Origin of the sequence: Streptomyces sp. NPDC005774, from assembly GCF_042871645.1 — a bacterium.
GTDB classification, from domain to species: Bacteria; Actinomycetota; Actinomycetes; order Streptomycetales; family Streptomycetaceae; genus Streptomyces; species Streptomyces pratens.
The window spans coordinates 1-55883 of record NZ_JBIAIV010000038.1 but is presented as its reverse complement, the minus strand read 5'-3'; the positions used below and the strand labels follow the sequence as shown (position 1 = coordinate 55883).

The 55883-nt window shown below is 70.4% G+C and carries 48 protein-coding genes and 5 pseudogenes (1 of these 53 running past the window's edge); 31 read left to right on the top strand and 22 right to left on the bottom strand.

Features of this window, described 5'->3' with window-relative positions:
• Both ACFYQA_RS28100 and ACFYQA_RS28095 read left to right on the top strand, forming a co-directional pair.
• A protein-coding gene (locus ACFYQA_RS28100; RefSeq protein ID WP_388923453.1) for a TIGR01777 family oxidoreductase crosses the window boundary here: on the top strand, nucleotides 1-454 show its 3' portion. The gene continues 449 nt to the left of window position 1, outside the view; only the last 454 of its 903 coding nucleotides appear in the window; the start codon falls outside the window, past its left edge; it ends in the stop codon at nucleotides 452-454.
• 310 nt (nucleotides 455-764) lie between these two features.
• Entirely contained in the window at nucleotides 765-2159 is a 1395-nt protein-coding gene (locus ACFYQA_RS28095) for an NAD(P)/FAD-dependent oxidoreductase (protein WP_388923450.1), read from the top strand.
• Nucleotides 2160-2422: 263 nt separating this feature from the next.
• Here the strand turns inward: ACFYQA_RS28095 and ACFYQA_RS28090 are convergent, their stop codons facing one another.
• Nucleotides 2423-3889, bottom strand: coding sequence for a regulator (locus ACFYQA_RS28090; protein ID WP_388923447.1), 1467 nt, complete (start codon nucleotides 3887-3889; stop codon nucleotides 2423-2425).
• Nucleotides 3890-4294: 405 nt separating this feature from the next.
• Between ACFYQA_RS28090 and lipB the strand changes: the two genes are divergently transcribed.
• From lipB to ACFYQA_RS28070, 4 genes are all read left to right on the top strand, one after another.
• Nucleotides 4295-5143, top strand: coding sequence for a lipoyl(octanoyl) transferase LipB (lipB, locus tag ACFYQA_RS28085; RefSeq protein WP_388923444.1), 849 nt, complete (start codon nucleotides 4295-4297; stop codon nucleotides 5141-5143).
• 149 nt (nucleotides 5144-5292) lie between these two features.
• Nucleotides 5293-6258 carry a lipoyl synthase gene (gene lipA, locus ACFYQA_RS28080; RefSeq protein ID WP_388923441.1) on the top strand — a complete coding sequence of 322 codons (966 nt, stop codon included), beginning with the start codon at nucleotides 5293-5295 and terminating at the stop codon, nucleotides 6256-6258.
• A gap of 274 nt (nucleotides 6259-6532) precedes the next feature.
• Entirely contained in the window at nucleotides 6533-6736 is a 204-nt protein-coding gene (locus ACFYQA_RS28075; RefSeq protein ID WP_381215988.1) for a hypothetical protein, read from the top strand.
• A 170-nt stretch (nucleotides 6737-6906) separates the two neighbouring features.
• Nucleotides 6907-7608, top strand: coding sequence for a DUF4191 domain-containing protein (locus ACFYQA_RS28070; protein ID WP_386400914.1), 702 nt, complete (start codon nucleotides 6907-6909; stop codon nucleotides 7606-7608).
• 99 nt (nucleotides 7609-7707) lie between these two features.
• Here the strand turns inward: ACFYQA_RS28070 and ACFYQA_RS28065 are convergent, their stop codons facing one another.
• On the bottom strand, nucleotides 7708-8175 hold the full coding sequence (locus ACFYQA_RS28065; RefSeq protein ID WP_388923438.1) for an RDD family protein: 468 nt from the start codon (nucleotides 8173-8175) through the stop codon (nucleotides 7708-7710).
• Between the two features lie 265 nt (nucleotides 8176-8440).
• On the opposite strand from ACFYQA_RS28065, the gene glnA reads away from it, so the two are divergent.
• A complete protein-coding gene (glnA, locus tag ACFYQA_RS28060; protein ID WP_388923435.1) occupies nucleotides 8441-9850 on the top strand; it encodes a type I glutamate--ammonia ligase in 1410 nt (469 codons plus the stop codon).
• Nucleotides 9851-9922: 72 nt separating this feature from the next.
• On the opposite strand, the gene ACFYQA_RS28055 is transcribed toward glnA, so the two are convergent.
• Nucleotides 9923-10378, bottom strand: a complete 456-nt coding sequence (locus ACFYQA_RS28055; RefSeq protein WP_388923432.1) for an ankyrin repeat domain-containing protein — start codon at nucleotides 10376-10378, stop codon at nucleotides 9923-9925.
• 267 nt (nucleotides 10379-10645) lie between these two features.
• Here ACFYQA_RS28055 and ACFYQA_RS28050 point away from each other — a divergent pair, with 267 nt between their 5' ends.
• The gene (locus ACFYQA_RS28050; protein ID WP_388923429.1) at nucleotides 10646-10906 is read left to right on the top strand and encodes a hypothetical protein; all 261 of its coding nucleotides are present in this window, start codon (nucleotides 10646-10648) and stop codon (nucleotides 10904-10906) included.
• Between the two features lie 111 nt (nucleotides 10907-11017).
• Here ACFYQA_RS28050 and ACFYQA_RS28045 read toward each other — a convergent pair whose 3' ends face one another.
• Nucleotides 11018-11326, bottom strand: a complete 309-nt coding sequence (locus tag ACFYQA_RS28045) for a hypothetical protein (protein WP_386400927.1) — start codon at nucleotides 11324-11326, stop codon at nucleotides 11018-11020.
• A gap of 232 nt (nucleotides 11327-11558) precedes the next feature.
• Here ACFYQA_RS28045 and ACFYQA_RS28040 point away from each other — a divergent pair, with 232 nt between their 5' ends.
• The 7 genes from ACFYQA_RS28040 (at nucleotide 11559) to ACFYQA_RS28010 (ending at nucleotide 19354) form a co-directional block, all read left to right on the top strand.
• A complete protein-coding gene (locus ACFYQA_RS28040; protein ID WP_388923425.1) occupies nucleotides 11559-11918 on the top strand; it encodes an arsenate reductase family protein in 360 nt (119 codons plus the stop codon).
• Nucleotides 11919-12034: 116 nt separating this feature from the next.
• A complete protein-coding gene (locus tag ACFYQA_RS28035) occupies nucleotides 12035-12718 on the top strand; it encodes a hypothetical protein (protein ID WP_388923422.1) in 684 nt (227 codons plus the stop codon).
• An 806-nt stretch (nucleotides 12719-13524) separates the two neighbouring features.
• Nucleotides 13525-14253 carry a winged helix-turn-helix domain-containing protein gene (locus ACFYQA_RS28030; protein ID WP_388923419.1) on the top strand — a complete coding sequence of 243 codons (729 nt, stop codon included), beginning with the start codon at nucleotides 13525-13527 and terminating at the stop codon, nucleotides 14251-14253.
• Nucleotides 14254-14321: 68 nt separating this feature from the next.
• Nucleotides 14322-15353 (top strand): SDR family oxidoreductase, encoded by a 1032-nt coding sequence (locus tag ACFYQA_RS28025; protein WP_388923416.1) that lies wholly within the window; start codon nucleotides 14322-14324, stop codon nucleotides 15351-15353.
• A gap of 159 nt (nucleotides 15354-15512) precedes the next feature.
• Nucleotides 15513-16796, top strand: a complete 1284-nt coding sequence (locus ACFYQA_RS28020; protein ID WP_388923499.1) for a sensor histidine kinase — start codon at nucleotides 15513-15515, stop codon at nucleotides 16794-16796.
• Nucleotides 16781-17434 (top strand): response regulator, encoded by a 654-nt coding sequence (locus ACFYQA_RS28015; RefSeq protein WP_388923413.1) that lies wholly within the window; start codon nucleotides 16781-16783, stop codon nucleotides 17432-17434. The genes ACFYQA_RS28020 and ACFYQA_RS28015 overlap by 16 nt, the downstream gene beginning before the upstream one ends.
• 348 nt (nucleotides 17435-17782) lie before the next feature.
• A complete protein-coding gene (locus ACFYQA_RS28010; RefSeq protein WP_388923411.1) occupies nucleotides 17783-19354 on the top strand; it encodes a DUF1996 domain-containing protein in 1572 nt (523 codons plus the stop codon).
• A gap of 145 nt (nucleotides 19355-19499) precedes the next feature.
• Here ACFYQA_RS28010 and ACFYQA_RS28005 read toward each other — a convergent pair whose 3' ends face one another.
• Nucleotides 19500-19997 (bottom strand): hypothetical protein, encoded by a 498-nt coding sequence (locus tag ACFYQA_RS28005; protein ID WP_388923408.1) that lies wholly within the window; start codon nucleotides 19995-19997, stop codon nucleotides 19500-19502.
• 129 nt (nucleotides 19998-20126) lie between these two features.
• Here ACFYQA_RS28005 and ACFYQA_RS28000 point away from each other — a divergent pair, with 129 nt between their 5' ends.
• The 3 genes from ACFYQA_RS28000 to ACFYQA_RS27990 all read left to right on the top strand — a co-directional run bounded on the left by ACFYQA_RS28000 (nucleotide 20127) and on the right by ACFYQA_RS27990 (nucleotide 23455).
• Complete coding sequence (locus ACFYQA_RS28000; protein WP_388923405.1) at nucleotides 20127-22211, top strand: hypothetical protein; 2085 nt, start codon at nucleotides 20127-20129, stop codon at nucleotides 22209-22211.
• 87 nt (nucleotides 22212-22298) lie between these two features.
• Nucleotides 22299-22991 (top strand): TetR/AcrR family transcriptional regulator, encoded by a 693-nt coding sequence (locus ACFYQA_RS27995; protein ID WP_388923402.1) that lies wholly within the window; start codon nucleotides 22299-22301, stop codon nucleotides 22989-22991.
• Nucleotides 22988-23455 (top strand): hypothetical protein, encoded by a 468-nt coding sequence (locus tag ACFYQA_RS27990; RefSeq protein WP_388923399.1) that lies wholly within the window; start codon nucleotides 22988-22990, stop codon nucleotides 23453-23455. The genes ACFYQA_RS27995 and ACFYQA_RS27990 overlap by 4 nt, the downstream gene beginning before the upstream one ends.
• Nucleotides 23456-23479: 24 nt before the next feature.
• Here the strand turns inward: ACFYQA_RS27990 and ACFYQA_RS27985 are convergent, their stop codons facing one another.
• The 3 genes from ACFYQA_RS27985 to ACFYQA_RS27975 form a co-directional block, all read right to left on the bottom strand.
• Nucleotides 23480-23848, bottom strand: a complete 369-nt coding sequence (locus ACFYQA_RS27985; protein WP_388923396.1) for a 5-carboxymethyl-2-hydroxymuconate Delta-isomerase — start codon at nucleotides 23846-23848, stop codon at nucleotides 23480-23482.
• 65 nt (nucleotides 23849-23913) lie between these two features.
• Nucleotides 23914-29340 carry a pullulanase-type alpha-1,6-glucosidase gene (gene pulA, locus ACFYQA_RS27980; RefSeq protein WP_388923393.1) on the bottom strand — a complete coding sequence of 1809 codons (5427 nt, stop codon included), beginning with the start codon at nucleotides 29338-29340 and terminating at the stop codon, nucleotides 23914-23916.
• Nucleotides 29341-29545: 205 nt separating this feature from the next.
• Nucleotides 29546-30919 carry an alpha-amylase family protein gene (locus ACFYQA_RS27975; RefSeq protein ID WP_388923390.1) on the bottom strand — a complete coding sequence of 458 codons (1374 nt, stop codon included), beginning with the start codon at nucleotides 30917-30919 and terminating at the stop codon, nucleotides 29546-29548.
• Nucleotides 30920-31384: 465 nt separating this feature from the next.
• Between ACFYQA_RS27975 and ACFYQA_RS27970 the strand changes: the two are divergent.
• Nucleotides 31385-31753: pseudogene (locus ACFYQA_RS27970) on the top strand (VOC family protein); the annotation flags it as partial.
• 1035 nt (nucleotides 31754-32788) lie between these two features.
• Here the strand turns inward: ACFYQA_RS27970 and ACFYQA_RS27965 are convergent.
• The 3 genes from ACFYQA_RS27965 to ACFYQA_RS27955 form a co-directional block, all read right to left on the bottom strand.
• Nucleotides 32789-33229, bottom strand: coding sequence for a DUF6228 family protein (locus ACFYQA_RS27965; RefSeq protein WP_388923387.1), 441 nt, complete (start codon nucleotides 33227-33229; stop codon nucleotides 32789-32791).
• Between the two features lie 205 nt (nucleotides 33230-33434).
• The gene (locus ACFYQA_RS27960; protein ID WP_388923384.1) at nucleotides 33435-33644 is read right to left on the bottom strand and encodes a DUF397 domain-containing protein; all 210 of its coding nucleotides are present in this window, start codon (nucleotides 33642-33644) and stop codon (nucleotides 33435-33437) included.
• Entirely contained in the window at nucleotides 33620-34468 is an 849-nt protein-coding gene (locus ACFYQA_RS27955; RefSeq protein ID WP_388923381.1) for a Scr1 family TA system antitoxin-like transcriptional regulator, read from the bottom strand. Before ACFYQA_RS27955 ends, ACFYQA_RS27960 begins: the two co-directional genes overlap by 25 nt.
• A gap of 119 nt (nucleotides 34469-34587) precedes the next feature.
• Here ACFYQA_RS27955 and ACFYQA_RS27950 point away from each other — a divergent pair, with 119 nt between their 5' ends.
• Nucleotides 34588-34872, top strand: coding sequence for a hypothetical protein (locus ACFYQA_RS27950; RefSeq protein WP_388923378.1), 285 nt, complete (start codon nucleotides 34588-34590; stop codon nucleotides 34870-34872).
• A gap of 73 nt (nucleotides 34873-34945) precedes the next feature.
• Here ACFYQA_RS27950 and ACFYQA_RS27945 read toward each other — a convergent pair whose 3' ends face one another.
• From ACFYQA_RS27945 to ACFYQA_RS27930, 4 genes are all read right to left on the bottom strand, one after another.
• Entirely contained in the window at nucleotides 34946-36640 is a 1695-nt protein-coding gene (locus ACFYQA_RS27945; protein ID WP_388923375.1) for a glycoside hydrolase family 13 protein, read from the bottom strand.
• Between the two features lie 159 nt (nucleotides 36641-36799).
• Entirely contained in the window at nucleotides 36800-37717 is a 918-nt protein-coding gene (locus tag ACFYQA_RS27940) for a sugar ABC transporter permease (protein WP_388923372.1), read from the bottom strand.
• A gap of 13 nt (nucleotides 37718-37730) precedes the next feature.
• A complete protein-coding gene (locus tag ACFYQA_RS27935; RefSeq protein WP_388923369.1) occupies nucleotides 37731-38735 on the bottom strand; it encodes a carbohydrate ABC transporter permease in 1005 nt (334 codons plus the stop codon).
• A gap of 96 nt (nucleotides 38736-38831) precedes the next feature.
• The gene (locus tag ACFYQA_RS27930; RefSeq protein WP_388923366.1) at nucleotides 38832-40103 is read right to left on the bottom strand and encodes an extracellular solute-binding protein; all 1272 of its coding nucleotides are present in this window, start codon (nucleotides 40101-40103) and stop codon (nucleotides 38832-38834) included.
• Between the two features lie 462 nt (nucleotides 40104-40565).
• Here ACFYQA_RS27930 and ACFYQA_RS27925 point away from each other — a divergent pair, with 462 nt between their 5' ends.
• Nucleotides 40566-41603 (top strand): LacI family DNA-binding transcriptional regulator, encoded by a 1038-nt coding sequence (locus tag ACFYQA_RS27925; protein ID WP_386400962.1) that lies wholly within the window; start codon nucleotides 40566-40568, stop codon nucleotides 41601-41603.
• A gap of 89 nt (nucleotides 41604-41692) precedes the next feature.
• Here the strand turns inward: ACFYQA_RS27925 and ACFYQA_RS27920 are convergent, their stop codons facing one another.
• Nucleotides 41693-42892 (bottom strand): PP2C family protein-serine/threonine phosphatase, encoded by a 1200-nt coding sequence (locus tag ACFYQA_RS27920; RefSeq protein ID WP_388923361.1) that lies wholly within the window; start codon nucleotides 42890-42892, stop codon nucleotides 41693-41695.
• The gene (locus ACFYQA_RS27915; RefSeq protein WP_388923358.1) at nucleotides 42889-44496 is read right to left on the bottom strand and encodes an ATP-binding protein; all 1608 of its coding nucleotides are present in this window, start codon (nucleotides 44494-44496) and stop codon (nucleotides 42889-42891) included. Before ACFYQA_RS27915 ends, ACFYQA_RS27920 begins: the two co-directional genes overlap by 4 nt.
• Nucleotides 44497-44604: 108 nt before the next feature.
• Here ACFYQA_RS27915 and ACFYQA_RS27910 point away from each other — a divergent pair, with 108 nt between their 5' ends.
• Nucleotides 44605-45375: a response regulator gene (locus ACFYQA_RS27910; RefSeq protein ID WP_388923355.1), complete on the top strand. Its 771-nt coding sequence runs from the start codon at nucleotides 44605-44607 to the stop codon at nucleotides 45373-45375.
• Nucleotides 45376-45551: 176 nt separating this feature from the next.
• Nucleotides 45552-46622: a phosphatase PAP2 family protein gene (locus tag ACFYQA_RS27905; protein ID WP_388923352.1), complete on the top strand. Its 1071-nt coding sequence runs from the start codon at nucleotides 45552-45554 to the stop codon at nucleotides 46620-46622.
• A gap of 156 nt (nucleotides 46623-46778) precedes the next feature.
• Here ACFYQA_RS27905 and ACFYQA_RS27900 read toward each other — a convergent pair whose 3' ends face one another.
• The gene (locus ACFYQA_RS27900; protein WP_388923348.1) at nucleotides 46779-49781 is read right to left on the bottom strand and encodes a bifunctional [glutamine synthetase] adenylyltransferase/[glutamine synthetase]-adenylyl-L-tyrosine phosphorylase; all 3003 of its coding nucleotides are present in this window, start codon (nucleotides 49779-49781) and stop codon (nucleotides 46779-46781) included.
• A 166-nt stretch (nucleotides 49782-49947) separates the two neighbouring features.
• On the opposite strand from ACFYQA_RS27900, the pseudogene ACFYQA_RS27895 reads away from it, so the two are divergent.
• Nucleotides 49948-50040 (top strand): annotated as a pseudogene (locus tag ACFYQA_RS27895) (pyridoxamine 5'-phosphate oxidase family protein); the annotation flags it as partial.
• Nucleotides 50041-50111: 71 nt separating this feature from the next.
• Complete coding sequence (locus ACFYQA_RS27890) at nucleotides 50112-50573, top strand: VOC family protein (protein WP_388923496.1); 462 nt, start codon at nucleotides 50112-50114, stop codon at nucleotides 50571-50573.
• Between the two features lie 147 nt (nucleotides 50574-50720).
• On the opposite strand, the gene ACFYQA_RS27885 is transcribed toward ACFYQA_RS27890, so the two are convergent.
• Nucleotides 50721-51089, bottom strand: a complete 369-nt coding sequence (locus ACFYQA_RS27885; RefSeq protein WP_388923345.1) for a helix-turn-helix domain-containing protein — start codon at nucleotides 51087-51089, stop codon at nucleotides 50721-50723.
• Nucleotides 51086-51268: pseudogene (locus ACFYQA_RS27880) on the bottom strand (type II toxin-antitoxin system RelE/ParE family toxin); the annotation flags it as partial. The pseudogene ACFYQA_RS27880 and the gene ACFYQA_RS27885, both read right to left, overlap by 4 nt.
• A gap of 193 nt (nucleotides 51269-51461) precedes the next feature.
• Here ACFYQA_RS27880 and ACFYQA_RS27875 point away from each other — a divergent pair.
• Both ACFYQA_RS27875 and ACFYQA_RS27870 read left to right on the top strand, forming a co-directional pair.
• Nucleotides 51462-52337: a helix-turn-helix domain-containing protein gene (locus ACFYQA_RS27875; RefSeq protein WP_388923342.1), complete on the top strand. Its 876-nt coding sequence runs from the start codon at nucleotides 51462-51464 to the stop codon at nucleotides 52335-52337.
• Nucleotides 52334-52558: a DUF397 domain-containing protein gene (locus tag ACFYQA_RS27870; RefSeq protein WP_388923339.1), complete on the top strand. Its 225-nt coding sequence runs from the start codon at nucleotides 52334-52336 to the stop codon at nucleotides 52556-52558. Before ACFYQA_RS27875 ends, ACFYQA_RS27870 begins: the two co-directional genes overlap by 4 nt.
• A gap of 257 nt (nucleotides 52559-52815) precedes the next feature.
• Here the strand turns inward: ACFYQA_RS27870 and ACFYQA_RS27865 are convergent, their stop codons facing one another.
• Entirely contained in the window at nucleotides 52816-53979 is a 1164-nt protein-coding gene (locus tag ACFYQA_RS27865; protein ID WP_388923336.1) for an ISAs1 family transposase, read from the bottom strand.
• A gap of 161 nt (nucleotides 53980-54140) precedes the next feature.
• Between ACFYQA_RS27865 and ACFYQA_RS27860 the strand changes: the two genes are divergently transcribed.
• Nucleotides 54141-54431, top strand: coding sequence for a tyrosine-type recombinase/integrase (locus tag ACFYQA_RS27860; protein WP_388923333.1), 291 nt, complete (start codon nucleotides 54141-54143; stop codon nucleotides 54429-54431).
• Nucleotides 54432-54552: 121 nt separating this feature from the next.
• Here ACFYQA_RS27860 and ACFYQA_RS27855 read toward each other — a convergent pair whose 3' ends face one another.
• Complete coding sequence (locus tag ACFYQA_RS27855; RefSeq protein WP_388923331.1) at nucleotides 54553-55089, bottom strand: hypothetical protein; 537 nt, start codon at nucleotides 55087-55089, stop codon at nucleotides 54553-54555.
• On the opposite strand from ACFYQA_RS27855, the gene ACFYQA_RS27850 reads away from it, so the two are divergent.
• The 3 genes and pseudogenes from ACFYQA_RS27850 to ACFYQA_RS27840 form a co-directional block, all read left to right on the top strand.
• Complete coding sequence (locus tag ACFYQA_RS27850) at nucleotides 55083-55334, top strand: transposase (protein WP_388923328.1); 252 nt, start codon at nucleotides 55083-55085, stop codon at nucleotides 55332-55334. The genes ACFYQA_RS27855 and ACFYQA_RS27850 overlap by 7 nt on opposite strands.
• A 135-nt stretch (nucleotides 55335-55469) precedes the next feature.
• Nucleotides 55470-55595, top strand: a pseudogene (locus ACFYQA_RS27845) (transposase); the annotation flags it as partial.
• A 55-nt stretch (nucleotides 55596-55650) separates the two neighbouring features.
• A pseudogene (locus tag ACFYQA_RS27840) lies at nucleotides 55651-55883 on the top strand (hypothetical protein); the annotation flags it as partial.

Genomic DNA, 55883 nt, shown 5'->3' with positions numbered 1-55883 from the left:
CGCGGCACCGGCCCGGGAGGCGGGCGTGCGGACGGCGTTCGCCCGGACCGGGCTCGTGGTGGCCCGCGGGGGCGGGGCGTGGGGCAGGCTCTTCCCGCTGTTCCGGGCCGGGCTGGGCGGGCGGCTGGGCGACGGGCGCCAGTACTGGTCGTACGTCGCCCTGCACGACGAGGTGGCCGCCCTGCGTCATCTGCTCGACACCGACGGGCTGTCCGGGCCGTTCAACCTGACCGCGCCGCACCCGGCGACCAACCGTGAGATCACCGCGGCGATGGCGCGTGTGCTGCGCCGGCCGACGGTGTTCGCGGTACCGGCGCCGGTGCTGCGGACGGTGCTCGGCGAGATGGCCCAGGACGTGCTGGGCAGCGCCCGGGTGCTGCCGACGCGGCTGCTGGAGTCGGGGTTCCGGTTCGCGTTCCCGGACATCGAGGGGGCGATCCGCGCGGCGCTGTGACGGGGCGAACGGGGGGGCGGAGAGCACCTCGGGCCGGGGGCGGTGGGGGCCAAGGGTACGAGGACGACCGGGGCGCGGGACCACCGGGGCGCGGGACGACCGGGGCGCGGGACCGCCGGGGCGGGTGCGCCCTCGGTGACCGCGGTGTTCCGTCCGGCGGACGTATGCGACCGCCGTGCGCCCGTGCCCCTGTCGATGCGCGACTCCCCGGGTGCCTTCCCGGACCTAACCTCGAGCGGAACTCGGGTATTCCTGGGGCCTGTTGGAGGCATGACGTCTCCAGCGTCCGCGCAACCTCGAGGAGGGGCACGTGCTTGAGCCCACGTACCAGGCGGACGTCGTCGTCGTGGGGGCCGGGATCGCCGGACTCTCCGCGGCACGACGCCTGACCGGCGCAGGAGTCACCACCGTGGTCCTGGAGGCCGCCCACGCGGTGGGTGGCCGGATGGCCACGGAGAAGGTCGACGGCTTCCGGCTCGACAGAGTCGGGCAGTTGCTGTCCACGGCGTATCCCGAGCTGCGGCCGACCGCGGGCGTGGACGGGCTCGTACTGCGCCCGTTCGCGCCCGGGATCCTGCTGCACAGCGACGGACGGCACCACCGCGCGGGCGTGCCCACCGGCGCGAGGGGCGCAAGGGGCGCACTTCATGCGGTGCGCGCCCTCGCGAGCGCCCCCCGGGCGGGGTCGGTGCCCAGGAGGCCGGTGGCCGTCCCCGGACGGCAGGTGTCCACGCCCCGGAGCCGGACCGGTACCCCGCTGGGCACCGCCGTCGACCAGGCCCGGCTGGGCGCCGCGTTCACCCGGCTCGCGGGCACACCGGTGGAACGGCTGCTGGCCCGGCCGGAGTCGACCGCCGCGGAGGCGCTGACGGCCCGGGGCCTGCCGGCCCGTACCGTCGACGGCTTCCTCCGTCCGCTGCTCGCCGCGCTGTTGTACGACCCGGACCTCACCACGTCGAGTCGGTGCGCGGATCTCGCGCTGCGGGCCTTCGCGGCCGGGCGGTTGTGTCTGCCGGAGGGCGGCGCGGAGGCGTTGCCGGAGCTGCTGGCACGGGGGCTGCCCCCGGGCACGGTGCGCACCGGCGTCCGGGCCACCTCCGTCTCGACGACGTCGGTGACCACCGCCGAGCACGGCGAGTTCCGCTGCCGCGCGGTGCTGATCGCGACGGACGCGCGCGCCGCCGCGCAGTTGCTGCCGGGCCTGCGGGTGCCGGACTTCCACCCGGTGACGGTGGTGCACCACGCGACCGACGAGCCCCCTCAGACCGGCACCTCGCTGCTCCTGGACGCCGACCGGGGCGGCCCGGTGACGCACACGGCGGTGGTCAGCCGGGTCGACCCGTCCCGGGCCCCGGCCGGCCGCGCGCTGGTGTCGTCCACGGTGCTGGGTCCGCCCGGGGCGCAGGTCGACACGGACGTACGCATGCACCTGTCCAGGCTGTACGGCATGCCGACGGCGCGCTGGGAGACACTGGCGGTCCACCACACCGCCGACGCCGTGCCGGCGATGCCTCCACCGCACGATCTGCGCCGCCCGGTACGGCTGCTGGCGGGCCTGTACGTGTGCGGCGACCACCGCGACACCAGCACGGTGCAGGGCGCCCTGCACTCGGGCCGCCGCGCCTCGGCCGCGATCCTGGCGGACCTGGGCGCGGACCGCCCCCTGCACACGGCCGACCCCCTTCCGACGGCCCGGGCGGCCTGACCACCCCGGTGGGCGGCGCCCCGCGCCGCCCACCGTCTCCTTGCCGAGGACCCCGCTCTCCACCGGCGCACGGGGCTTGTCCGGACCCGGGCAGCCGGGAACCGGGAGCCCGGGCAGCCCGGGAGCCGTCAGTCGCTCCACGAGGCGTCAGGCGGCTCCCCGGCGGCCCTCTCACCGGATCCGCGGCCCCGGTGGTGGCTGCGGCCGCCGCGGGGCGCGTAGCCACCGTGGCCCCTCGGCCCCGCGCCCCTCGGCGTCGCCGCTCAGCCGTACGCCGCGATCCTGTCCCGGTAGACGCGGACCGGCGCCGCGTCGCGATAGGGCTCCAGGCGGCGTTCGAAGTCGCGGACGTACTCCACGGCCCGTACCGAGCGCATCTCGGCGGCCTGGCCCGCCGCCTCGGCGGCGATGAGGCAGGCCTGGTCGAGTTCGCCGAGACCGAGGCGCGCGGTGGCGAGGACGACCCGGCAGAACAGGCGGCTGCGGGCGTAGCCGGGGGCGCGCAGTTGCAGTGAGCGCTCCGCGTGCTGGGCGGCGGCCCGGAACTGCTGGAGGTCGCGGTGGCAGTGGCCGAACTCGTCGGCGAGCTGGGCCTCGTCGAAGAAGCGCACCCAGTGCGGGACCTCGTCGCCGGGCCTGGCGCTTTCCAGAGCGCGTTCGGCGCGTACCAGCGCCGCGGTGCAGGCACGGACCTCACCGAGCGCCCCGTGCCCGCGCGCCTCCACGGCGTGCAGCAGGGCCTGCACCAGGGGCGGGGTGGAGCCGCCCGCACCCTGCTGGGCCACCCGCGCCAACTGCACGGCCTCCCGGCCGTGGCCGAGGTAGACGGCCTGCCGGCTCATGGTGACCAGGACGTACGCGCCGTAGGCCCGGTCCGCGGCCGCCTGGGAGAGGCGGAGCGCCTGGACGAAGTAGCGCTGGGCGAGCCCGTGCGCGCCGATGTCGTACGACGTCCAGCCGGCCAGCCGGGTCAGGTCGGCGACGGCGGCGAACAGGCGGCGTCCGGTCTGTTCGCCGTAGCTGCCGCGCAGCATCGGCTCGCACTCGTGCTCCAGGTAGCGCACCAGGGCCTGGCGGGCGTGGCCGCCGCCGTAGGCGTCGTCGAGGGTGCGGAACAGCTCGCCCACCGAGCGCAGGGCCGCGATGTCGCCGCCGGTGACCCGCTGGCCGGGACCGCGTTCGGCGGCGTGCCGGCGGCGGGTGGCGAACCCGGGCGGCCGTCCCGCCGGTCCGCCCGCCGACCGGACCTGGGCGGGGACGCGGAGCGGTGGCTCGGCGCGGGCCACCTTCTCGTCGGCGCGGCCGATGAGCCAGTCCCGGCTGGGCACCACGAGCCCCGCCGAGGTGAAGGCGATCTTGCGCAGCTCGGCGTGGCTGCCCGAGTCCTTGCGCCACAGCCCGCTGACGATGTCGATGGCCTCGTCGGGGGCGGCGGCGAACTCCAGGCCCGCGTAGACGGGGGCACAGGCGTCCAGGCCGAGGTCCTGGGCCGTGAGCCTGCGGCCGAGGCGCCGGGTGAAGACCTCGGCGATGAGCGCGGGTGTGGTGCCCCTGGGCTGCTGCCCACGCAGCCAGCGGGTGACGGAGGTCTTGTCGTATCTCAGGTCGAGCCCGTGTTCGAGACCGAGCTGGTCCACGCGACGGGCGAGTCCCGCGTTGGAGAACCCCGCTTCTGCGATGAGCGCGGCGAGCTGGCGGTTGGGGGTGCGCTGCGCGGGTCGTTCCGACATCTGCGGTGCGGTCTCCTGCCTTCCGGCGAACGTGGTGGTGCCCGGATACCCATGAGCAGCCGATGCGCAGCCCGTGAGCAGCTCTTATGGCCTGCCGAACGGCGCGAATGTAGCGGAGAGTAAACGCTCGGTTGCGGTCTTCGATCCGCATTCATCCGATCGTGTGAGGATTAACCTCGCGGCTGACGACGGACGGCGGACGGCTGACGGCGACCGGAAACTGTGGACCGACGCGGAAGCGGCGCCCCCGCGGGCGCCGGGAGAGCTGCCGGAACAGCGGTCCGTCCGGGCGCCGGAACAGTGACCGGCCGCACGGTCGTACAGTGGCTTGGGCACGTTTCGCGCCTTACCGCTTGTTTGCCTTACTGCCTTACTGCCTTACTACTGTCTGGGGAGGCGCTTGCCGTGAGTGAGTTGCGGTTCGTCCGAATGGGTTTCGGGACCGAGTCCGTCGACTACCAGGTGGCCTGGGACGAACAGCGCCGGGTGCACGCGGCGCGGTTCGCCGACGAGGTACCCGACACCGTGATCCTGCTGGAGCACCCCCCGGTCTACACGGCCGGCCGGCGCACCCAGGACAGCGAGCGCCCCCTCGACGGCACCCCGGTCATCGACGTGGACCGCGGCGGCAAGATCACCTGGCACGGCCCCGGCCAGCTGGTGGGCTACCCGATCCAGAAGCTGCCCCGCCCGGTGGACGTGGTGGCACACGTGCGGCGCCTGGAGGAGGCTCTGATCCGCGCCTCCGCGGAGTTCGGCGTGACCGCCACCCGCATCGAGGGCCGCAGCGGGGTGTGGGTACTGGGCGACCCGGTCGAACAGCGCCCGGCGCGATATGGAGGGGCAGCGCGCAGCGCTTCGGCCGAGGGTGTCGGCGGGCGACGGGCGGGCCTCTCCCTGGACTTCGATCCCCGCCTGACCGACGAGGAGTTCGACCCGCGGCTGAACGGCCCCGAGTACGCGCCCTCCAACGCCGGCCAGCGCCGCGAGGACCGCAAGCTCGCCGCCATCGGGATCCGGGTGGCCAAGGGCGTCACCATGCACGGCTTCTCGTACAACGTGCAGCCGGACAACAAGTGGTTCGACCGGATCATCCCGTGCGGCATACGCGACGCGGGCGTCACCTCCCTCGCGGCCGAACTAAGCCGCGACATCACGATCGACGAGGTGCTCCCGGTCGTCGAGCGCCACCTGCGCGACATCCTGGAGCACGCCGACCCCAAGCCCCGGGAGATCGTCCGCGCGAGCGCCTGATCCGGACCGAGCCGGCCCTGCCCGAACGAGAGGCCCCGGCCTCGCGTCCGGGAATGCGCCCCGCGCCTCGGAGGTTGGCCTGACCGCCAGGCCCAACAAACACGGGCGTACCCTGGTGTACGCCGAAGAATCGAAGCTAGGGAGCCGATGTGTCCGCAGTCGCACCCGACGGACGCAAGATGCTGCGCCTGGAGGTCCGCAACAGCCAGACCCCCATCGAGCGCAAGCCCGAGTGGATCAAGACGCGGGCGAAAATGGGGCCCGAATACACGAAGATGCAGAACCTCGTCAAGAGCGAGGGCCTGCACACGGTCTGCCAGGAAGCCGGCTGCCCGAACATCTACGAGTGCTGGGAGGACCGCGAGGCGACCTTCCTCATCGGCGGCGACCAGTGCACCCGGCGCTGCGACTTCTGCCAGATCGACACCGGCAGGCCCGAGGCCCTCGACCGTGACGAGCCGCGCCGCGTGGGCGAGTCCGTGGTCACCATGGACCTGAACTACGCCACCATCACCGGCGTCGCCCGCGACGACCTGGAGGACGGCGGCGCCTGGCTGTACGCCGAGACCGTGCGCCAGATCCACGCGCAGACCGCCGCGCGCGAGACCGGCCGCACCAAGGTCGAGCTGCTGGCCCCCGACTTCAACGCCGTCCCGGAGCAGTTGGCGGAGGTCTTCTCCTCCCGCCCCGAGGTGTTCGCGCACAACGTCGAGACCGTGCCCCGCATCTTCAAGCGGATCCGCCCCGGCTTCCGCTACGACCGCTCCCTGGAGGTCATCACCGCCGCCCGGGACTACGGCCTGGTCACCAAGTCGAACCTGATCCTCGGCATGGGCGAGACCCGCGAGGAGGTCGGCGAGGCGCTCCGGCAGCTGCACGACGCCGGCTGTGAGCTCGTCACCATCACGCAGTACCTGCGTCCGTCGGTGCGCCACCACCCCGTCGACCGCTGGGTGAAGCCGCACGAGTTCGTGGAGCTGAAGGAGGAGGCCGAGCAGATCGGCTTCTCCGGTGTGATGTCCGGCCCGCTGGTCCGCTCCTCGTACCGCGCCGGCCGCCTGTATCAGATGGCAATCGAGAAGCGCGGTACGTACGTCGCGGCGCAGGCCGTCTGACGCCACGCCCCCCCGCCCGTTCCGGCACCGGGTGAGGCATGCGTGTGAACTCCCGCACAAGATACTACTGACCAGTAATGGCCGAGAAAACGCGGTCCCGGCCGTCCTCGCAGATGAGGGCGTACGCCGGGGCCGCGTCGGCTTCCGCAGGGCTCGAACCTCGGCTTCATCTCCGTTTGACCGACGGGTCACGCCCTGGTAACACCAATCAGTGACCCTGAAATCACACCACGTACTCCCATACCCGAAGACGTTTCGAGGGAGGACCTCCACCATGCAGGCCGCGCCCGTCCGCGCCACCGCCATTCCGTCCTTCGGCACCGCCCTGCGCGCTGTCGAGTCACTTCTGATGAGCGGCGGCCAGCGCACCGCCCGTCGCAACGCCTGGACCTCCGTGCTGGAGGACCGCCGTCGCGCCAAGGACCGGGTCGAGGCGCAGCGCGTACTCGACCAGTCCCCGACCGTCACCAGTCTCTGATCCCTCCCCCTGTTTCCCGGACCTCGCCTGTCCCCACCAGGTTCCGCCCCGACGCCGGTTCCGCGCCCGCTCCCCGCGCGGCACCCCGTCCGCCACTCTCCCGGCCCCCGCCCGGCCCCTCACGGACACTGCCGTCGTCCTTGCTCCTGGGGGCACGTAGACTTCGTGGCATGGCGAGGAAGGAAACCGCAGCGGACGCTGCGAACCCCGGGCGACTGAAGCAGATCGCCCTGACCTACAAGATGACCCGCAGGGCCGACAAAAAGATCGGTCTTGTACTCGCGGCTGTCGGAATCGTCACCTTCGGTGTCTTCCTCGCGATCGGTTTCTTGATCGGTCACCCCATCTATCTCGGCATCCTGGGCTTCCTGCTCGCCTTCCTCGCGACGGCGATCATTTTCGGGCGCAGGGCCGAGCGAGCGGCCTTCGGGCAGATGGAGGGACAACCGGGCGCTGCCGCGGCCGTACTGGACAACGTCGGCCGGGGCTGGACCACCACCCCCGCCGTGGCGATGAACCGCAATCAGGACGTGGTGCACCGCGCGGTCGGCAAGGCCGGCATCGTGCTGATCGCCGAGGGCAACCCGAACCGGGTGAAGAGCCTGCTCGCCGCCGAGAAGAAGCGGATGAACCGCATCGTCGCGGACGTGCCGGTGCACGACATGGTCGTGGGCACGGGTGAGGGCCAGGTCGAGCTGAAGAAGCTGCGCACGACCATGCTCAAGCTGCCCCGCGTCCTCACGGGCCCGCAGGTCACCGCGACCAACGACCGGCTGCGCGCGCTGGGCGACCTGATGAGCAACATGCCGCTCCCGAAGGGCCCGATGCCCAAGGGTATGAAGCTCCCCAAGGGCGGCCCGAAGGCCCGCTGAGGACCCGTATACGACGCTTGCACGAGGAGGGGGCGCCCGGAATAACTCCGGGCGCCCCCTCCTCGTCGTACCGGCTTCTTCGTACCGGCTTCGGCGGCGTCAGATCCGTACCTCGACCGTTCGGGCGAGCCGGTCGTGCAGGCCGCGGCCGTCGCGGTCCCAGATCAGGGCGGGGACGGCCAGGCAGAGCAGCGCCGAGCGGACCAGGCCGCGCACCGGATGGACCCGGCCGCTTCCGAGGGCGACGACGCGCAGGCCGAAGAGGCGCTTTCCGGGAGTGAACCCGACCGTGCCGACGGTCAGGACGCTCAGCGCGAAGAACAGCAGAAGCGCCCAGTTGCTGGTGCTCTGCCCGTAGCCGTCGGTGATGAGGCCGTATGCGATCAGGACGCACAGCGCCCAGTCGACGGCCAGGGCGCCGATCCTGCGTCCCGGACGGGCGATGGAGCCCGGCCCGTCCTCCGGAAGCCCCAGCTGCTCGCCCCGGTGTCCGAACTCGGCGCCGGCCTCTTCGAGGGCCGCGCGCGGCCCGGAGAGCCACGATCCGATTGCCTGCCTGTTGTCCACCCGACCACGGTACTGCGCCCGTGCGCGACCGGCGGAGGGTGGGGTGGACCGAGGCCGGACCGGGGCCGGACCGGGGAGAACGACGAGGCGACGGCGGGACGTGACCGGGCTACCGTGAGAGATGCGCCGGTTAACTTGTGCGAAACAAATGGGTCACGCACGAGAAATCACCCCTGCCTAGGGTCGAGTGCAGTGTGGGCCACCCGCACTGGCCGCACAAACGATCTACCACCCCGGCGGGACGGTCGGGAGTAGGAGGAGCTGGATGTTCCAGAACGCCGACGAGGCCAAGAAGTTCATCGCGGACGAGGACGTCAAATTCGTCGACGTCCGCTTCTGCGACCTCCCGGGCGTGATGCAGCACTTCACGGTGCCTGCTGAGGCGTTCGACCCCGATGAGGAGCTGGCCTTCGACGGATCCTCGATCCGCGGCTTCCAGGCCATCCACGAGTCCGACATGGCGCTGCGCGCGGACCTCACGACCGCCAGGGTCGACCCGTTCCGCCGTGACAAGACGCTGAACATCAACTTCTTCATCCACGACCCGATCACGGGCGAGCAGTACTCCCGCGACCCGCGCAACGTCGCCAAGAAGGCCGAGGCCTACCTCACCTCCACCGGCATCGCGGACACCGCCTTCTTCGGCCCCGAGGCCGAGTTCTACGTCTTCGACAGCGTGCGCTTCAACACCTCGGCGAACGAGTCCTTCTACCACATCGACTCCGAGGCGGGCGCCTGGAACACCGGTGCGCTGGAGGACAACCGCGGTTACAAGGTCCGCTACAAGGGCGGCTACTTCCCGGTCCCGCCGGTCGACCACTTCGCCGACCTGCGCGCCGAGATCTCCCTGGAGCTGGACCGGTCCGGCCTGAAGGTCGAGCGCCAGCACCACGAGGTGGGCACGGCCGGCCAGGCCGAGATCAACTACAAGTTCAACACCCTGCTCGCGGCCGCCGACGACCTGCAGCTCTTCAAGTACATCGTGAAGAACGTCGCCTGGCGCAACAACAAGACCGCGACCTTCATGCCGAAGCCGATCTTCGGCGACAACGGCTCGGGCATGCACGTCCACCAGTCGCTGTGGACGGGCGGCACCCCGCTGTTCTACGACGAGCAGGGCTACGCCGGCCTGTCGGACATGGCCCGCTACTACATCGGCGGCATCCTCAAGCACGCCCCGTCGCTGCTGGCCTTCACCAACCCGACGGTGAACTCGTACCACCGCCTGGTGCCGGGCTTCGAGGCCCCGGTGAACCTGGTGTACTCGCAGCGCAACCGTTCCGCCGCGATGCGCATCCCGATCACCGGCTCGAACCCGAAGGCCAAGCGCGTCGAGTTCCGCGCCCCGGACGCCTCCGGCAACCCGTACCTGGCGTTCTCGGCGCTGCTGCTCGCCGGCCTGGACGGCATCAAGAACAAGATCGAGCCGGCCGAGCCGATCGACAAGGACCTCTACGAGCTGGCCCCCGAGGAGCACGCCAACGTGGCACAGGTTCCGACCTCGCTCGGCGCCGTCCTCGACCGCCTCGAGGCCGACCACGAGTTCCTCCTCCAGGGCGACGTCTTCACACCGGACCTGATCGAGACGTGGATCGACCTCAAGCGCACCACCGAGATCGCCCCGCTGGCCCTGCGCCCGCACCCGCACGAGTTCGAGCTCTACTTCGACGTGTAAGGAGCACCGGCCGGACGCACACCGCCCGGCCCTTCTCCGCCCCGCACACCGGAAACACTGCGAGGGCCGCTATCACCCCGGCGGGGTGGTGGCGGTCCTCATTGTTCTGTCCGGGCTCTGTGCACCCGCTGCGAGGAGAAGTTCGGCCGTCCTTGTGTGGTGGCCGTTCCTGGCCCACTCGAGGGGCGAACGGCCCTCGCCGTCGTCCTCGCGCAGATCGGGGTCGGCACCATGGGCGAGGAGGTGGCGTACGACGTCGGCATGGCCCCAGGCGGCGGCCGCGCACAGAGGCGTTCCGTCCGTCAGGTCACGGCTTTCCACGTCCGGGAGGGCTCCCGCGTCCAGCAGGCAGGCGACGATCTCCACGGCCCCGCCGACTGCGGCCGCGTACAACGGGGTCGTGCCGTGGGCGTCGGCGTCATTGGGGTCGGCGCCTGCCCGCACGAGGGCTCGCACCGTGCCGACCTCGTGAAACGCCGCTGCCTCGACCAGTTTTCCGGAGAGTTTCTTGCGCCTTCGCCTGTTCATCCGGGCGAGCGTATGCGACTGCTGCTTCTCCTCGTACTGCCGTTACCGACCGCCCCTCACGCGACCGGCCGCTCCGCGCCACGGACGGCCGTGCCACCCCCGTGCTCCGTCACCACGCTCCCCTGTCCGACGGTGCCCGACGGGCCCCGCGAAACCGTCCGGCCCGGCCGGGAGCGAGGCGCCCACGTGTGTCCGGAAGACACTTTCCCCGGTGGACCCGGCAAGGGATGATGGAACCGACACCGCTGTTCGAGAGAGGTCACGGGGATGTCCGAGAGGGACGACGAGGAGCGCGAGTTCGACATCAAGTGGGCGGACACGGCCGAGCACAAGGAGCCGTCGGCCCGGGCCCGCATGCTCGCCGCACGCTGGAAGGACAACCCTCCCGGTCCGGTCCCGTTCCGCGGCGAGCCGGAGCACAGGGCGTCCCACCGCTCGTCGTCGTCCTGGGTCTCCACCGCCGTGGTCCTCGGCTGCGTCGCCGCGGTGATCGTCTTCCTCGGCTACATCAACTTCCGGCCGTACTGATCGCGGGTGGGGGCCGCCCTGCTCCATCGATCCCCGGGGGCCCGTACTGATCGCAGAGCGGCCGGGCGCCCCCGGGGATCGGGGACGCCCGGCGCCGGTCGGGGGCCCGGCTCAGCGGTTGTAGCGCATGAAGGCCCGGACCATGTGGCAGGTCGTGTCCGACGGCGGGTGTATGCCGATCAGGTTCGCCACGCCGCGTATCGTCTCGTTGCGGGCCTGGTCGGGGAGGTAGACGCCGGAGTCGAGCAGGGCGATGGCGAGCCGCATCGCCTTGAGGCGGCGGTTGTGCGTCACGTACCACCCCCGCGGGCGACCCGGCGGCAGCGGCCGCTTCGCCACGGGCGCGCAGGGCATTTCGAGCTGGACGGCACGCTTCGCTGTGGACTGAGTGGGCATCGGCTTGAGTGCGGCAGCGGGCACAGTCATCCTCCTGTCGCGGTCAGGGTGTCCGCCGAGATCCATGCCGACCCCGGCAACATCCTCGAACACTGCTAACAGTTTACTGCCCGGCACTGACATCCGGGGAGCCCGAAGCAGCCATCGAATGCCCAGGTGAGGCGGCGAATCACGGCCGCGGAACATCCGGTTCGGAAGGGGCGCGTGAGGCCGGGGAGAAATCGAACAGGGCCGGACCGGGCGTACGGTGGGCGGCATGGAGATCTGGATCAATCCGGCCTGTTCCAAGTGCCGGAGCGCCATCAGCCTGCTGGACGCCGAGGGCGCCGGCTACACCGTCCGCCGTTATCTGGAGGACGTACCGAGCCCGGACGAGATCCGGGAGGTGCTGGAGCGGCTCGGGCTGGAGCCCTGGGACATCACCCGCACCCAGGAGGCCGCCGCCAAGGAGCTCGGGCTCAAGGAGTGGCCGCGGGAGGACGGATCGCGTGAGCGCTGGATCACGGCACTCTCCGAGCATCCCCGGCTGATCCAGCGCCCGATCATCACCGCCGAGGACGGCACGGCGGTCGTGGCCCGCACCGACGAGGCGGTACGGGACGCCCTGTCCCGCTGAAGACCAACCTCCTTGTGACACAGGCCACTTCGGAGAGTTGGCCGGAGCGCTGAGCAACTCCGTTCGGGATCTCGTACATAGCGGCGTACGCTCCCCTACCGTTTCAGGAGGCGCGCATGTCGCGCAGGAGAACGCTCGGCCCCAAGAAGAAGATCGCGCTGCTGGTGAGCGCGGTGACGGTGGCCGGTGGCGGCGCCTTCGTCATGGCGAGCACGTCGAACGCCTCCCAGACGCCCACCACCAAGTCGGCGGCCGACTCGACCGTCTGTCAGGGCCTCGCCACCGCGCTCGGCAACAACCAGAAGTTCATCGAGGGGCAACGGGCCGACCCCGACGCGCAGTCCGAGGCACGGATCGCCAACCGTGAAGCGGTCATCGCCCAGATCGAGCTCCAGCAGAAAGCGTCCGGGTGCACGGTTGGGGAGTCGGCTCAGGACTCCCAGCCCGCACAGCCCCAGCAGCCCGAGCAGTCCGAGCAGCCCGCCCCGGGCGAGCAGGCGGGCGGGGACGACGCCGCGCAGAACCCGGGCGGCGACGGCGCGGCGGCCTCCGGCGAGCAGGTGTGCAACGGCTCCACGGTCACCCTCTCCGGCGAGGACGGCGCCCCGGCGGCGTCCAGCAACCAGTTCCCGGCCGGGACCAAGCTGAAGGTCACCAACCTGGACAACAACAAGTCCACGACCGTCGAGGTCACCGGTGTGTCCGGCAGCTGTGCCCTGCTCAACAACGCGGCCTTCGAGCAGGTCCGGGAGCCCGGCAAGTTCCTGATCCGCCGGGCGCTCATCGAGAAGGTGGGCTGAGACCCGGGGGCAGGTCCCGGAACCCGGAAGCACTCGTAGAAGCCCCCTGAGGCGCAGACCAAGTTCGGGGAGCGGGGCGTGCCGCAGCGCGCCTCCGCCCGGTCTCGCCCGGGGTGGGAGCCCTCCCCGCTCGACCGCCGTCGAGAGCGGGGGAGGGCTCCCTGTCGTGTGCGGGCCGCCGTGCGCCGGCTGTCGCGTACGGCCCCTCGTACCGCCCAGTCGTGCCCGCCCAGTCGTACGGTCCAGTCGTGTACAGCCCCGTCGTGTACGGCCTCCTCACATGATCCCGTCGCATACGAGTCGCCCCTCCACGCCGTGCTCACAGGGTGATCCGGGGGACAACGGTCACCGGTAACACGGGGTTCGCACTCGGGCAATGGCCGGGAACCCGCCTGTTGACGAGCTACGTGCCGGCCGGCTCGCTCTCTCCCCCCGACACCCGCTGGTGAAGCGAGGGGTGCCCGTCCACCGGGTGCCCCTCGCTTCGTCGGGTTTCGGACCGCCCCGGGCATCCATGCTGTGAACGAGGCTCCTGCTGGGGCCAGGGGTCTGCTTCAATGGGGGCATGGACGGTTTCCGGGAGCTCATCGCGACAGGTCGCCATGACCTCGAGCCCTTCTGGCCCTCCCGTCAGCACGACGACTTCGACCGGGAGTGTTGCCGCGCGACGACCGCGCCGGCCCCCTGACGCCGTACATCCCGGCCTTTTGCCGGCGCGAACCGCGTACGTCCTCGACGAGCCCGGCCACGATCCCGCGGCTGTCGAGCATCTCGACGAACCCTTCGCGCGAAAGAGCTGACCTCTCATGGCGACCACTCGTCCTTTCTCCGCCGCGACCAACGCGGCCACCACCGTCTCCGCGACCCCCTCCGCCTTCCCCGCCCGGCCGGACGCCCCTCTGCGCACCTCTCCCCACCCGTCCCGTACCGCGCCGGTGAACGGTCATCCGCGCCACCGGCTGCGGGCCGTCGCCCCGGACGAGGATGGGGGCCTCCCCTGGTCGAACGAAGTCGAGAGCTTGGGGAAAACGGTCGCCGACCTGCTCCCGCCGGGTGCCACCTGGCTGCCCGCGCCCCAGCACACCCTGCCCGCCCTGCCCGGACATCCGCCGATGGTCGGCTATCTGGTGCTGGTCCCCGCCGATCAGCGGCCGCTGTTCCCGGTGGCCGTCCCCGGCCCCGAAACCGCGCAGCACCACAGCACGGCTTCCGCGTCCGCACCCGAGGCCGACTACGACGACATCGCCGTCGCCGGCCGGCGGATCCGGGTCGACACCGTGCAGCGCACCGCCGAAGCGGACGGGCGTCAGCTCGACCTCACCTACCTGGAGTTCGAGCTGCTCGCCCATCTCGTGGCCCACCCGAACCGGGTGCACACCCGCGACCATCTGGTCGCCACGGTGTGGGGCTACGGCCATGTGGGCGACGGCCGCACCGTGGACGTCCACATCGCCCGGCTGCGCCGCAAGCTGGGCGCGGAGCACCGGGGCACGATCCAGACCGTGCGCCGGGTCGGCTACAAGTACGCCCCCTGAGTCACCGCCGCTCTGCCCTCGGCAGATTCCTGTTCCCTCACGCCACCCTGTCCGGCAGAGTCCGAGGTATGAGGCTTCTGGTGCTGGGTGGTACGGAGTTCGCGGGACGGGCCGTCGTGGAGGCGGCCCTGGGGCGGGGCTGGGAGGTGACCGTCTTCCACCGGGGGCGGCACGCGGCCGTGCCGGGCGTGCGGTCGCTGCTGGGCGACCGCACCGCCGTCGACGGCCTGGCCGCCCTGGACGAGGCGGACGGCACGTGGGACGTCGTCGTCGACACCTGGTCGGCGGCCCCGCGGGCCGTACGGGACACGGCGCGGCTGCTGCGGAACCGTGCCGGCCGGTACGTGTACGTGTCGAGCCGTTCGGTGTACGCATGGCCCGCGCCCGCCGGAGCCACCGAGGAAGCCCCCCTGGTGGCGGACGCCCGCGCGGACGCCGGTCACACCGACTACGCGCGGGACAAGCGGGGCGGCGAACTGGCCGCCGTGGACGCCTTCGGCGCCGACCGGTCGGTGCTGGTGCGGGCGGGGCTGATCCTCGGGCCGTACGAGAACGTCGGCCGACTGCCCTGGTGGCTGAACCGGATGGCCCGCGGCGGCCCGGTCCTCGCGCCGGGGCCGCGTGACCTGCCCCTCCAGTACATCGACGTCCGCGACCTCGCCGAGTGGATCCTCGGGGCGGCCGAGCAGGGGATCGGCGGGCCGTACAACCTGACCGGCCCGCAGGGGCACGAGACGATGGGCACGCTGCTGGAGGCGTGCGCGGAGGTGACGGGGGGCACGGCCGAGCTGCGGTGGACCGAACCGGACACGATCCTGCGCGCGGGCATCGAACCGTGGACGCAGCTGCCGGTCTGGGTGCCGCCGGGCGGCGAGGCGCACGACGCGCTGCACGCCTCGGACGTCTCCCGGGCGCTCGCGACGGGGCTGCGCTGCCGTCCCGTCACCGAGACCGTGGCCGACACCTGGCGCTGGCTCCAGGACCTCGACGGGGCCGCGCCCCAGCGCCAGGACCGGACGGCCAAGGGGCTCGACCCGGAGACGGAGGCGAAGGTACTGGCGGATACCGGGGAGCCGGGCGGAGGTGGTGAGGAGGTGTAGGTAACACCACCCCGGGGTCGGGGGGTTCGGCCCCGTGACCGGGTGCCGTCGCTCGGCCAGACTGACGTCATGACCACGGAGCGCAGGACCACGGGCCACATGAGCGGTGCCACGACGACCACGGACCCCGCGAGCACGGAGGCCGGGAAGTCGGAGGCCATGGGTTCGGCGGCCGGGAGCGGGGGCGCGAAGAGGGGCGGCGGGCGCGAACGGCACACCAAGGGCCTTCTGAAGGGGGCGCTGCGGGGGCTGGGGCTGGGACTGGTGTCGCTCCCGCTGTCGGTGATCGTCTTCAGTCTGACCCTGGTGTCGATCGCGCTGATCCCGGCCGGTGTCGGCATCCTCACCACGCCGTACGTACTGAAGGGGGCCCGGACCTACGCGAACTGGCGGCGGGTGCTGGCCGCGGAGTGGGGCGGGGTGCGCATTCCGCCCGCCTACCGCCCGGTGCCGAAGGACGCCAATGCGTGGGCGCGCACCTTCGGGATGCTCCGCGACCCGGCGACCTGGCGGGAACTGCTGTGGCTGCCGGTCGACATGACCGCGGGGTTCATCACCGCGCTGCTGCCGGCCATGCTGCTGCTGTATCCGCTGGAGGGGTTCGCGCTGGCGGCCGGGCTGTGGCGGGTGGTGCCGGACCCGTACTGGTACGGCTTCGTCCCGGTGAGCGACGAGATGACCGCGTTCGCCGCCGGAGCCCTGGGCATCGGAATGCTCTTCTTCGCCCACTTCCTCTCTCCGAAGGTGCTCGCCGCGCACTACCGGCTCACCCGCGCCGTCCTCTCCCCCAGTCAGGGTGAACTGGAGGAACGTGTACGGGTGTTGACGGAGACGCGGCGGGACGCGGTGGACACCTCGGCCGCCGAGCTCCGGCGCATCGAGCGGGATCTGCACGACGGGGCGCAGGCCCGACTGGTCGCGATGGGCATGGACCTGGGGACCATCGAGGTGCTGCTCGACAAGGACCCGGAGAAGGCACGGCAGTTGATCGCGCAGGCCCGTAAGTCGTCGGTGGAGGCGTTGTCGGAGCTGCGTGAGCTGGTGCGCGGTATCCATCCGCCGGTGCTGGCGGAGCGCGGCCTGGGCGACGCGGTACGGGCGCTGGCACTGCGGCTTCCGGTGGCCACCGAGGTGAGCGTGGACCTGCCGGGGCGGGCCGAGGCGCCGGTGGAGTCGGCCGCGTACTTCGCCGTCAGCGAGGTACTCACCAACGCGGTGAAGCACGCGGAGGCGGACCGGATCTGGGTGGACCTGCACCATGCCGACGGACATCTGCGGGTGAGCGTCACCGACAACGGCAAGGGCGGTGCGGCGATCGGGGCCGGTTCGGGGCTGACCGGGGTGGAGCGGCGGCTGGGTACATTCGACGGCGTCCTCGCCGTCAGCAGTCCCGCGGGCGGCCCCACCATGGTCACCCTGGAGATCCCTTGCGAGTCGTCCTAGCCGAAGACCTGTTCCTGTTGCGTGACGGGCTGGTCCGGCTCCTCGAGGCCCATGACTTCGAGATCGTCGCGGCGGTGGAGTCCGGGCCCGAGCTCAGCCACGCGCTGGCGGAGCTGGACCCGGACGTCGCCGTCGTCGACGTACGCCTGCCGCCGACGCACACAGACGAAGGGCTGCAGTGCGCGCTCGAGGCGCGTCGGCGGCGGCCCGGGTTGCCGGTTCTGGTGCTGTCGCAGCACGTCGAGCAGTTGTACGCACGGGAGTTGCTGGCCGACGGCAGTGGCGCGGTGGGCTATCTGCTGAAGGACCGGGTGTTCGACGCGGAGCAGTTCGTCGACGCCGTACGACGGGTGGCGGCGGGAGGTACGGCGATGGATCCGCAGGTCATCCAGCAGTTGCTGGCGCGGAAGTCGGGCGACGACCGGCCGTTGACGCGGCTGACGCCCCGGGAGCGGGAAGTGCTGGAGGAGATGGCCCAGGGCCGGTCCAACGCGGCGATCGCGGGCAAGCTGGTGGTGACGGAGCGGGCCATCGCCAAGCACACCGCGAACATCTTCGCCAAACTGGGCCTGGAGGTCTCGGACGACGACAACCGGCGGGTACTGGCGGTTCTCGCTCATCTCGACCAGGGCCGGTGAAATGGGGCCCGGTCGCGCACCCCATGTGGCCGATCGACAACCCCCGGTGTCCCAGGGGCTGTTGAAACCAGTGCGTCGGTAGGAACTTCTCATCGATTTCCGTTACGGATGAACACCCCCGGGGCGGCTCCCGTATTCAAGGGAGCCGCCCCGCTTCTGTCGGGCGATTCGATACCCGTAAGGGGGTGCTCCTCAGCGAAGTCAGAGGAGTCCAGTGACTCGACCCACCGCTGAGGCGGCGGGCCTCCAACCCGAAGGCTGCGGGCCGGCCCGAACCGACCCCTTTGCGGGGCAAGCGCAAATTACCAGAGCACCGGGAAGGCCGAGGGCCCCCTTGCGAGGAGAATGATGGGACGCAATACAAGAAAACGCCGTATGCCGTTGGCCGCCAAGGCCGTGGCCGGGACGGCGGTCCTGGCGCTCGGTGGGGGCGGGCTGGTCTGGGCGAACTTCTACGCTTCGGCCGGCGAGTCGAACCAGTCGCAGAACCGGACGAAGGCGAACGCGGCACGGCAGATCGCCACGATCGACTGCCCGGACGTGGGCCAGCAGCTCCCCGACGTGCCGGACCCGGCTCGCGGTGAGGTCGACGGTGAACTGGCCTCGATGGACCAGCAGATCACCGACGCCTATCAGCGCCTGGTCACCACCCGTCAGGCGCAGGCCGGGGACTCGCAGTACGTCCAGAATGCCATTCTGGGTCCGCTCAAGGACCGGCGTAAGGCGCTCCTCGACCGGATCAAGCTGGAGATCAACCGCGCGGGTGGCCAGGCTCCCGGGAACCTGGACGAACTCGCCTCCTGCTCCGGCCGCCCCGCCGACCAGCCGCAGCCGACCGACGGTCAGAACGGTGACGGCCAGGACGGCGGTGGCCAGGACGGCGGTGGCCAGGACGGCGGTGGCCAGGACAACGGCCAGGACCAGGGCGACGGTCAGAACGACGGCGGCCAGGACCAGGGCGAAGGCCAGACCCCGAACGACAATGGCAACGGCGCCGCGGGCCCGTTCGCCGAGGACTTCGTCGACATCAACAACGTCCAGCCGAACTCGCGGAACCTGCCGAACGGTCTGGCCGCCAACGGCAGGTCCGGCTCCAAGGGCACCTTCACCACGAAGTGCGGTGTCAACGAGAACGAGCTGTACAACAGCGACAACATCATCGTGGCTCCCGGTGTCGCGAACGGCGCGCACCACATGCACGACTACGTAGGCAACCAGAGCAACAGCTCGCTCTCCAGCGACGACGACCTGGTCGCCGCCGAGACCAGCTGCCAGAACCAGGGCGACAAGTCCTCGTACTTCTGGCCGGTGCTGCGCGTGCAGGACGGCACCCAGGAGTTCGACGCGGCCGACCAGGGCGGTGGCGCCGAGGGCAACGTCGGCAAGATCCTGCAGGCTCAGGAGGCCCAGCTCCGGTGGGTCGGCAACAAGCGGAGCAAGGTCGTCGCGATCCCGAAGCTCATGCGCATCATCACCGGTGACGCCAAGGCGTTCACCAACGGTCTGGCGAACGCCAACACCTCGTACAGCTGCACCGGCTTCGAGGACCGGCAGTCCACGGACAAGTACGTGCTGTGCCCCGAGGGCAGCCAGCTCGTGCGCACGTCCAACTTCCAGAGCTGCTGGGACGGACAGAACACCGACAGCGCCAACCACCGCGCCCACGTGGCGTTCGTCCAGGCGGACGGCAGCTGCGCGAACGGCTTCAAGGCCATCCCGCAGCTCCAGGTCCGCCTGGTGTACGACGTTCCCACCCCGACCATCGAGAACGGTCAGGTGAAGAACCCGTACGCCGTGGACAGCTTCCCGGAGCAGCTGCACAAGCCGATCACCGACCACAACGACTTCATCAACGTCATGGACGAGAGCCTGATGAACAAGATGGTCAAGTGCATCAACAAGGGCAAGAAGTGCACGTAGTCCCCTCAGTCACCCACTGAGAAGGACCGGTGAGGTGAAAGGGCCGGTGGCGGGATTCCCGCCACCGGCCCTTTCCGTGTTCCCGGTGTTCCCGGCTGTCCGGTGTACTCGTCCGGGCTCCGGGCTCCCGACTGCGGGCTCGGCTTCAGCCCTCGTGCCCGGCGTGGCCGGAGTTCCCGCCCTCTTTTTTCTCCCCCGCCGGGCCGGACGGGTGCGCACCGCCGCCGTGGTCCATGCTGCTGTGGTCGATGCCCTCCTCCACGTCGCCGCCGAGCCGGCCGCGCAGGTCCTCGAGCAGGTTCTCCTCACCGACGGCGACCCACTTGCGGCCGACGAGGTAGAAGCCGCCGTAGTCCTTGGCCGTCTCGATCCACTCGCGCTGACCGCGGTCGGTGGCGAAGGTGGCGAGGACGTACTTCTCCTTGCCCTTCTTGCAGATGGCCTGGCGGATGGTGTCGGCGTCGGTCTGCATGTTCGGCTCGCACTTCACCTCGGCCGCCAGGTGTTCCAGGCTGCCGGTGGCCATGACCGGCGCCTCGCTCTTCCCGTCGCCGTTCGTGTCCTCACCGCCGGACCCGCAGCCCGCCAGCGCCAGTACCGCCACCGCGCCGGTCAACGCGAGCATCGGTCGGGTCAGCCTCATCAGTTCCTCCGGTCCTTCCGGCGACATGCCGCACGGAGCCCCCACGAGGGGCTCTCCGCCTTCGATACGGCTCGGGGGCCCGGAGTACTCAATCGGTGACCTGCGGGCGCATCGCTCGTTCTGCCTACCGTGCAGTCACAGCATGCCGCCAAGCGCCCCACGCCCTCTCTCCCCGACGGACCGCTCGTCGACGTCGGGCAGGCCGAGGCCGCCCTCGTCGAGCACTATCCGCGGCTCGTCCGGCTCGCGTACCTGATACTGCCGTCGGAGCCGGGCGGCCGGGGCAGGCGGGTGCTGACCTCGCACGCCCTGGTCCAGCGCGCGCTGCCCCGCGGCCGCACCGCGGCGCCGGTGATCCCCGCCCAGCCCCGGCAGTCCGCCGGTGGCCGGGCCGCGCATTCCGCCCGCTCCGGGCGGCGGCCGGACCGGTCCGCCCCGGCCGCCCGGCCCGCGGGGACCGACGACCGGGCCGACGACCGGGCCGGCGACCCCGGGTACGCGCTGGTCAGGCTCCAGGTGGTGCGTACCGCGCTGCGGGCGGGCCCGTCGCGCAGACGCGGGACACGGCGCAAGCGGGCCGGGCTGCCGGCCCTGCCCCCGCTGCCGCCGCCGCTGCCCCAGGTATGGGGGCTGCGTCTGTTCCCCCGGTCCGGAGGCGCCGACGAACTCGCCCTGGAACAGAGGCTGTCCGCCCTGTCCGGTCCGGCCCGCGCCGCCTGGGTACTGCGCGGTCTGGAGCGGCTTTCGGACGACGACGTCCGCGCGGTGCTCACGGACGCGGGTGCGGCCGACGCCGCGGGGGCGCTGCGCGAGGCCGACCGGGTGCCGGCCGAGGACCGGCTGCTCGGCTCTCCCGAGTTCGACCCCTGTTCGCTCCAGGCCCGGCCCACCGATCTGGTGCGGCGCCGCCGGCGTCTGAAGGCCGCGCTGGCCGCCGGGACCGCGCTCGTCGTCTGCGGTGCGCTGTTCGGGCTGCCGGACGACGGCTGGGGCCCCGACGGTGCCGCCGCACCCCCGTACGCGCTGAACCGGGCCGCGCAGGCGGCCCTGGACCCGGGAAAGCTGACCCGGGTCTCCCCCGCCGTCTGGAAGACCTCCGCTCGTACCGACTTCTCCGTGTGGCCGGCCCGCGGTGACCTGGCCGGTGACGCGGGTCTGCTGCGCCGCGCCCTCGCCGTGTGGGCCCGGCCCGGTGAGCGGGTGCGGGTGTCGGCGACGCCGGGCACCCCGTCCGGCGGTCCGGCCGGACCGCCCCAGCTGCTGTACGCCGGTGCGGTCGACAACGCGCGCGTGGTGATCCTCCACGACGGTCTGCGCATCGCCAGGTACGCCGAGCCCGTGGACGGCGCCGAGGGCGCCGCCCTCGATTTCGCCCGGGTCGACGGCGCGGACCGGGCCGGGGCCAGCGCGCTGGTACTGGGCCGGTCCGACGGCAACGTCCGCTATCTGACGGCGCCCTGGGTCCGTGCGGCGGGTGCGCGAGACCTGCGCGAGCCCGACGCGGACGCGGCGGACCTCTCGCTCACCGGCGGTGTGACCTCGCCGCTGGCCGGCCCGGCCCCGAAGCCCGGCTCGTGCGCCTCGTGGAATGTGCTGGAGCTGACCGACGACGCCGGCACCCGGTTGATGACCGACCTCGGCGAGCTGGTCCCGGCCGTGCTGACCGCGGGGCGGCCCGGGGCGGCCCGTGAGACCGCCGGTGCCGAGGTGTCGCGCACGTGGTCGCCGTTCGCCTGCTCGCTGGCGTCGATGCGCTCGGCGGGCGTACGGAGTGTGAACGCGTGGGCGTTCGCCGAGCAGCCGCTGCCGGACGCGAGCGATGCCGGCGGGGAGTCTCCCCGCCCGGAGGGTGGGGGAGGTTCGGCGGCCTGGGTGTGCACCCGGGCCGAGACCTGGCGGGGCGGCGGTACCCGGGTGCAGGCTCAGTTCCACACGCCGGGCGCACCGGTCGGGGTGGTGGCGGCCCAGGCCGAGGACGTACCGCAGTGCGGGGAGCGGGAGCCGCGGGTGCTGGCCGGGGTGCTGTGGAAGTCCGGGGCGGGCACCTGGTACCTGCTGGCCGCCGGCAGCCGCGGCACCACGTCGGTCACCGCGACGGGCGGGGTCGAGGGCACCGCTCAGGGCAACCTGCTGACCCTCGAGACCGAACAGGGGGTCCAGGCCGACCTCGAGGGCACCCTGGAGAACGGGGAGCCGGTCACCGGGCTCCGCTGACCCGGGGCGGGCCGGCCGGAGGGACGGATGGTCGCTGCCGCCCGGTCCGGACCGTTCACGGCCGGATCCGATCGGTAGGCTGTGGATATGACTACCGGGGTACGCCGCAGAATGGGAGTCGAGGAGCGACGGCAGCAGTTGATCGGCGTAGCCCTCGAACTGTTCAGCCGTCGCTCGCCCGACGACGTCTCCATCGACGAGATCGCGTCGGCGGCCGGCATCTCACGCCCGCTGGTCTACCACTACTTCCCGGGCAAACTCAGCCTCTACGAAGCCGCGTTGAGGCGTGCCGCGGACGATCTGGCGTCGCGGTTCGTGGAGCCGCGCGAGGGTCCGCTGGGGGCGCGGCTGGTGCGGGTGATGGGCCGGTACTTCGACTTCGTCGACGAGCACGGGCCCGGTTTCTCCGCCCTGATGCGCGGCGGTCCGGCGGTGGGCTCCTCGACCACCAACGCGCTGGTCGACTCCGTACGGCAGCGGGCGTACGAACAGATTCTGTCGCACATGGGCGCGGTGGACCCGCCCGCGCGGCTGGAACTGGTGGTGCGGTCCTGGATTTCGCTCGCCGAGTCGACGGCGCTGATCTGGCTGGACGGCCGTCGCATACCGCGGGAGGAGCTGGAGGTCCAGCTGGTGCACGACTTCGCCGCGCTCTGTGCCGTCGCGGCGGCCCACGACGAGGAGTTGGGCGTGCTGCTGCGCGATCTGCTCAAGGACGAGCCGGGCGACGGACCGTTCACCGACCTGGTCACCCGGCTCATCGCGCTGGCGTCCCGGTGAGCACCACGACTACGTGGGGTCTGGTCGTCGAGACGACGGTGGGCTCCGGGGAGCGCAAGCACACGGAGGCCCAAGTGGTGGCGCACGTCACCGGGTCCCGGACGGAGGCGCTCGCGCAGCTGGAACGACGGGCGCGCAACCACACACCCATGCACCCCATGAGCCCCAAGCGTCGTCGCCTCCTGCGGGCCGGCGACGGGTTCCTGCTCGTCGTCGACGGGGCCTGGCAGTCGTTCGTGACCCGGTTCACCGTGGCGGAGCTGCTGGAGGACTCCGCCGCGCCTCCTGTCCCGGAACCCGTGGTCGAGGCACCGGCCCCACCGCCGGACGTCCCTGCCGCTGCCCCTGCCCCTGCTGCTCCGCCGGGTGAGCCGGCGGAGCAGCGGGCCGAGCCGGCCGTCGAGCTGGACGAGGACGGAGTGCCGGTGCGGCCGGCCTGGCTGGGCCGAGCCGACCTGACGTGAAACCGTCCGCCGGCCGGTGAGGACCTACTCGCCCTCGAACTTCCGGTAGGACGCGTCGAGCTCGCGTACCTCGGCGGAGGCGTGCAGGGTCAGGTCGCCGACCGTCCGTACGTGCCGCCGCACCAGTTCCAGGGCGGCCTCGGTGAGCCGTGCCTTGGTCTCCTCGGTCCGCCCGGCGAGCAGGGCGATGTGGACGTGCACCAGGGCGTGGTCCTCGGCCGGCTCGTGGCCGATGAAGACGTCGCCGGTCGGGCGCAACCGGGTCTTGCACGCCGGGAGCTTCGCCGCCGCGATCTCCACCACGGTGCTGTGCAGGTCCCGGACGAAAGCGGGCCAGTCGCACTCGAAGAAGGACGTCACTTGTGCGGAGTGGTCGACGGTGATCTGCGGCATGGGTGGGCCCTCCGGTTCCAGGTCGGAGGGCCCACCCTAGCTTCCGCTGCTTCGCGCCCGGCCTCTCAGCCGGCCGCGGTGAACACCGCGACCGAGCGGGCCGGGACCGTGAAGGTGCCGGTGTCCGACGCGTAGGACGAGGTCTTCACCACCGCGTCCGAGCCCGCCGCCTGCACCGGGTGCAGCCGGTGGTCCGTGCCGGCGAGGGCGCCGACGCGCTGTTCCTGCCGGTCCGGCGTGGCGTTGAGGACGACGACCAGGTCGCCGAGCCGCATGGTGATGACACCCGGTGTCTCGTCCTTCCCGGACAGCGGGAAGGACAGCGCGGCCTGTACCTGCTCCGCGGTGTCGAGGGAGAAGGCCCCTTCCGTCGTACGGATCTTCAGCAGGTCCCGGTACGCGGTCGAGGCGCCCTCGATCTGCGGGCATCCGACCTGCACGGCGCCCAGCAGCGGCTTGGCGTAGGGCCACTTGTCGGCGTTGTCGGCGGCCGGAGGCAGACCGCGGCCGAAGCCGTTGCCGTCGGCGCAGTTCCAGTGGATGGCGTTGAACCAGTCCCCGCTGTCGTAGGAGTTGCGGTCCAGGGACTTGGAGCGCAGCAGGTCGGTGCCGGCCTGGGAGAGCGCGGGGCCCTGCGACAGGGCGGCGGTCGCCATGGCGAGGACCTGCATGCGGGCCCGGTCGTCGGCGCTCACGGACGTCGGCAGCTTGAACGCGAGCGCGTCGAACAGCGACTCGTTGTCGTGCGCGTCGGCGTAGGCGAGGGCGTCGCCCGGGACGGCGGCGTATCCGGCCGGTGAACCGTTGTAGTCGACCTGGGAGCCCTTGACCTCCTTGCCGTCGGTGTCGGTGAAGCGGTACTCGGCGAGGTTGCCGCTCAGGCCCACCTTGATGAGGTCCTGGTAGTGCAGGAGCCGGGCCTTCTGCTCGGCCTCGGTGCCGTTGTTCTCAGAGGAGTTCGGGTCGGTGTAGAGGCCGGAGGCGAAGCCCTGGACGCCGGGGTCCTCGTCGAAGGGGCCGCCGCCGCGGACGGCGTCACGGGCCCGGTCGGAGAAGGTGGCGATGCCGGTGCCGGCCATGTTCTGCTGCGTGGCCTGCTCGAAGCGGACGTCGTCGGCGATCTCGCCGAAGTTCCAGCCCTCGCCGTACAGGATGATCTTCTTGCCGTCGACGCCGTCCTTCTTGAGGGTCAACGCGTCGAGGGCCTTGCGGACGGCGAGGATGTTGGCCTTCGGGTGGTGGCCCATGAGGTCGAAGCGGAAGCCGTCGACCTTGTACTCCTTGGCCCAGGTGACGATCGAGTCGACGACGAGCTTGCCCATCATGGCGTTCTCGGGCGCGGTGTTGGCGCAGCAGGTGCTGTTGGCGACGGAGCCGTCGGCGAGGAGCCGCTGGTAGTAGCCGGGCACGATCCGGTCCAGGACACTGGTGCCGGCCTGCCCGCTCGCCGCGGTGTGGTTGTAGACGACATCCATGACGACGCGCAGGCCGTCCTCGTTGAGCGCCTTGACCATCTTGCGGAACTCGACCGTGCGGGCCGTGCCGTCCGGGTCGGTGGCGTAGGAGCCCTCGGGGACCGTGTAGTGGTACGGGTCGTAGCCCCAGTTGTAGGCGTCCTTGGCGGCGGCCTTCGCCACGCACTCCTGCTGCTTGTCGGAGTCGGCGGGGTGGGCGGTGAGGTCGCAGTCGACGGTGGCCTGGTCGGACTTCTTCTCGGGGATGGTCGCGATGTCGAAGGCGGGCAGCAGGTGCACGTACGAGGTGCCGGCCCCGGCCAGCTTCCGCAGGTGCTTCGAGCCGTCGCTGTCCTTGTCGGTGAAGGCGAGGTAGGTGCCGGGCTGCTTCGCCGTGCGGTCCTCGACGGAGAAGTCGCGGATGTGCAGCTCCTGGATCTGGGCGTCCTTGAGGGGGACGGCCTTCGGCTTGTCCAGGCCCGGCCAGCCCTTGGGGGCGAGGTCGCGGTCGCCGAGGTCGACGACGAGGCTGCGCGCGGAGTCGGTGGTCAGGGCGACCGAGTAGGGGTCGGTGACCTTGTTGGTGACGAGCTCGCGGGTACTGGGCGCCCACACCTTCACCGCGTACCGGTAGGGCTTGCCCTTCCAGGACTTGGGGCCGGTGACGGACCAGACGCCGGTGGCGTCGTCGCGTTTCATCGTGGCGGTGGAGCCGCCGATCTCCAGCGAGACGCTCTGCGCGGTCGGCGCCCACACGGAGAGCGTGGGACGGCCGTCGCGGAAGACGGGGCCGAGCGCCGCCTTCGTCGCGCCGGCCGCGTACAGGTCGTCCAGGGCGCCCGCGATCTGCACGCCGGTCGCCGCGAGGACGGCGCCGTTGGCGGACCGCTGGGCGGCGACGACCTGGCCGCGCAGGGCCTCGCGTACGCGGTCCCGGTCGCGCGGGTCGACGGTCCAGGCAGTGCCGTCCTTGAGGTGCGGGAACTTCGCCTTCTGGGCGTCGGTCAGGGCCGCCGGGAGCAGCCGGATCACCCGTGTGTCGTCACCGATGACGAGCGTGCCGTCCTGCGCCTTGATCGAGCCGGTGCGGGAGGCGAGGAGCTGGGTGGAGGCGGCGCCCGCGGAGCCGTTCCAGACGACGGTGTTCCGGTCGATCCAGAGAGCCTTGGCGGTGGTCAGGTCGAGGGCGGCCGCGGAGCCCGCGGGCTGCGGCAGCAGGTGCTTCTCCTCGCCGCTCAACAGCCACACCTCGTGGCCGTTCGCCTTGAGGTCGAGCGACCGGTCGGAGGGGAGGTCCTTCTCGTCGCCCTTGTGGATGATGTAGCTGAGACTGGTGGCACCCTCGGTGAGCGGTACCTCGAAGACCGCGCCATAGGGATCGGTCTTCACCGGCTTCAGGGGCTTCGACCAGTCGGTGGGGTCGGCGGCGCCGGTCCACGTGTGGAGTCCCCAGCCGTCGTAGTTCCCGTCCGCGCGGTGGTAGTGCAGCACCGCCTTGCTCTTGTCCTGCGCCGGGTACTCGGGCCGTTCGGTGGTGACGGTCTCCTTGCCCTGCTCGATCCAGATCTCGCCGTTCTTCGTGACGTCGATCGTGCGGTCGGTGGAGACGTCCTTGTTGCCGTCCTTGTCGATGACGAGGAAGCCGATGTCCGAGGCACCGGGCTTGAGCTTGACGTGGGCGAAGGCGCCGTAGGCGTCGCGGCCGGTGAAGGGGTGGCTGTCCGGCCACTCGGTGGCCTCGCCGTCGGCGAGGTCGCCCCAGGCGTACAGGCCCCAGTCGTCGTAGTCGCCGTCGGTGCGCTGGTAGTGGACGACCACGTGGTCGCGGGAGGCGGCGGACGGCGGCTCCTCCACGGGCGGGGTGCCGGTGGTGGAGGCGGCCAGGGCGCTCGCGGTGCGGCCGGCGGAGTCGATCGCGACGGCCTTGTAGCGCAGGGCGGTGCCGGCGGGCACGTCGTCGCCGATGGTGTGGGTGACCTTGTGCGGGGCGTGGTCGGAGGAGCCGAGCGTGCGCCACTTCCCGTTGCCGGTCTGGGCGGCGAAGACGACGCGGTTGAGCTGTCCGCCCTCGACGTCGGCGGTGAGTTCGACGGTGCCGGTGGCGCCCGCTTCGGGGGCCTTGAGGGTGACCGTGGGCTTCGCGGCGGGCTGGGCGAGCTTGCCGGACGCCTTGAGGACGACCGCGGATCCTGCCGGGACGGTGACGGTGATCTTCCGGTCGGCGCCGCTGGTGACGGAGGCGTCGGTGCCGTGGATGCCTCGGAAGGTCATGCGGGCGGAACCGGTCGCGAAGGTGGCCTTCTTCGCCTCGTCGGCGTTGTTGAAGGCGACGACGTACTCGGTGGTGTCCTGGCCGGTGCGGGCGCCGGTCGCGGTGCGGGAGAAGGCGTAGACGCCGGGGCCGTCGGCCGCGTACCGCTCCTGCTGCACACCGTCGGTGAGAGCGGGGTGGGCCTTGCGGAGCTTGGCGAGGGCGCTGATCTGCCGGTAGAGCGGGGACTTCGTGTCGTAGGTGTCGTCGGCGTGGGTGCGGTCGGTGCCGAGGAGGTCGTCGTCGAGGTAGTCGTCGGTGCGGGAGGCGAACAGGGTCTGGCGGGCGTCCTTGTCGCCGCCGGCGCCGGTGAAGCCCTGTTCGTCGCCGTAGTAGACGACGGGGTTGCCGCGGCTGAGGAACATCAGCTCGTTGGCGAGCATGTCCTTCTTCAGCAGTTCGGCGTCGGACGCCTTCGGGTTGTCCTGCTTGAGGAACGTCCCGATGCGGCCCATGTCGTGGTTGCCGAGGAAGGTGACCTGCTCGTAGGCGTTGGCCCGGTCGGTCGTGTACTTGTGGTCGTCGCCGAAGACGGAGGCGAGTTTCTGTGCGCCGCCACCCTGGGAGGCGTACTGGCGGGCCGCCTCCTGGAAGGGGAAGTCGAGGGTGGCGTCGAGGCGGCCCTCGGTGACGTAGGGGGCGGTGACGTCGGTGTCGGCGGAGTAGACCTCGCCGAACATGAAGAAGTCGTCACGCCCCTTCTTCGCCGCGTAGGCGTCGAGGGCGGTGGCCCACTGGGTCCAGAACTCCATGTTGACGTGCTTCACGGTGTCGATCCGGAAGCCGTCGATGTCGAAGTCCTTCACCCACCGCTGGTAGATCTTCTCCATGCCGTCGACGACCTCGGGACGCTCGGTCCACAGATCGTCCAGGCCGGAGAAGTCGCCGTACTCGCTGGACTCGCCGGCGAAGGTGGAGTCGCCCCGGTTGTGGTACATCGCCGGGTCGTTGAGCCACGACGGGACCTTGACGTTCTTCTTCGCGGCGGGGACGGCCGGGGTGCGGGGGAACGACCCGGCGTCGACGCGCGGGAACTTCCGCGACCCGTCGGCGTAGTCGGCGTCGTCGAAGGGCTTCCCGTCCTTCGTCAGGTAGGGAAAGGCGCCCTTGGAGAGGTAGTCGTAGGACTTCTCTTCATAGTCGACGACGTCGGCGGTGTGGTTGGTGATGACGTCGAAGAAGACCTTCATGCCCTTGTCGTGGGCCTTGTCGATGAGGGTCTCGAGGTCCTTGTTGGTGCCGAAGTGCGGGTCGACCTGGGTGAAGTCGGTGATCCAGTAACCGTGGTAGCCGGCGGACGCGTCCTCGCCGGTGCCCTGGACGGGCTGGTTCTTGAAGATGGGCGCCATCCAGATGGATGTGGTGCCGAGCCCCTTGATGTAGTCGAGCTTCTGGGTGAGTCCCTTGAGGTCGCCGCCCTGGTAGAAGCCCTTGTCGGTGGGGTCGTACCCGGTGCTGAGCCGCGAACCGGTCAGCCCGCCCCGGTCGTTCTTCGCGTCCCCGTTGGCGAACCGGTCCGGCAGGACGAAGTAGAACTGCTCGCGGGTGAGGTCGTGGCGCGCGGGGGCCTTGGCCAGCGTGGCGTCGGAGGGGGGCGCGGGGGGTGTGGCGGCGCCGGCCGCCACGGGCGGGAGGAGGGTGGCGGCGAGCGCGGCCGCGGTGACGGCGGCCACTCGGCCTCCGTGCGCGGTGCGGCGTCTCCCGGACGCCGGCCATCTGGGTGTCACAGGCGTGAACTCCTTGCGATTACGGCTCGTTGAGGGTCCGACCCCGCACCACGGCACAACCTGTTCCGGCCATGTCACCGGGGTGTCGCGCGACCGTATCCCCGTTGAAAGCTTTACAGCAAGGGTTGTGAAAGTAACGGTAAGGACTTGCATACGGACGCGGGCCGCGCCGCCCTCCGTGAAGGGCGGCGCGACCCACGCACGTTCAGCAGGACGACTTACCCGCGTACACCGCGAGGGCCGAGTTCGAGCCCAGGGTGGCGGTGAGCTGGCCCGAACCGTTCACCGTCACCTGCGTGTTGTTCTGGACGTTGCAGTACGTGCCGGAGGGCAGCGAGGTCTGGTAGGTACGGGTCAGGGCGCCCGACTCGTGGTTGACGGCCACGAAGCCCTTGTTGCCCCGCCCGAAGGCGATGGCGTCGTTCCCGTTGTCCCACCAGTTCGTCACGGCCTGGCCGCGCGTGGTGTTGCGGAAGGCGACCATGGACTTGATCTCCGGCCAGGCGTGCTGGCACTTCCAGCCGTTCTGCCAGCAGGCGTTGACCTGGCCGCCGTTGGGCGGGCCGGCGTCGTGGTCGGAGAACTCGTAGCCGGAGTTGATGTCCGGGGAGCCGTAGGGCCAGGCCAGCATGAAGACGTTGGCCAGGGTGTAGTTGGCGTTGTCCTTGTAGCTGAGCGTGGAGCCGTTGCGCTCGGTGTCGTGGTTGTCGACGAAGACGCCGGAGACACCGCTGTTCATGTAGCCCCAGCCCTCGCCGTAGTTCTTCAGGTAGGCGAGGTTCTCGTTGTTGAAGACCCGCTTGAGGTCGTAGGCGTAGCGGAATTCCTGGACGTCGCCGGTGCCGGTGTACTCACTGGGCTGGACGGCCTCGCCGGCACCGTAGATGGCCTCCTGCTTCCAGTACACGTTGGGGTTGGAGAGCCGGGACTTGATGTTCGCCAGGTCGGCGGCCGGCATGTGCTTGGCCGCGTCGATGCGGAAGCCGTCCACCCCGAGGGAGAGCAGGTCGTTGAGGTATCCGGCGATGGCTCCGCGTACGTAGTTCTCGCCGGTGTCGAGGTCGGCGAGACCGACCAGTTCGCAGTTCTGGACGTTCCAGCGGTCCTGGTAGTTGGTGATCTGCGAGGTGCAGTTGTCGAAGTCGGGCGACGAGTACAGGCCCGGGTAGTTGTACTTGGTGTACGAGGAGCCGCCGGTACCGGTGCCGTTGCCCGCGGCCATGTGGTTGACGACGGCGTCGACGACGACCTTCACCCCGGCCGAGTGACACGTGTTCACCATGTTCCGGAAGGCGGTGCGGTCGCCGAGCCGACCGGCGATCTTGTAGCTGACGGGCTGGTACGACGTCCACCACTGCGCGCCCTGTATGTGCTCGGCGGGCGGGGAGACCTGGACGGAGCCGTACCCGGCGGGGCCGAGGGTGGTGGTGCACTCGCGGGCGACCGAGTTGAAGTTCCACTCGAAGAGGACGGCGGTGACGTCCTTGTTCCCGGGCGGCGCGGCCTGCGCGACAGTCGGGGTCATGACAACCGAGGCGACCGCGAGTGCGGCGGCCCCGGCGAGGGTTCTGCGTGCCATGTGGGGTTCCTTCTTCATCGAAGGGTGTGGGGAGCGCGAAGGCGCCTGAAGCATTTTGCTGAAACCTTCAGAAACCTTGCGGTGACGCAGATGTTAAAGCTTCACCCTCCGAAAGGGCAGCGGTCGGCGTGAAGTTGCGGCAAGAAATTCCGGAAGGACGGCCGGCCGGTCCGTCCGGGTCAGCCGAGCAGGCCCCGCCCGCGCACCCTCGTCGTCCCCCTTCTCGTGGGCGCGCGGCCACTCCTCGACGCACCACCGGGTGATCCGGTGGGCCTTCCACCGGCCCGTGCCGACACTCCGCAGTTGAGCCCGAGGACTTCGCAGGCCGCTTCTCCCCCGGGCGTCAGGGGCAGGTCCTCGCCCACCGCGAGCACCAGATGAAGATGATCGGACGGGCCCTCGCTCCGGATCGAGCACGTGTCCGATCTCGGTGGCCCGGACCGGCGCAGCTTCTAGGATCCGCGCATGGCGACAAGACTCGTGCAGATCAACATGAAGGCCCAGGACGACTCCGTGCTCGGCCGGTTCTGGGCGGAGGCACTCGGTTGGGGTGTCGACAGTGAGGCACCCGGTGTGACCAACCTCGAACCCGTGGGCTTCGCCTGTCCCGACCCCGTGGCAGTCTGTGTCGACATCGTCGCCCGCCCGGAACCCAAAACGGTGAAGAACCGGGTGCACCTCGATCTGGCCACCACCTCGACCGCCCATCAGGCGGAGTTGGTCGCGCGCCTGAAGGACCTCGGGGCGACGCTCGCCGACGTGGGTCAGGGCGACGTCCCCTGGACGGTCCTGGCCGACCCGGAGGGCAACGAGTTCTGCCTCCTCACCCCTCGCTGACCTCGAGCGACGGCTCCGGCCGTTTGCGGGTCAGCGGCGAAGACCGTGTGGCGTCGGCGAACGCCGCCGGAGACGGGGATGGTGTCTCCGGTGATTCAGCGCGCGACATCGTGTGGCCGCCGGAGGCGTATCGGCCCCCTGTCCCGCCGGTCTCGTCGAAGAGTCGGGTGGTGCTGCCACAGTCCGTCACGTCAACGAAAAGAAGGTGACACGGTGTCAACCGCATTGATGGGCATGCTGATGCTCATCAGCCTGGCCACTGGGGCGGCGGGCATCGTGACCGTTGTCCTGATGCTGGACAACCCGCCTCTGTCCATGTCCAGGCTCTGTGCCGTTCTCGTTCTGGTGTTCAGTTCCTCGGCAGCAGCCGTGTACTGCTACGGCTGGTTCTCCGTCGCCATGGGAGGGCCGTTTCCCGGGGTGTGCGAAGACCGGAACGCCTCCGGTGCCGAGTGGGCAGGTATCGAGCAGGAGCAGTGGCCTCTTCGCAGCGCCTGCGTCTACTCCGACGGCACGACGGTGGAGCACGTCTCCATGTTGATCAACGTTCTCGTCTGTGTGCCGGCAGGTCTTGCCGTCGTCCTGGCCTGTGCCGGCGCAGTCCTGCGCAGGAGGGCCCGACCGCCTTCTGAAGCGATCTCATGCCCCTCGGACACGCACACGCGCAGGGAATCTCCGCGGTCCCGACGCTACGGGGCCGGAGACGGATGCCTTGCGGAAAAGCGTGAGCAGTCGGCGGGCATGTGTCATATACGCGCTCAAACGAGCGCCATCAGGACAATGGGGGCCGAAGTGCTCACGGTTTCGGGACGGTGTGTCCTCCCCGGGCCGCAGGCGGGCGTCCAGGCATCACACACGGCGAGGCCCCCGTGGCGGCATCGGTCACGACGTCTTTGTCGCCGCTGCCCAGCCATCAGGCCGTCATGACCCGGCGACATCGAGCGGTCGGGGACTGCGGTCTTCTTTCCCTCCCCAACTCCTCGGCCGAGGCGTCATCTCATGTGGTGGGGCCCGGCATGAGGGCTCGTTCGCCTACTTCACGACGCTCGCAACGAACGTGTGGATCTCGGCGGTGAGGTTGCGCATGTCCTCGCCTGCCGCGTGCACTGTGGTGGTCTCGAACTGCCATTCCTCAGAGGGTGCCCGGTCACGGATGCCCCAGGTCAGTTGGACGTGGCCGCCAGGTCGGTGCTCCGCTGAGAGGGTCAGGTCGTAGCAGAGGGAGTGCCAGGTGCGTACTCCTTCCCAACCCCGGAAGTCTTCGGCAAGTGAGGCGAGGAAGGCGTCGAGGCCGTCGCCGTCCCAGGTCTCCACCGAGGTCTCGACACTTCCCCACGGCCCGCAGGCCCTGACGAGGAAGTCGAGCGTCGGTTCGTCCTCGAATGGCCGGGTCGGCTCCGAGAGCAGTAGACGGGCGGACCCGGGGCCTCCCACCCGGACTACAGGGCGGCCGGAATCGTCGTAGTCGATCACGCGATCACGTTAGCCCCGCCTACGGAGAAAGACTTCTGAATGTCCTCGTATGCCGCCACGCCCGCGGTCATCGCGAGCTGGATCGTGACCTTACCGCCGCCCGTCATTCTTGTAAGTCAAAGCGGAGCAAGCTCACCTGGCAGAAAGTCACCGACTTCGAGGGCTGCGGCGAAACAACGAGGTCGCGTCAGGGTAAGGACCCGTATCAGTGCGCGCCGGCCCGTATGCCGTCGATGAACGCCGCCCAGGCAGAGGCGCCGAAACGCAGGGTCATGCCGGTGGGGTTCTTGCTGTCGCGGACGGGGACGGTGCCGGGGATGTTGTCGGCGAGTTCCAGGCAGTCGCCACCACCGCCGTCGCTGTACGTGCTCTTGCGCCACACTGCGGCGGTCAGGTCGGGTCGGGTACCGCGCATGTCTCATACTCCTTCATGGCCCGCCGGATCAGGGCCACGGATGCCTCTGGCGGCAGGGCTCGGGCATGGACGAGATCGTAACGATGGGAGTGCCGGGTCACCATGGCCCGGTCTTCCACCAACTCACCCGAGTGCCCCGCCTCCAGGTAGGCCACGTCCGGCGCGTTGTCGAATGACAGGAGGGTGAGCGAGCCGCCCATGGCGGAGTGGGCCCCCGCGACGAAGGGCATCACCTGCACCTCGATGTGCGGGGTGCGGGCGGCTTCCAGCACGGAGGCCAACTGCTCCCGCATGACGGTCGGGCCTCCCACCGGGCGCCGGATCACCGACTCGTCGAGCACCACCCACAACAGCGGCGGTTGCGGCTTCCGGAGCAGACTCTGTCGGCTCAGCCGCGCCGCCACCTTCTCCTCGATCTCCTCCCCCGTGCACCACGGCTGCCCATGGCGCAGTACCTCACGCGCGTAGGCCTCGGTCTGGAGCAGACCCGGAACGCTGTGCGCCGTGTACTTGTGCATGGCGTTCGCCCTGGCCTCGTACGCCACGAACTTCCGTGCCCAGTCCGGGATCGGCGTCCGTTTGATGTGGGTCCACAGGTCGACCAGGTCGCCGTCGGCCTCCAGGATCTCGTCCAGCCTGGTGTTGACGTCCTCGGGCGGTGTCTCCTTGCCCAGTTCGAACTGGGCGATACGGCTGTGGGCGACGGGGATCAGGTCGCCGAGCCCGCGTTGCGTGAACCCGGCGCGGACGCGGAGCTTGCGCAGCTTCACGCCGTACAGCGCCGGCAGGGACGCGGACGGGTCGAGTTCCTTCGGCGCGGGCATCGCCTGTCCCCCGTTTTCGATCCGGTGCGACGAAAACCGTCACCCCTGGTGAGCGTAGCGTCACGCACCGATGATCGTGGGGAGAGTCGGGATCATCACGAAGGAAGGGCACCGCACTCATGGCACCACAGGAACGTACGAGGCGCGCAGCTGCGATCCAGGACGCCGACGAGGCCAGGAACGAACTCTCCCTGGCGCTGGACGACGCAGGCGTGCTCCTGCCCTCGTTGGGGCTGGACACGGTCTCGCTGGCCAGTGGCTACCTGCCGCCGCTGGTGGATCTCGGGCGCTGCAATCCGGGCACGGCGCGCAAGTTGGCGGAGGCGTTGCGGGAAGGTCGTCGCACCGCCGGGCTGAGCGCCAGGGTGCGTGAGGTGAACCGGCGGAGCGGGCAGCGGACTTGACGGCACACTCCGTGCATGGCGAGGGCCCGCCGTTCCCCGGAAGGGAGCGGCGGGCCCTGTGGCGGACGAGGCGTCAGGCCCGCGTCCACCACACCGTCGTGTCCGCCGGCACCTTCGCCTCGTCGCCGGTTTCGGCCACCTCACCGTTGGTGAGCAGCACCCGGCCGTAGGACGGCATGGTCACCGCCCGACCCGTCGTGTTCGCGACGCACACGAACTCGCCGCGCCGGAAGGCGAGGACGCCTTCGGGGGCCCGCAGCCACTCCACCGCCTCGCCCGCGCCCAGGTCGGCCTGCTCACGGCGCACGGCGAGCGCGGCCCGGTACAGCTCCAGGGTCGAGCCGGCCGTTCCGGTCTGCGCCTCGACGCTCAGCTCGCCCCAGTTCTCCGGCTGCGGCAGCCAGCTGCCGCCGCCCCCGAAGCCGTACGAGGAACCGGTGCGGGTCCACGGGATCGGTACCCGGCATCCGTCGCGGAAGCCGTCCTGGCCCGCGCCCCGGAAGTACGCCGGGTCCTGGCGCACCTCGTCGGGGAGGTCCACGACGTCCGGGAGGCCCAGTTCCTCGCCCTGGTAGACGTAGGCCGAGCCGGGCAGCGCCAGCATCAGCAGCGTCGCCGCGCGGGCCCGGCGCAGACCGAGTTCGCGGTCCCCGGCCTCCCGGATCTGGGTGCCGAGGCCCGCCGGGTTGCCGAAGCGGGTGGCGTGCCGGGTGACGTCGTGGTTGGACAGCACCCAGGTCGCGGGGGCGCCGACCGGGCGCATGGAGTCCAGCGTGCGGTCGATGACCACGCGCAGTTCCTCGGCGTCCCAGTGGGTGCCCAGGTACTGGAAGTTGAACGCCTGGTGCAGCTCGTCCGGGCGGACGTAGTTGGCGGTGCGCTCCACGGTCGGCGTCCACGCCTCGGCGACGAAGATCCGCTCACCCGCGTACTCGTCGAGGACGAGCCGCCACTGCCGGTAGATGTCGTGCACGCCGTCCTGGTCGAAGAACGGCATGACATCGTTGCCCAGCAGCTTCAGCTGCTCGTGGTCCCCCAGGTCGGGCAGGCCCTCGGCCTTCACCATGCCGTGCGCGACGTCGATGCGGAAGCCGTCCACGCCCATGTCGAGCCAGAACCGCAGGATGGAGCGGAACTCGTCGCCGACGGCCGGGTGCTCCCAGTTGAAGTCGGGCTGCTCGGGTGCGAACAGGTGCAGGTACCAGTCACCCGGGGTGCCGTCGGGTTCGGTGACCCGGGTCCAGGCGGGGCCACCGAAGATCGACTCCCAGTCGTTGGGCGGGAGTTCGCCGTTCTTACCCTTGCCGGGGCGGAAGTGGTAGCGGTCGCGCGAGGGCGAGCCGGGGCCCTCGGCGAGCGCCCGCTTGAACCACTCGTGCTGGTCGGAGGAGTGGTTGGGCACGATGTCGACGATGATCCGCAGGCCCAGTCCGTGGGCGTCCCGGATCAGCGCGTCCGCGTCGAGCAGGGTGCCGAACATGGGGTCGACGGCACGGTAGTCGGCGACGTCGTAGCCGGCGTCGGCCTGCGGGGAGGCGTAGAAGGGGCTGAGCCACACGGCGTCCACCCCGAGGTCGCGCAGGTACGGCAGGCGGGAGCGGATGCCCTCCAGGTCGCCCATGCCGTCGCCGTTGCTGTCGGCGAAGCTGCGCGGATACACCTGGTAGATCACCGCGTCCCGCCACCAGTCGTGGCTCCTGGTGACGGTGGCTACGGCAGCGTCGGTCGTCGGAGTGGGGGCCGGGGCGGCGGCGTGCTGCTGGCTCATGTCGTCCTTGAATACGTGGGGTCGGTCAGGGAGGCGAGTGGGGCCGAGGAGGCGGGAAGCGGGAGACGAGGCGGCCGCGGTGCCGGCGGGGTCGGATGTTTGTGCACCGCGACCGCCTCCCCGCGCGCGGTGAGGCGCGCGGGAGTCGTGCGGAGGGCGTCAGCCCTTCGTGCCGCCCGCGGTGAGGCCGGCCACCAGGTTCTTCTGCACGAGGTAGAAGAACGCGGAGACGGGTATCGCGATCAGGACCGCCGTGGCGGCCATGAGGTGGCGCTGGGAGTCGTGCTCGCTGACGAAGCTCTGCAGACCGACGGCGAGCGTGTACTTCTCGTCGTCGAGCATGAACGTCGTGGCGAAGGCGACCTCGCCGAACGCGGTGATGAAGCTGTAGAAGGCGGCGACCGCCAGGCCCGGCTTGGCGAGCGGCAGGATCAGCCGCACGAACGTGCCGAACGGGGACAGCCCGTCGACCCGGCCCGCTTCGTCGATCTCGAACGGAATGGTGTCGAAATAGCCCTTCATCAGCCACGCGCAGTACGGCACCGCGGTCGAGCAGTAGACGAGAATGAGGCCGAAGTAGGTGTCGATCAGCTGAAGGTCGGACAGGATCTGGTACATCGGGACCATCAGGACGGCCACCGGGAACATCTGGGTGACCAGCAGGACCCACATGAACTTCTTGTACCCGGGGAACCGCATCCGGGACACCGCGTACCCGGTGGTGGCGGCGACCAGGACGCCGATGACGGTCGTGCCGAGCGAGACGATCAGCGAACTCTTCAGCCAGTCGAAGAAGTTCGTTTCCTGCAGCACGAACGCGTAGTTGTCCAGCGTCATCTTGCCCCAGATGCCGCCGGGGCGCAGATAGTCGTCCTTGTCCGGGCCGAGGGACAGGAAGACCAGCCAGGCGACCGGGAACAGCGCGACGACGCTCGCCACGATCAGGATGCCGTGCGAGCCGAGGGCGCCGCCGCGGCTGATCTCACCGCGCCGCCGCGTCCCGGGCCGGCGGGGCGTGGTCCTCCCGGCCGGCTTGCCCGTCACCACGGCCGGCGGTGGGGTGTCGAGGGTGCTCATGGGGGCTCCTGCCTCAGATCGCGAGCTGCTGCTCATTGCGGTTCAGCCAGCGGCGGTAGAAGGAGGTGAAGACGATCAGGACGGCCAGCAGCAGCATGCCGTAGGCCGCGGACTGCGCGAAGTCGCGCGGCTGCTGCCCGAAGCCCAGGTAGTAGGCCCAGGTGACGAGGATCTGCGCGTCCGGCGCGGTGTTGCCGAACAGCAGGAAGATGACGGCGAACTGGTTGAAGGTCCAGATGATGCCGAGCAGCACGACGGTGGAGCTGACCGAGCGCAGGCTCGGCAGGGTGACGTGGCGGAACCGCTGCCAGGCGCTGGCGCCGTCCATCTCGGCCGCCTCGTACAGCGTCCCGTCGATCGACTGGAGGCCGCCGAGCAGGGAGACCATCATGAACGGCACACCGCACCAGGTGTTGACCATGATCGCGGCGAACCGCTGCCAGAAGGTGTCCTCGAGCCACAGCGGTGTCGGCAGGCCCAGGGACTCCAGGCCCGAGTTGATGATGCCGCTGTCGGCGAGCATGAACCGCCAGCCGAAGACGGTGACGAAGGTCGGCACGGCCCACGGCAGGATCAGGATCAGCCGGTAGAAGGTGCGGCCGCGCAGCTTCTGGTTGAGCAGCAGGGCCAGGCCCAGGCCGATGGTGTAGTGCAGGCCGACACAGGCCGCCGTCCAGACGATCGTCCAGATGAAGTGCGACCAGAAGCGGTCGTACGACGTCTCGCCCCAGAGGATGTCGGCGTAGTTGTCCAGGCCGATGAACTTGTACGTGGCCTCGATCTCGTTGACGCCGATGGTGCGGGCCGAGTTGAGGCTGTTGGCGTCGGTGAGGGTGAGGTAGAAGCCGTACGCCAGGGGATACAGCACGAGGACGCCGAGCACGACGACCACGGGCACGATCATGGCGAAGGCGTACCAGTGCTTCTGGTAGGCCCGCTTCAGGCGGCCGGCCCGGCCGGCGCGGGGCGGGCGGTCACCGCTGCGCTTGCCGGTCGCGCGGTCGATGGCGACTGTCATGGTTCGGCACCTTCTGGATGATCAAGGGGTTCGGCACACAGGCCGGTGGCCGCCGGATCCTCCCCTCCTGGCACAGGATCCGGCGGCAACGCGGGCTTACTTGCTGAAGTCCGGCACCAGCTTGGCGATGGCGGTCTCGGCGTCGTTCAGACCCTTGTCCAGGGACTCCTTGCCGCCCGCGATCTGGGGCAGTTCGTCGTCGAGCGGACCCCACAGCGAGCTGTACTCGGGCAGGGCCGGGCGCGGCTGGGCGGCCTCGAGGACCGTCTGGTAGCCGGCGATGCCCGGGTCGGCCTTGACCTTGTCGGTGTAGGCGTCGTCACGCGTGGGCAGCGTGGAGTTCTTCAGGGCGATGGTCTCCTGGGCCTTGGCCGAGGTCATGAAGTTGACGAACTTCAGCGCGGCCTCCTGCTTCGCCGCGTCGGAGCCGGCGTAGACGGAGAGGTTGTGGCCGCCGGTCGGAGCGCCCGCCGTGCCCGCGGAGCCGGCCGGGACGGTGGCGATGCCCAGGTTGTTCTTGTCCTTGAAGGCCGAGCCCTTGTAGAAGTTGGTGATCTCCCACGGGCCCTGGATGATCGCGGCGACCTTGCCGTTGACGAACGCGTCCTGGATGTGGGCGTAGGCGTCGGCGGTGGTGTCGGCCTTCTTCAGGCCCTTGCCGTCGAAGAGGTCCAGCCAGGTGCCGTAGGCCTTCTTGGCCTCGGGCGACTTGACGGTGATCTTCTTGGCGTCGGCGTCGACCGTGTCGGTGCCCTCGCCGTAGAGGAAGGACTGGGCGTAGTAGGCCTGGGTGGAGCCCCAGTAGCCGTCGACGCCGGTCTTGCCCTTGATGGTGGCGGCGGCCTTCTTCAGGTCGTCCCAGGTCTTGGGGGCCTCGACGCCGGCCTTCTCGAAGAGTTCCTTGTTGTAGACCAGCGCGAGCGTGTCCGTGACGAACGGGACGCCGTAGACCTTGTCCTCGTACGTCGCCTGCTCGATCAGGTTGGACTTGAACTTCGCCTGGTCCTTCAGCGCCTCGGTGCCGTCCAGCGGCAGGAAGAAGCCCTTCTTGGCGAAGGCGGGGGTCCAGCCGACCTCGGAGCGCAGCACGTCGGGCGCGCCCTTGGAACCGGCGGCGGTGTCGAACTTGTTCTGCGCCTGGTCGAAGGGGACGTTGACGTACTTGACCTTGACGTCCTTGTTGGCGGCCTCGAACTCCTTGACCAGGGCCTGGTACGTCGGCGCCTCGTTGGTCGCGTTGGAGGTGTCCCACCAGGTGATGCTGACCGGGCCGTCGGCCGAGTCGCCGCTGTCGCTGTCTCCGCCGCAGGCCGTCGCCGTGAGGGCGAGGGACGCCACCAACGCGGTGGCCGCTATGCCACGCCGCATGAGTTCTCCTTGAGGGTGAAAGCCCGTGTAGTGCAGGGACGGCCCCGTCTGCCGTCCTGCCGACTTGCCGACCGCGCCGATGGGGCCGCCGGGCGACGTGAACGTAACAGCGATGCAACCGATCCGAAAGACCTTGCTGAAAAATTTTGCAAGAAAGTCCTGCGGTTACCCCGCCGTGACCTCTCCTCGACCCCCTCCCCGTGGCACCCCGATCGCCGTGTCACCGCCGATTTTCCGGCGTCAGGACAGGAGTTCGGACAGCTGTGCAAGACTCTGCAAGTACTTGCCATCCGTTTCCGTCGGGGGAATCATCCGTTGCGGGACGGAACGCCGAGCACGACCGGCCGACCACGACATGAGGGACCCGCGATGACCCAGCAGCCCGCGACGGGCCGTTCGACCGCACGCGCCAGGCGTCCGGCCGGTGTGCAAGGACGGGGGCGGCCGATAGGGTCCGGTGCTGTGACCACACGTCTTGCCGACATCGCCGCTCAGGCCGGGGTGAGCGAGGCGACCGTCAGCCGCGTGCTCAACGGCAAGCCGGGCGTCGCCGCCACCACCCGCCAGTCCGTCCTCGCCGCCCTCGACGTCCTGGGCTACGAACGTCCCGTGCGGTTGCGGCAGCGCAGCGAGGGCCTGGTGGGACTGATCACTCCCGAGCTGGAGAACCCGATCTTCCCGGCGCTGGCCCAGGTCATCGGGCAGGCGCTGACCCGCCAGGGCTACACGCCGGTGCTGGCCACCCAGACCCCGGGCGGGTCGACGGAGGACGAGCTGACGGAGATGCTGGTCGACCGCGGGGTGGCCGGCATCATCTACGTCTCCGGACTGCACGCGGACACCACGGCCGACATGCAGCGCTACGACCGACTGCGCGCCCGGGGGGTGCCGTTCGTGCTGGTCGACGGCTTCTCGCCGAAGGTGCAGGCGCCGTTCATCTCGCCCGACGACCGGGCGGCGATGGCGCTGGCGGTCACGCATCTCGCCTCCCTCGGCCACACCCGGATCGGACTGGCGCTGGGACCGAAGCGGTTCGTGCCGGTGCAGCGCAAGATCGAGGGCTTCGTCCGCGCCGTGCAGGAGCAGCTGGGGCTGGCCGCCGAGACCGTGGAGACGGAGCTGGTCCAGCACTCCCTGTACACCCTGGAGGGCGGCCAGGCCGCCGCCAGCGCGCTCATGGACCGCGGGTGCACGGCGGTGGTGTGCGCCAGCGACATGATGGCGCTGGGCGCGATACGGGCGGCCCGGCAGCGCGGTCTCGAGGTGCCGACGGACATCTCGGTGGTCGGCTTCGACGACTCCCCGCTGATCGCCTTCACCGACCCGCCGCTGACCACGGTCCGCAAGCCGGTCCCGGCGATGGGCCAGGCCGCGGTGCGCACCCTGCTGGAGGAGATCGGCGGGACACCCGCCCCGCACAGCGAGTTCGTGTTCATGCCGGAACTGGTGGTCCGGGGCTCGACGGCTTCGGCACCCGGGGACCGCAACCGCTCCCGGTGACCTGAGCCGGGACGCGGCGCGGCGCCGGCCCACTGCCGGTGCACGGGGTTCTCGGCGTCACGGGTTCTCGGCGTCACGGGTTCTCGGCGTCAGGCGGGCCGATCGCCCCAGTCGAGGCGGAGCACGGCCAGGTCGTCGGAGTGGCGGCCGGCGTTCAGCGTCTGGGTCTCCTTGATGAGGAGGTCGACGTGGTCCGCCGGGTCCGCCGACGGCAGGTTCCCGATCAGCGCGAGCAGCCCTTCGACGCCGAGCCGCTCACCCTTCGTCCCGTTGTGTCCTTCGATGAGACCGTCGGTGTAGACGGTCAGGGCTCCGGTGGCCGGGAGCGGAACGACCGTGGAGGGCCAGCTGCACTCTCCGGGGACGATGCCCAGGGCGATGCCGTGTTCGGCGCTCACTTCACGGGTCCCCTCGGCCGTGGTGAGCAGGGGCTCGTGGTGGCCCGCCAGGTGCAGGACGACCGTGCCGGAGCGCTGGTCGAGAGTGAGCAGGGTGCAGGTCGCGAACAGTTGCCGGCCGTCGCGTTCGGCGATCAGGATGCGTTCCATCAGGTGCAGCAGGTCGTCTCCGCGGTGCCCGCCGAGCACCAGGGAGCGCCAGGCGATCCGCAGACAGACACCGAGCGCCGCGGCGTCGGGGCCGTGGCCGCTGACGTCGCCCACGACGGCGTGCAGCAGCCCGTCGTCCCCCTCCACCACGTCGAGGAAGTCCCCGCCGAGCAGGGCCATCGCGGCACCGGGCAGGTAGCGGGACGTCACCCTCACCGTGGAGGTGTCGAGCATCGGCTGGGGCAGCAGACTGCGTTCCAGGCGGGCGTTCTCCTCCGCGCGCAGCCGGGTGGCCTGCGCCTGGGCGCTCGCGCGTTCCGTCCGGCTCCGGTAGACGGCGTAGCGCAGCGTCCTTCGCAGCAGGTCCGCTTCGACCTTGCCCTTGACGAGGTAGTCCTGCGCTCCGGCGGCCATGGCCTCGGTGCCCGCCCGGTCCTCGGACAGCCCGGTCAGGACGATCACCGCGGTGTGCGGGGCCAGCCCGCGCACGGCCGTGACCGCGTCGACGCCCGCCACGTCGGGCAGGTGCAGGTCGAGGAGGATGCAGTCGATCGGGCTGCCGGCCAGTTCGGCGCGCGCCTCGGCCAGGGTGGTCCGGGTGGTCAGCGCGAACCGCATCCCCGTGTCGTGGAGGAGTTCCTCCACGAGCAGGGCGTCGCCCGGGTCGTCCTCGATCAGCAGGATGCGGTACACCGGCCCCTCGGAGGATGCTTCCGGCACGACCGTCATGACCTCGGTCATCGCGCCGGCTCCGCGTCGGCGCGGATGGCTTCCGGCACGGTGGACGGACCGGGGCTCTCCGGCGGCCGGGGGGCGAGGGTGAAGGTGATACGTGCGCCGTCGTGGTATTCCGGGTCGACCCCGATGGTGCCCCCGTGGAACTCGACGATCTTCTTGCACATCGCGAGGCCGATTCCGCTCCCGGTGTAGGTGTCCTTGGTGTGCAGCCGCTGGAAGATCACGAACACCTTGTCGGCGTACTCCGGTGCGATGCCGATGCCGTTGTCGGTGACGGTGAACCGCCACAGTTCGCCTTCCCGGGCCGCAGTGACGTGGATCTTCGGCGTTTCGCCCGGGCGGCGGAACTTGACGGCGTTGCTTATCAGGTTCTGCCAGAGCATGCCCAGCTGGGTGGGGTCGGCGACCAGGGTCGGCAGCGGATCGTGGGTGATCTCCGCTCCGGCCTCCTCGATGCCGACGCTCAGCTCGGACAGGGTCCTTTCCAGCACCTTGTCCAGGTCGACGCTCTGGTGGGCGTTGTGCAGCCGCCCGACCCGGGAGAAGTCGAGCAGGTCGTTGATGAGGGTCTGCATGCGGTTCGCCCCGTCGACCGCGAAGTCGATGTACTGGTCGGCCCGGCTGTCGAGCTGCCCTCCGTAGCGCCGCTGGAGGAGCTGGGTGAAGCTGGAGACCTTGCGCAGCGGCTCCTGCAGATCGTGGGAGGCCACGTACGCGAACTGCTCCAGCTCGGCGTTGGAACGCTGGAGGTCCGCGGCCTGCGCGTCCAGCCGCAGCCGGGTGTCCTCGCTGAGGGCCAGTTCCTGTACGAGACGCTGTCGCATGAAGTCGATCTCACGGCTGAGGCGCCGCAGGTCGGCGGGACCGGTCAGGGCGATGGGATGCCCGAAGTCGCCGCCGGTGACGGCGCGGGCGTCCGCGCCGAGCCGCTCCAGCGGCGTGTTGATGCCGCGGCGCAGTCCTTCGAAGATCAAGACCGTGAGGACGACGATGAGCACCGCGATGGCGCTGAACACCCAGTTCCTCAGGACCATCGTGTCCATCAGGTCGTCCCTGGCCCGCTCGCGGTCCGCGCGCAGTTGTTCCTGCTGGCCGCTCAGGGCGGTACGTACGTCGTCGAAGGCCGCCTTGCCCTCCTCCGCCCGCTGGGTGGCCATCGGCGAGGGTGAGCCGGCGGGTGCGGCGGCGACGGGCCGGGCGATCCTCTCCTGCCACTTCACCACGGTGTCCTGCACGGCCTTCAGGTCGTCCAGTCCCGCGCGGTCGCCCTCGAGCAGCCCGGTGAGTTCCGCAAAACTCGCTTCCTGCTCGGCGAGCCCCTGCTCGTAGGGGGTGATGAACTCCGGCAGGCCGGTGAGCCCGTAGCCGTGGATTCCGGTCTCCTGGTTGAGCACGGCCGCTTCCAGGCGGATCGCGACGGTCAGCGCGGGGGACCGTACGTCCACGAGCTCGTCGCTGATCGTCTGGGTCCGCCCCAGGACCCATGCGCCCGCTGTCCCGAGCAGGACCAGAACCACGAGGGACACGGCCACCCCCACGCGAAGCCACCGCCTGGTCGTCCACGTGGAAAACCCTCGTATGCGCGATTTCCTCTCGTCGGCGGTCATCCTGTGGGCTCCTCGTTGCGGCAATCACCTTGAAAGTTGGGCCAGCACACCTTAAAGGGCGACAACCCTTGTTGTCGCGGAGCTGCTCCGGGACCTAGAGTTTCGGACATGCCTGGCAAGGACTTCGTATCGTGGATCACCCCGCAGGAGACCGCCTCCCTCACGGACGCGGCAGTCGGTGATCTCGCGCAGCGCCTCGCCCGCCGGCTTCTGGGAGCGCCTTCGCACCCGGCACCGGACGACCAGGCACAGGCCCTGGCTCTGCTCCGCGTGCTGGATCACCTCAAGCAGGCCGCTGAACGGCTCCAGCAGGAGACGGCCGTGGCGGCCGCCCGCGCGGGTGCCGGCTATCCGCAGATCGGTGCCGCCTGCGGTATGACACGGCAAGGTGCCCGGCGCCGCTGGCCGGGGCTTTTCCACCATTCCACCGAGAAACCCACGGAGCATCCGACCATGACCACCCCCGCCCGCCCCTTCGACGTCCTGCTCGTCGAAGACGACATCGCCGACGCCATGCTCATCGAGGAAGCCCTCTCCGAACGCGGAGCCCGCAACCTCGTCCAGGTCACCGACGGAGTCGCCGCGCTGGAACACCTGCGGGCCCCGGACACCCCGCGGCCCGACCTCATCGTCCTCGACCTGAACATGCCCCGGATGAACGGCCGCGATCTGCTCAAGGTCCTGAAGAACGACGACGATCTGCAGACGATCCCCGTGGTCGTCCTGACCACGTCCACCGCTCCGGACGACGTCACCGGCGCGTACAGCAGTCACGCCAACGCCTACGTGACCAAGCCCGTGAACCTGGAGGAGTTCGAGCAGGCCGTCCAGAGCATCGACTCCTTCTACCTGGACACCGCCACCCGGCCCCGTCTCTGAACCGCCCGGAATCCCACGCTTCTCCGGGTCACCGTGTCGTCCACAGGTCGCAGGCGGGGAGTCCTCGCGTCCTGCTCCAGGAGGAGGCGGCGGGCCCCTTCCCGAGGAGAACATGCGGGTCGGCCGCCCCTGGGAGAGGATCTCTCCCAGGGGCTTTTCTGGCAGACTCTGTACCCATGGGCGAAACGACGGTGACCACGCTGGAAGGTCGGCACCAGGCCGCAGCGCGCCCCGTCGAGGACCGGACGGGGCAGGGTCTCCTGCGCCGTCTGCGCGCCCCCCGCCGGCCGCGGTTGTGGTTCGAGATCCTGCTGATCGCGGTGAGTTACTGGACGTACTCGCTCGTCCGCAACGCCGTGCCGGAGCAGAAGTCCGAGGCGCTGCGCAACGCGGACTGGCTCTGGGACCTGGAGCGGCAGCTCGGTCTCGCCTTCGAGCAGTCGGTCAACCACGCCGTGAACTCGGTGACCTGGCTCGTCGTCGGCATGAACTATTACTACGCCACACTGCACTTCGTGGTCACACTGGGTGTCCTGGTGTGGCTCTACCGCAGTCACCCCGGCCGTTACGCGGCGACCAGACTGGTGCTGTTCTCGACCACCGCCGTCGCCCTGGCCGGTTACTACCTGTTTCCGCTCGCCCCGCCGCGCCTGATGAACGGCGGCGCCTTCATCGACACCGTGATGGTCCACGAGACCTGGGGTTCGATGGCCTCCGGTGACCTGAAGAACATGTCCAACCAGTACGCCGCGATGCCGTCGATGCACATCGGCTGGTCGGTGTGGTGCGGGCTGACCATCTTCGCGCTGGCGACGATCCCATGGGCGAAGGTCCTGGGCCTGCTGTACCCGGCGGGCACGCTGGTGGTCATCGTCGCCACCGCCAACCACTTCTGGCTGGACGCGGTGGGCGGCGTGCTCTGCCTCGCCTTCGGCTACGCGCTGGCGACCCTCTGGTACGGGAGCAGGCCGTACGCGCTGCCGCGCGAGGCGTCCGACGGCGGGGCCGGCTGGGGCGGGGGCGGCTGGAGCGGGGCCTTCTCGGGCAGAGGTTTCCCGGGGAAGGGTCTCCCGGGCAGGCGCGGCACGGACAGGGCCGTCGCAGGTTCGGACGGTGAGGGCGCGGGCCGTGCGAACCCGGGCGTCGTGAACCCGCGCGCCCCGGACGACTCCCCCGGCCCTCGCACGGCCGACGGCGCCCCCACCGCGAGCACCTCCGCCCGCGCGCCGGACACCCCGCGCCACTGAGGCGTCCGTCCCCTCGGGGAAACACCCCGGCACCGGGGAAGCGCCTCCTCGTCGGGGAGGCGTCCCGTGCCTCTGCGGCGCCCCGCGCGCTCCGGTGACCGCGCCCACCGCCTTGTTGCCGGGTGCCTGCCTGCGCCGGGTGCCCACGGCCCGCTCCTACGACCCGCCGTAGAACAGCTCTTCCATCACGCCCCGTGCCCTGCGGGCCGTGCGCCGGTACACGTCGAGCATGTCGCCGACGTGGCCCGCACCGTAGCCGAGGTAGCGGCCGACCGCGGCCAGGTCGCGAGGGTCCCCGGGGAAGGTGTCCCCGGCCCTGCCCCGCACCAGCATGACCGCGTTGCGTACGCCGGTGGCCAGCACCCAGGCCTCGTCGAGGACGCCCGCGTCGTCCGCGGAGATCAGCCCGGCCGCATGGGCGGCCGCCAGCGCCTCACGGGTACGGGTGGTGCGCAGCCCCGGCTCGTGCGCGGCGTGCCGCAGCTGGATCAGCTGGACGGTCCACTCCACGTCGGACAGACCGCCGGGACCGAGCTTGACGTGCAGCTTGGGATCGGTGCCGCGCGGCAGCCGCTCGGACTCCATGCGGGCCTTCAGACGCCGGATCTCGCGCACGTCGTCCTCGCCTAGCCCGGCGGGCGGGTAGCGCAGCGGGTCGATCAGGTCGACGAAGCGGCGGCCGAGGTCCTCGTCGCCGGCGACGGGCTCGGCGCGCAGCAGCGCGTGCCGCTCCCACACCAACGACCAGCGCCGGTAGTACGCCTCGTACGACCCCAGGGTGCGCACCAGCGGCCCGGACCGGCCCTCCGGGCGCAGGTCGGCGTCGATGAGCAGGGGCGGGTCGGCGCTGGGGGCCTGGAGGAGGCGGCGCATCTCGGCGACGACCTTGCCGGCCGCGTCGGCCGCCTCCCGCTCGTCCACGCCCTCGCGCGGCTCGTGGACGAACAGGACGTCCGCGTCGGATCCGTAGCCCAGCTCGTGGCCGCCGAAGCGGCCCATCCCTATGATCGCGAAGCGGGCGGGCAGACTGTCCCCCCAGCCCTCCCGGACGACCGCGCGCAGCGTGCCGGCGAGGGTGGCGGCGGTCAGGTCGGACACCGCGCCGCCGACCAGGTCCACCAGGGCACCCTGGTCGGCCTCGGCGGGCTGGGACTCGGTGCCGTAGGAGCCGATGATGTCGGTGGCGGCGGTGCGGAACATTTCGCGGCGGCGGATCCCGCGGGCGGCGTCGACGGCCTGGGCGGCGCCGTCGGCGCGGCGGACGGCGGCGAGGATCTCCTGTTCCAGGAGGGCGCGGGAGCGCGGCCTGAGGCCGCCGGCCTCTCCGTCGCCGAGCAGGGCCACCGCCTCGGGGGCGCGCAGCAGCAGGCCGGGGGCGAGCCGCCCGGCGGACAGGACGCGGGCGAGGTTCTCCGCGGCGGCGCCCTCGTCGCGCAGCAGCCGCAGGTACCAGGGGGTCTTGCCGAGCGCGTCGGAGACCTTGCGGAAGTTGAGCAGGCCGGCGTCCGGGTCGGCGGATTCGGCGAACCAGCCGAGCAGCACCGGCAGCAGGGTCCGCTGGATGGCCGCCTTGCGGGTCACGCCGGACGCCAGCGCCTCCAGGTGGCGCAGGGCGGCGGCCGGGTCGGCGTAGCCGAGGGCGACCAGCCGTTCGCGGGCCGCCGCGGCACTGAGCCGGGCCTCGCCGGGGGCGAGCTGGGCGACCGCGTCGAGCAGCGGCCGGTAGAACAGTTTCTCGTGCAGCCGCCGCACGACGGAGGCGTGCCGCCGCCACACGCGGGTCAGGCTCGTCACCGGGTCGGTGCGCAGGCCCAGGGAGCGGCCGATGCGGCGCAGGTCGGCGTCGTCCTCCGGAACCAGGTGGGTGCGGCGCAGCCTGAAGAGCTGGATGCGGTGCTCCAGGGAGCGCAGGAAGCGGTAGGCGTCGTCGAGCTTGGCGGCGTCCGCGCGGCCGACGTAGCCGCCGGCGGCGAGGGCACCCAGCGCGTCGAGGGTGGTGCCACTGCGCAGGGAGGCGTCGGCGCGGCCGTGCACCAGCTGGAGCAGCTGCACGGCGAACTCGACGTCGCGCAGTCCGCCGGGGCCGAGCTTGAGCTGGCGGTCGACCTCCGCGGTAGGGATGTTGTCGATCACCCGGCGGCGCATCTTCTGCACGTCGGCGACGAAGTTCTCCCGCTCGGCGACCTGCCACACCAGCGGCCGCAGGGCGGCGACGTACTCCTCGCCGAGGGCGAGGTCGCCGGCCACCGGACGGGCCTTGAGCAGCGCCTGGAACTCCCAGGTCTTGGCCCAGCGCTGGTAGTAGGCGCGGTGCGAGGCGAGGGAGCGGACGAGCGGGCCGTTGCGGCCCTCGGGCCGCAGGTTGGCGTCGACGGGCCAGATGGTGCCCTCGACCGTGTTCGCGGAACAGATCCGCATCATGTGCGCGGCCAGCCGGGTGGCGGCGCGCAGGGCCTTGTCCTCGTCGGCGCCGTTCACCGCCTCGCCGACGAAGATGACGTCGACGTCCGACACGTAGTTCAGCTCGTGCCCACCGCACTTGCCCATCGCGACCACCGCGAGCCGGCACAGGGCGGCGTCCTCGGGCGCGTCGGCCTCGGCGAGCGCGAGGGCGGCGCGCAGGGTGGCGGTGGCGAGGTCGGCGAGTTCGGCGGCGGTCTCGGACACCTCGGTGGTGCCGCAGACGTCGCGGGCGGCGATGGACAGCAGACAGCGCCGGTAGGCGACGCGCAGCGACACGGGGTCGGTGGCTTCGGCGAGGCCCTGCTCGAACTCGGTCACGCCGGGGTGCAGGTCCCGCGCCTCGTACGTGACGAGCGCCTGCCAGTCGTCGACGTGCCGGGCGAGATGGTCGGCCAGGCCCTCGGAGGCGCCGAGCACCCCGAGCAGCCGGTCACGCAGCGGCTTGGCGGCGATCAGGGTGTCCAGCAGCTCCTGCCGGCCGGCGGCGCCGGTCTGCGCCTCCAGCAGCCGGGCCAGCCCCAGCAGCGCGAGGTCGGGGTCGGCGGTACCGCCGAGCGCCTCGAGCAGCACCGGGTCGTCGCGCACCGCGACCAGCTCGGGGCCGTCCAGCAGCCGCTCGGCGGCCGACGGGTCGGTGAAACCGTGCCGCAGCAGCCGCGTGAAGGTACTGCTCCTGCGCCCCGGCACCGACGTCATCCCCGGTCTCCCTCGCTCCTCGGCCCGCGTCGGGCTCCCATCGGGCGCACATCGGGCTCGCCACGAACTCGTCCAGGCGACGAGCCTATCCGCCCCACCCCGCCCCGGCCCCGGGACGGCCGTGCGCGATGAGTTCCGGAGACGGGCGGACGGGGCCGAATCCTCCGGGCACGCTGTCGTGTTTTCGGTGGCGCCGCGCACCGTTTTCGGCTTCGGTGAGGGAGAGCCGTTCAGCCGGACCGGACGGCGGTTCACGTGACACCGAAAGCCCGCACCGACCGGACCCACCGCACTGACCGCGCCGACTCCGCCGGAGGAACCCCGATGAACATGGCCATGACCCTCGAAGTGCTTCCGCTGCCCGTCAGCGACATCGACCGGGCCAGGGACTTCTACCGGGACAAGGTCGGCTTCCACGTCGACATCGACCAGGAGGTCATGCCGGGCATGCGCGTCGTCCAGCTGACGCCCCCGGGCTCCGGCTGTTCGATCGCGCTGGGCGACAGCATCTGGGAGATGTCGGGCGACACCCGCCCGGCCCCGGGCTCGTACCAGGGCCTGCAGCTCTGCGTCGCCGACATCAAGGCGGCCCACGCCGAACTCACCGCCCGCGGCCTGGAGATCTCCGAGCCGGTCGTGTACGCCCCGGACGACGGCGCCACCTTCATGTACTTCAAGGACCCGGACGGCAACGGCTGGGCCGTCCAGGAGTACCGCCGCCGCGCCACCGAACCCCTCCACCAGCTCCTGACGAACCAGGCCACCGAGGCGGGCAGCCCGGACCACCCGTAGGTGTACCGCTCACCGCTCCCCTCTTCCCCTCACCCACCGTCACCGCCGTACCTACCGTGAGACGCCTCACGGTAGGCGCGGTACATGCCCTCCAGCGCGGGCGTCGGTTCGTCGCTGCCGAGGCCGGTCTCGCCCTGCGGACGCGGCTCAAGCTGCCGAGTCGCGTCCATCCGGTAGCGCTTCCTCCGGCTGATGGCGTCCGTACGGGGTGAAGGTGAAAGCCGACGTGTCACGATCCAGGTCGATGGTCAGTGACGCGTCCAGAGCCTTGGCCAGACGGGTGAGCAGCGGCAGAGTCGGTACGGAGTCCCCGCCCTCGATGTTGGAGATCTGCGGCTGGGTCATCTCCGCCCGCCGCGCCAGCTCGGCCTGCGACAGGCCGAGCGCGGTACGCCGGTCGTGGACAGCCTGGCCGAGGGCGAAGGCGTACCCGGCTTCGATATAGGCGGCGGACTCCTCGACCGTCTCCCCCAGAAGCTTCCTGGTCCGGCGGGTCTTCCACTCGGAGTGGTTCATGGGTTCCCTTCCTCCGTCCGGTCGTAGCCGTGCTCGGCAGGGCCGTGACCGGCCTCGCACACCTTCTGCACCTGCTGGGCACGCTCGACCTCGCCACTCTCGCGTTGCCTGGCCTTGCGGAACACCGTCAGCAGCACAATGCGCCGGTCGGAAGCGAGCCAGTACGTGATGCGGACGGCGGCGGCCCGCCACTGTACGGAGCAACCGCCCTTCTTCACCCTCACGCTCGCCGCCTTCACGGCCCTGAGTACGGTCTCACCGACCCCTGGATCACTCGTAGGTGTACCGCTCCCTTCTGCCCCTCACCCACCGTCATCGCCACACCTACCGTGAGAGACCTCGCAACGCGGTACGTACGACGGAGGGGTGCGGATGTCGGTGGACGGTGAGGCGGTACAGGTCAGGGACGAGGCGGACGAGCCGGGCTGGGAGGTCGACCCTGACGACGAGTGGGGGACGGCCGTCATCACCACGGTGGGCCGTCAGTTGAAGCTGCGGCGGGAGTCCGTGGGCATGCGGGTCGCCGACTTCGCGGCGGCGATGGGATACGGGGACGACCTCGCCTACAAGATCGAGGCCGGCAACCGGATCCCCCGCCCCGAGTACCTGGAGAAGGCCGACGAGATCCTGGGCGCGGGCGGACTGCTCGCCGCGATGTCGGAGGACGTGGCGAAGGTCCGGTACCCGAAGAAGGTACGGAACTTGGCGAAGCTGGAGTCCCAGGCGGTGGAGCTGCTGTCGTACGGCAGCCACAACCTTCACGGAGTCCTGCAGACCGAGGAGTACGCCCGCTCGCTCCTGAGTACGCGGCGGCCGACGCTCTCGGAGGACGAGTTGGAGAGGGCGGTCGCCGCGCGTACGGCTCGCACCGCCGTCTTCGAGCGGAGCCCCGCACCGGAGCTGAGCTTCGTGCAGGAAGAGGTGACTCTCCGACGGCCGATCGGAGGCATCATGGTGCTGCGCAGGCAACTCGAACACCTCCTGGAGCTGGCACAGTTGCGACACGTGTCGATTCAGGTGATGCCGACGTCCCACGGGGACCACCCGGGAACCGGAGGACGGATCCAGGTGCTCAAGTTCCACGACGGCACAGCGGTTGGACGGGCCGACGACGAGTTCGGCAGCCGCCCTGTCACCGACCCTCGGCAACTGAGGATTCTGGAGCTGCGCTATGGCATCATCCGAGCCGAGGCGCTGACCGGACGAGAGTCGTCGGCTTTCATCGAACAAGTGCTGGGGGAGACATGAACCGCAAGGGATCGGTCGCAGCCGACGTCGAACCGACCTGGTTCAAGAGCAGCTACAGCGACAGCAGCAACCCGAGCGACTGCGTCGAGGTCGCTATATCCCCCGGCGTCGGTACCGTCCTCGTCCGGGACAGCAAGAACACCCAGGGGCCTCGGCTCACCCTCGCCCCGGCCGCTTGGGCGGACTTCCTGGGGATGGCAGGGTTCGCGAGCCGGGGGTGACCGCCAGAGCGGACACCCCCTCCGCAGCGGAGCGTTACAGCACCGGCAGGTTCTCCTCGGGCAGACCCGTCCGGGTCTCCTTCCTGGGCCGCTTGAGGAGAGGAAGCGCCGTCACCACAGCAGTCACGCCAAGAGCCGCTGCCTCGGCAAGCAGGCCATGCCGACGTTCAAGGGCCGGCGTCTGCTGCGGAGGCCCCACTGCCTCCGCAAGGCCGGTCTCCGCCCAGGGTCCGTTGCATGATCAGTTCTGTCCGGGTTCATCCGGCGAGGCCGAGGGCAGCCAGGGGTCTGCGGCAGTCGCGGGCGGCGTGACGTAGCGCGGCGGCGATGTTGGTGTGGCCGTCCTGGCGGTGGATGCCGATGGCGAGATTGCGCAGGCCGGCCATGACGCGCGGGAGCCGGCCGATATGGATCTTGGAGTCGTCCTCGCGGAAGGTGCGGTCCCGGACGTGGTGCAGAAGATTTTCGATCTTCCAGTGTCCTCTGATCCAAGCGGCGAGCTGAGCGCCGCTCACGGCTCCCGGCGGCAGGCTGGTGATCAGGTAGACGCGCTCGATGGTGAGCTTGCCGCTGGTGAAGTCCTTGCGCCAGCGCACGACCTGGAGGGCCTGGCGGGCGTCGGGATAGTCGAGGTGCGCGAAGGAGGCGGTCTTCAGGCGCCGGATCTCCTTGCGGTGGTGGGCGCGGGTGCGCTCGTAATGGTCGAGGGTGATCTCGCGCCAGGGCAGGCGGCGGACGCGGTCGAACAGGCCGGGGTGGTTGGCCTTGACCTGGGCGATGTAGTGGGCGCCGCGGGTACGGAGGTAGGTGCCGTGGGCGTGCTGGGTGTGCAGGGCATCGGCGGTGATCACGCTGTCGGTGAGATCGATGTTGTCCAACAGGGGCTGGAAGGCGGGGATCTCGTTGCTCTTGTCGGCGATCTGACACTGGGCGAGAACGCTGCCGCTGTGGTCCATCGCGGCGAGCAGGGTGACGTGCGTGGCCGTGGCGGTGCGCGAGCCGCGCAGGGCCTTGCCGTCGACGGCGATCGCCCGCAGCCCGGGCTCGGCCGGGGTGGCCCGGGCGGCGAGGAAGGCGCCGATCGCCCGGTCCAGGGCGTCGCCGTCGAGCTGGACCAGGAGACGGCGCAGGGTGTGGGGATGCGGGACCGACACGGTGCCGGTCAGCCGGTCGACGGGGAAACCGAGGGCCCGGCAGGCCCAGGCCGGGGCATCCGTGACCCATTCCGTGATCGCGGTCAGTGAGCGGGCGCCGGCCAGGACGCTCGCCGCGGCCGCTGCGAGCAGGGCGGACAGCAGGTAGCGGCGGCCGCGAAGACCTCGCGGGTCGGGCATCGTCTCCAGGAACTGCGACAGACACAGTGCGTCCGTCAACGGGGCCGGTGCAGTGGCCTGAGCCAGTTGATCCAGCGCGGAGGGCATGAGGGAAGATGGAGGAGCAGGCACGGACTCACCAAGTGTTCATGGGACTTCGACACTCACATGATCACCGAGACCGTGCCTGCGCTGCGTTCACCCTCCGCCCGGACCGGGGCGCCCCACCCCAACTGCGAACCAACCCGACGTTCCAGACAGAACCGATCATGCAACGGACCCTGGGTCTCCGCCGCATCCGCTTCCACGGCCTTCGCCACCCGATGGTCACCCTCCTCGTGGAGCAGGGCGTCGAACTCGTCGTGTTCAAGGGACTCCTTGGCCACGCCCACATCGGGGCTACCGCCACCGTCTACGCCCACGTCCGCCTCCGCCTCCGCCTCCGCCTCCAGCGAAACGTCATCGAGGCCCTCGACATCGGGCTCGACGGCATAACGAACGCCAAGAACAGCCGAGTTGACGGCGACGGTCCACCTCCGCTCACCCCCCTTGCCCGTTGACGTTGCCGTCAAGTACTGCCGTCACCCCACGCAGAAGCCCCGCCAGAAAAAATCTGACGAGGCTTCTTTTTTGCTAACGCTATCGGCACTTCTTGGACCTCAATAGCGCTCAGGGCGCGCACTAACCCAACATTTGATCTTCGTCGAACCCGAGCTCATCTTCGATCCCCAGTTCGACAGCTGCATACCAGCGGACAACGTCAGGCCACGACTGGACTGTCATCTGGCGAATGTACTCGAAGGCTTCCGGCGTGCCAATTCCCCCCAGAGAGGAGATAACTTTCTGGCATAGCCAGTACGCCGGAGCATCCTCGTTCACCGAACCTTCCGCTACCCGAAACAAGCAGGTGACCGCGCCCACTTCCCGGATCTCACCCAGGATCTCCACGAGATCCTCTTTGTTGAATCCCACGAGATCTGAATCAAGGATCTCTTGAAGGGCCCCGCCAAGGCCCGGCACCCGCAAGAGGGCGGCCAAGTTGGCAAACTTGTCAACCCTTGCCCAGTTTCCCATGTGAGCGGCTTCACGGATCCAGGAGGCAATGAATTGAGTGACCTCAGGATACTTGGCCGCAATGAACCTGGCATTCCGCCCCGTGCCGTCTGCGAGTGTTTCCACCAGATCAGCCTGAGATCTCTCCTCCCCGGGGAATGTCACCAGTCCTCCACTCTTCCGAATCCGACGATTCTCGAATTGAACACTCCAACCGATCCGGGCCTGAGGCCGTACGTGTCATATCCACGCTCCGACTTCAGGTGCACGGCATTGACATCCTGGCCGATTTCGCACGGGAGAAGCATCCGCGGAGGCGGATTGTGGAAGCGATCTTCTACGTGGTGCGGACCGGGTGCGCATGGCAGCAGCCGCCGAAGCACTTCGCGCCGTGGCCGACGGTGTACTGATACTTCGCGTGGTGGCAGGACGACGGGACCGTCGAGCGCATCCATGACGTCCTGCGTGGCCAGGTCCGCCGGGCCGATAGCCGCAACGTCGAACCGACAGCGGGGTTGACCGACCCATAGTCCGTCCGCACCGCTGACACAGTCCCCGCCGCGACCAGGGGCTTCGATGCGGGTAAGGAGGTCAAGGGCTGTAAGAGGTTCATCGTCACCGACACTCTTGGCCTACTCCTGGCCGTCCACGTTGTCGCCGCAAACATTCAGGACCGCGATGGGCGCTCGGCGCCCATTGCTGTGGACCAGGCTCGACCACCCAAGTGTGCGCAAGATCTGGGCCAGCCAGGGTTTCGCCGGCCGCCTGGTCGACTGGGCCGCTCAGATCCTCGGCCTCAAGCTGGAGATCGTCCGCAAAGAACCCGGTCAGCGAGGCTTCCAGGTCCAGCCCAAGAGGTGGGCCGTCGAGATCTGTCAAGCACAGTGCACTCATGGAGTCTGTTGCTCTGCCGCCTCGGCGGTCTCGGTCCAGATGCGGCGGCTGTACCAGCCAGGCGG

Coding starts and splice junctions, on each gene's coding strand:
- ACFYQA_RS27960 (WP_388923384.1), bottom strand. CDS start 33,644: ATGCGCGGTACCCGACCCGACCTGACCGCCGCAGTGTGGCGCAAGAGC.
- ACFYQA_RS28010 (WP_388923411.1), top strand. CDS start 17,783: ATGGGACGCAATACAAGAAAACGCCGTATGCCGTTGGCCGCCAAGGCC.
- ACFYQA_RS27935 (WP_388923369.1), bottom strand. CDS start 38,735: ATGACAGTCGCCATCGACCGCGCGACCGGCAAGCGCAGCGGTGACCGC.
- ACFYQA_RS27930 (WP_388923366.1), bottom strand. CDS start 40,103: ATGCGGCGTGGCATAGCGGCCACCGCGTTGGTGGCGTCCCTCGCCCTC.
- ACFYQA_RS27865 (WP_388923336.1), bottom strand. CDS start 53,979: ATGCCCTCCGCGCTGGATCAACTGGCTCAGGCCACTGCACCGGCCCCG.
- ACFYQA_RS27975 (WP_388923390.1), bottom strand. CDS start 30,919: ATGGCACGCAGAACCCTCGCCGGGGCCGCCGCACTCGCGGTCGCCTCG.
- ACFYQA_RS28005 (WP_388923408.1), bottom strand. CDS start 19,997: ATGAGGCTGACCCGACCGATGCTCGCGTTGACCGGCGCGGTGGCGGTA.
- ACFYQA_RS27985 (WP_388923396.1), bottom strand. CDS start 23,848: ATGCCGCAGATCACCGTCGACCACTCCGCACAAGTGACGTCCTTCTTC.
- ACFYQA_RS27890 (WP_388923496.1), top strand. CDS start 50,112: ATGGCCATGACCCTCGAAGTGCTTCCGCTGCCCGTCAGCGACATCGAC.
- ACFYQA_RS27900 (WP_388923348.1), bottom strand. CDS start 49,781: ATGACGTCGGTGCCGGGGCGCAGGAGCAGTACCTTCACGCGGCTGCTG.
- ACFYQA_RS27945 (WP_388923375.1), bottom strand. CDS start 36,640: ATGAGCCAGCAGCACGCCGCCGCCCCGGCCCCCACTCCGACGACCGAC.
- ACFYQA_RS28020 (WP_388923499.1), top strand. CDS start 15,513: ATGGGTTCGGCGGCCGGGAGCGGGGGCGCGAAGAGGGGCGGCGGGCGC.
- ACFYQA_RS28025 (WP_388923416.1), top strand. CDS start 14,322: ATGAGGCTTCTGGTGCTGGGTGGTACGGAGTTCGCGGGACGGGCCGTC.
- ACFYQA_RS27955 (WP_388923381.1), bottom strand. CDS start 34,468: ATGCCCGCGCCGAAGGAACTCGACCCGTCCGCGTCCCTGCCGGCGCTG.
- ACFYQA_RS27870 (WP_388923339.1), top strand. CDS start 52,334: ATGAACCGCAAGGGATCGGTCGCAGCCGACGTCGAACCGACCTGGTTC.
- ACFYQA_RS27950 (WP_388923378.1), top strand. CDS start 34,588: ATGGCACCACAGGAACGTACGAGGCGCGCAGCTGCGATCCAGGACGCC.
- ACFYQA_RS28055 (WP_388923432.1), bottom strand. CDS start 10,378: ATGAACAGGCGAAGGCGCAAGAAACTCTCCGGAAAACTGGTCGAGGCA.
- ACFYQA_RS28030 (WP_388923419.1), top strand. CDS start 13,525: ATGGCGACCACTCGTCCTTTCTCCGCCGCGACCAACGCGGCCACCACC.
- ACFYQA_RS28075 (WP_381215988.1), top strand. CDS start 6,533: ATGCAGGCCGCGCCCGTCCGCGCCACCGCCATTCCGTCCTTCGGCACC.
- ACFYQA_RS27885 (WP_388923345.1), bottom strand. CDS start 51,089: ATGAACCACTCCGAGTGGAAGACCCGCCGGACCAGGAAGCTTCTGGGG.
- ACFYQA_RS27860 (WP_388923333.1), top strand. CDS start 54,141: ATGCAACGGACCCTGGGTCTCCGCCGCATCCGCTTCCACGGCCTTCGC.
- ACFYQA_RS28090 (WP_388923447.1), bottom strand. CDS start 3,889: ATGTCGGAACGACCCGCGCAGCGCACCCCCAACCGCCAGCTCGCCGCG.
- ACFYQA_RS27995 (WP_388923402.1), top strand. CDS start 22,299: ATGACTACCGGGGTACGCCGCAGAATGGGAGTCGAGGAGCGACGGCAG.
- ACFYQA_RS28070 (WP_386400914.1), top strand. CDS start 6,907: ATGGCGAGGAAGGAAACCGCAGCGGACGCTGCGAACCCCGGGCGACTG.
- ACFYQA_RS27920 (WP_388923361.1), bottom strand. CDS start 42,892: ATGACCGAGGTCATGACGGTCGTGCCGGAAGCATCCTCCGAGGGGCCG.
- ACFYQA_RS27905 (WP_388923352.1), top strand. CDS start 45,552: ATGGGCGAAACGACGGTGACCACGCTGGAAGGTCGGCACCAGGCCGCA.
- ACFYQA_RS27850 (WP_388923328.1), top strand. CDS start 55,083: ATGTCACCAGTCCTCCACTCTTCCGAATCCGACGATTCTCGAATTGAA.
- ACFYQA_RS27875 (WP_388923342.1), top strand. CDS start 51,462: ATGTCGGTGGACGGTGAGGCGGTACAGGTCAGGGACGAGGCGGACGAG.
- ACFYQA_RS28050 (WP_388923429.1), top strand. CDS start 10,646: ATGTCCGAGAGGGACGACGAGGAGCGCGAGTTCGACATCAAGTGGGCG.
- ACFYQA_RS27915 (WP_388923358.1), bottom strand. CDS start 44,496: ATGACCGCCGACGAGAGGAAATCGCGCATACGAGGGTTTTCCACGTGG.
- ACFYQA_RS27940 (WP_388923372.1), bottom strand. CDS start 37,717: ATGAGCACCCTCGACACCCCACCGCCGGCCGTGGTGACGGGCAAGCCG.
- ACFYQA_RS27910 (WP_388923355.1), top strand. CDS start 44,605: ATGCCTGGCAAGGACTTCGTATCGTGGATCACCCCGCAGGAGACCGCC.
- glnA (WP_388923435.1), top strand. CDS start 8,441: ATGTTCCAGAACGCCGACGAGGCCAAGAAGTTCATCGCGGACGAGGAC.
- ACFYQA_RS28035 (WP_388923422.1), top strand. CDS start 12,035: ATGTCGCGCAGGAGAACGCTCGGCCCCAAGAAGAAGATCGCGCTGCTG.
- ACFYQA_RS28040 (WP_388923425.1), top strand. CDS start 11,559: ATGGAGATCTGGATCAATCCGGCCTGTTCCAAGTGCCGGAGCGCCATC.